The sequence below is a fragment of the Micromonospora sp. NPDC005206 genome, from assembly GCF_040608175.1.
Taxonomy (GTDB): Bacteria; Actinomycetota; Actinomycetes; order Mycobacteriales; family Micromonosporaceae; genus Micromonospora.
On the sequence record NZ_JBEXHU010000004.1, the window covers coordinates 113771 to 171441 of the forward strand.

Genomic DNA, 57671 nt, shown 5'->3' on the forward strand with positions numbered 1-57671 from the left:
AGCGCCAGCAGGACCGCGATGCCGACGTAGAGCGCCATCGCCGCCGAGGTGTGCCCGGACGGGAAGCTGGAGGTGGGCGGCGAGACGTCCATGTGCTCCACCGCCGGCCGCCGCCGGTCGATCGCGAGCGTGGTCAGCAGGAACACCAGCGCCTGGGCGGTCACCGCCGCGCACAGGAACACCGGCTCCCGCCATTGGTTCAGCCAGAGCCGCAGGGTCAGCGCCACCAGCACGGTGACCACCACGATCATCTGGGTGCTGGCCAGCGTGCTGAACACCAGCGACACGTCGTTCCAGCCGGCGGTGCGATCAGCGGCGAGCTCGCGGTTCACCGCGTCCTCAACGGTGAACGGCCAGGTCCGGGCGAACACCCGGGTGATCAGCACCCCGAGCAGCACCATGACGCCGAGCAGCAGGGACACCGGCAGCAGCACCCGCCGGACGATCTGGACCGCGGTGTCGGACATGGGCCGGCCAGTACCCTGTCGTGGTCGTCGGCACGCCTCAGGCGGCTCCGGGGTCCCGCTTCACCTCCGGCGCGAGGCCGTCCCGGGTCGCCCGGACGGGCCGCAGGCCGGTGTGCGCCCGCCAACTGGTGAACGCGGCCGTGGTCGCCGCGACCACCGCCGCACCCAGCAGCCACCCGCCCAGCACGTCGCTGGCCCAGTGCACGCCGAGTGCCACCCGGCTCAGGCCGGTCAGCACGGCGACCAGCACCGCGGCGACCCAGAGCGTGACCCGCCACCGCCCCCGCCCGGCGTACGGCAGGAGCGCCAGCAGCAGCACACCGGCCGCCAGGGTGGCGTTCAGCGCGTGCCCGGAGGGGAACGCGTAGCCGACGGCTCGGGCGACCGGGTCGAGCAGGTCCGGCCGGTCCCGGCCGACGAGCAGCTTGAGCAGCGGGCCGATCAACCCGCCCACCACCATGGTGGTGGTCACCCACAGGGCCAGCCGGCGGGCTCCCCGGCGTAGCAGCCAGATCACCAGGAGCAGTGCGCCGGCCCGCAGCGGCATCGGCGCGAACACCTCGGTCCAGACCCGCATCAGCGCGACCCAGGCCGGATGGTCGAGCGCGTAGCCGTGCAGCGCGTCGGTGACCGTCGCGTCCAGCCGGTGCAGCGGCGCCCAGCCCCCGAGCACCAGCAGGGCGAGCAGCGTGAACGGCACCAGCACCAGGAACGTCGCCGTCGCGGCCAGCGTCAGCCGCAGGCCCAGCGAATGATCCGGGTCGAGGCGGCGGCGCCACCAGGACGGGTGGGAGGCGTGGGCCAGGGTGCGCGGGCCGGGCGTGCTCATGGGCACGGTTCTACCCCACCGGCGGTGCGCTCAGCCCTGCGGCGGCGGAAGCGATCAGCGGGCCCGCTGGCGGAACCGCCGCACCATCAACGCCGCGCCGGTGATCAGGGCGACGAGGAGCACGGCCGCTGTCCACAGCTGCTCCGGCGCCGAATCGGACGGCCCGCCCGCCGCCCGGGCCGTCCACCGGGTCTGCTGCCGGGGGGCGGTGAGACCGAGCGGGTCGCTGCCGGCGCCGGTCACCGGGTCGTTGTCGGCGGAACCGGGGGCCGGGCCGAAGCCGACCACGCCCGGCGACGTCTGGTCGTCCAACGGGTTGGCGGTCACCGGGGGGACCTGTGCGGTCAGCGCGGCCACCGGGTCCACCGCCCCGTACCCGAATCGGTCGTCCCGTCCGGTCGGGCCGAGGTCGCGCGCGGTGGCCAGCAGCCGGTTGACCACCTCGCCAGCGGGCATCCGCGGGTAGCGGGACCGCACCAGCGCGGCGGTGGCGGTCACCAGCGGCGCGGCGAAGCTGGTGCCCTGCACCCGCCAGTACCCGTCCGGGGATTTGGCGCCGACCAGCCCGGTGGCGGGTGCGCTCAGCACCGTCGCCCGGCCGGTGATCGAACCGGACCAGAGATTGTCGCTGCTGCGTTCCAGGCCGGCGACCGCGATCACGCCCGGCTCACGGGCCGGATACCAGACCTTGGAGTTGCTGGAGGTGGCCAGGTTGCCGGTGCAGGCGACCACGACCACGTCCCGGGCGAAGGCGTAGTCCAACGCCGCGGCCAGTGCGGGGCTGTCGCCGCTGCCGCCCAGCGACAGGTTGATCACGCTGGCGCCGTGGTCGACCGCCCAACGCACACCCTGGGCGACGATCAGCGCGTCGTCGTAGCGGTTCTCGTCGTCGAGCACGCGCACCGGCAGGATCCGGGCGTCCGGCGCCAGGCCGACCACGCCCCGCTTGTCGTCCTTCCGACCGGCGATCAGGCCCGCGACGGTGGTGCCGTGCCCCACCGGATCCGGTCCGGCGCCGCCGTCCGGGCCGACCAGATCGACACCGGACAGCACCTGGCCCACCAGATCGGGATGGCTGGCGTCCACGCCGGAGTCGATCACCGCGACGGTCACCCCCCGCCCGGTCGAGCTGCGCCAGGCCGTCTCGGCGCGCAGCTCGTCGAGCTGCCACTGCTCGTCGCGGACCTGGTCGGTGCGGCTCACGCTGTCACCAGGGGCGAACACCGCCGGCGCGCCGGCGAGCTGTCCGCCGGTGGCGGGCGCGGTGACGGGCGCGGCGGCCGCGGCCGGGGCCACGACGGCGAGCACCGCCACCGCACCGAGCAGCACCCGGCCGGTTGCCCGTCGGGCCGCTGCCGGACAGCTGTGCCGAACCCCAGTCACATCCTCTGCCATTCATCCCGACGGAACCATGACGATCGGAGATTACCGGTTTCCTCACCTGTCACGGGAGGAACCGGGGAGACACGTCACAGCGGTGGCAGCTGAGCGAGCTGGACGAGGCGTACGCCCTCCCGCCGGGTGACCAACCGACCACGGCCCGGTGGCAGCGGCCCGGGCCGGACCGGCCCGACCAGTGCGCCCTCCTCCGGGCTGCCCGCCATCACCAGGCCGGCCGTGGACAGCTCCCGCAGTCGCTGCACGATCGACTCGTACTGGGCCCGGCCCGCGCCGCCGGAGCGGCGGGCCAGCACCAGGTGCAGGCCGACGTCGCGGGCGTGCGGCAGGTGCTCCTCCAGGGCCCGCAACGGGTTCGCCGGCCCGGCCGCCACCAGGTCGTAGTCGTCGACCAGCACGAAGAGCTCCGGCCCGGACCACCACGACCGGTCGCGCAGCTGCTGCGGGGTGACCTCCGGCCCCGGGGCCCGCCGCTCCAGGTAGCCGGCCGCCGACTCGACCAGGTCGGCGGCGTGCGCCGCCGCGGTTCCGTAGCCGATCAGGTGCGGTGTCTCGATGGCGCCGAGCAGGCTGCGCCGGTAGTCGACCAGGATCACCCGGGCCTGCTCCGGGGTGAACCGGGTGATGATCGAGGTGGCCAGCGCGCGCAGGAACGACGACTTGCCGCACTCCGCGTCGCCGAAGACCACGAAGTGCGGCTCGGTGGCGAAGTCGAGCACCACCGGGCGCAGGTCCGCCTCGGCGATGCCGATCGGCAGCCGCAACCCGGTCGTCGCGGCGAGGTCCAGCTCGGCGTACGGCAGCACTGGCGGCAGCAGCCGCACCCGGGGCGCCGGAGGGCCCGCCCAACTGCCGGCGACCCGCTTGACGAGGTCGGCGGTGTCCCCGCCCGCGGTGGCGAGCTGCGGTAGCGCGGTGAGGAAGTGCAGGCTCTCCGCGGTGACTCCCCGTCCGGGCCGCTCCGGCACGTTCGCGGCCGCCCGCCGGGCCACCAGCGAGTCGGCCGGGTCGCCGAGGCGCAGCTCCAGCCGGGAGCCGAACAGGTCCCGGATCGCCGGCCGGAAGTCCAGCCAGCGCAGCGCCGTGGCCACCACGTGCAGCCCGTACGACAGCCCCCGGGTGGCCAGCTCGGTGACCAGTGGCTCCAGGTCGTCGTACTCGCCGCGCACCGTGCTCCAGCCGTCGACCACCAGGAACACGTCGCCGAACGGGCCGGCGCCCGGCTGGCTGGCCGTTCCCGCCGCGGCCCGGCGCTGCCGGTACGCGGCCATCGACTCCACACCCAGCTCGGCGAAGCGGCGTTCCCGCTCGGCCAGCAGGGTGGTCATCTCGCCGACGGTGCGCCGTACCGCCGTCGGGTCGCCGCGGCCGGTCACCCCGCCCACGTGCGGCAGGTCGCGCAGCGCGGCCAGCCCTCCGCCGCCGAAGTCGAGGCAGTAGACCTGCACCTCGGCCGGGGTGTGGCTGAGTGCCAGCGCGCAGATCAGCGTGCGCAGCGCGGTGGACTTGCCGCTCTGCGGCGCGCCGACCACCGCGACGTGCCCGGCCGCGCCGTCCAGCGCCAGCCAGAGCAGGTCCCGGCGCTGCTCCAGCGGCCTGTCCACCACGGCCACCGGCACCCCGAGCGCGCCGTGCAGCTCCGGGTTGCCCACGGTGAGCCCGCGCGCCGGGTCCACCTCGACCGGGCCGAGCAGGTCGTCCAGGGCCGGTGGCTGGCCGAGCGGCGGGAGCCAGACCTGGTGCGCGGGCGGGCCCCGCCCGACGAGTCGGTCGACCAGCAGGTCGAGCAGGGTCTCCCGGCCGCTCTCCTCCTCGGCCAGGACGGGCGCGGCCGGGCTGACCGGCTCGGGCAGGGGCACGGCGTGGGTGGTGAACGTGAGTAGGCGGGCACCACCCCCGCCGGTGGCGCCGGCCGGCGCGGCCCGGCGGCGGACCGGGCCGGAGACGTACGCGGCCCTGAACCGGGCCAGCGGGTCCGTGCCGGCGCGCAGGTAGCCGTGGCCCGGTGAGCGGGGCAACTCGTGCGCGTCCGGCACCCCGAGCACGGTCCGGGATTCCAAGGCGGAGAAGGTCCGCAGCCCGATCCGGTACGACAGGTGGGTGTCGAGCCCGCGTAGGCGGCCCTCCTCCAGGCGCTGGCTGGCGAGCAGCAGGTGCACGCCGAGTGACCGGTCCAGCCGGCCGATCTGCACGAACAGGTCGATGAAGTCGGGTTTCGCGGAGAGCAGCTCGGAGAACTCGTCGCAGATCAGCAGCAGGGATGGCAGCGGCGCCAGCGGGCTGCCGGCAGCGCGGGCCCGCTCGTAGTCGCGCACGCCGGCGAAGTTCCCGGCCCGCCGCAGCAGCTCCTGGCGGCGGATCAGCTCACCGTTGATCGCGTCCACCATCCGGTCGACCAGGGGCAGCGCGTCGGCCAGGTTGGTGATCACGGCGGCGGTGTGCGGCAGCCGGTCGAACGAGGCGAAGGTGGCGCCGCCCTTGAAGTCGACCAGCACGAAGTTGAGCTGTTCGGAGCTGTGCGTGACGGCCAACCCCAGCACCAGCGTGCGCAGCAGCTCGGACTTGCCGGAGCCGGTGGCTCCGATGAGCAGGCCGTGCGGGCCCATCCCGTCCTGGGCGGACTCCTTGAGGTCCAGCTCGATGGCGCCGCCGTCGACGCCGACCCCGATCGGCACCCGCAACCGGTCCCGGGGCGAGCGCGGCGCCCAGCCCTGCTCGGCGGTGAAGCTCTCCGGGTCGCCGAGGCCGAGCAGCTCGGGCAGGCCCAGCTCGGCCTGGAGCGGGGCGTCCGGGCCACGTGCCGCCCCGGCCAGGCGCAGTGGCGCGAGCCGTCGGGCGACCGCCTCGGCGTCGGCGGGGTCGAGCTGGTCGGCGGTGCCCACCTCGGCGTGCCCCTCTATCGACCAGGAGTGCAGCCGTCGGCCGCGCAACTCCAGCAGCAGCGCGTAACGGTCGAGCAGGCGCGGCGGCGGAGTGTCCAGGTCCAGGACGGTGACCGCGTCGATGCCGCCGTCGCCGGTCAGGTCGGTGGCACCGGTCAGGTCGCCGCCGTCGAGGACCACCACCACGTGCGGGCCGTCGGTGGCCGGGCCGGCCGGGCTGAACCGGGACCGGCTGGTCAGCACGTCTCCGAGCAGCCGTTCCAGCTCGGCGGCGGAGCTGGTGACCAGCCGGACCGGACCGAGCGCGTCGGTGCGGCCGGGATGGTGGACGTGCGGCAGCCACTTCACCCACTCCCAGACGGCCCGGCGTTCCGGCCCGGCGCAGATCGCGACCAGCAGCTCGTCGGGCGCGTGGAAGACGGCCAGCTGGGTCAGCACGGCCCGGACCAGCGCCTGTGCGGCCGGGTCGCCGGTGGGCGGCCCGCCGGTGGCCGGTCCGCCGCCGGAGCGACCGCCGGTCCGCACGTACACCCGGGCGAAGCTGCGCAGCGACAGCGCCACCGGCAGGTCCGGCACCACGGAGTACGCGTCCAGGAAGCGGCGCAGCGCGCCGGCGGTCATCGGCTCCAGCTCCTCCAGTGGTCGGGTGACCGGTGGGACGAGCGGGGTGGCCAGCGTCTGCGGCCCGACGGCGACCCGGACCACCGCGAAGTCCGGGTCGGCGGGACGCCGCTCCCAGACCCGGTGGCTGTCCACCGTCGACCACAGCCGGCCCGGGTCCGGGTGTCGGTAGTAGAGCCCGGCCCGCTGCTGCCCGACGGTCTGCCGGACCCGGCGGCGCAGCGTGGCCAGGTGGCGCAGGTACTCGCGGCGGGCAGCCATCATCTCGGACTTCTTGGGGGTGCCCGAGGCGCTGCCCCAGGAGGTCACCAGCATCGCCAACGAGGAGAGCCCGAACATCCCGCCCACCACGTACGAGTAGGCGCCGCCGCCCCGGCCGAACATCATCGCCATCGCCACCGTGCCGCCGAGCATGGGCAGCAGCATGGGCATCTGCTGCCACCGTCCACCGGTCACCGCGGGGATCTCCGGCGGCGCCTCGACCGGTAGCTCACCGGCCGGGATCTCCGGCGCCGGCCGGCGGGGCGGACGCTTGATGACAACGGTGGACACTCGGCCTCCTGACTGCGCTGGGTAACCCGAGCCTGGCTCATGGTAGGTAAAGTCCTGTCGTCCGCGCAGCCTCCGATCCCTCTCGATATGGAGACCAGTCGATGACAACCGGGCTGGCCCGCGTCACCATCAGCGCGCCGCAACGGCGGGTGGACGTCGCCCTGCCGGAGCAGGTGCCTCTGGCCGAGCTGCTGCCCGACGTGCTCCGGCACGCCGGTGAGGGGCTGGCCGACGACGGCGAACGGCACGGCGGCTGGGTGCTGCGCCGCACCGACGGCGCCCTGTTGGCGACCGCTCAGGCGCTGCTGCCACAGGGGGTCCGCGACGGTGAGGTGCTGCACCTGGTGCCGGCCCGCGCCCACTGGCCCGAGCTGGAGTACGACGACGTGGTGGAGGCGATCGCCGACGGCGCCCGTCGCCGCGGCGGCGCCTGGTCGCCCACCGCCACCCGCGCGGCCGGCCTGGCGGGCGCTGCGGTGCCGCTCGCCGTCGGGCTGCTCGCCCTGCTCGCCGGTGGCCCGGCGTACCGCGGCGGCTGGCTCGCGGCGGCGGTGGTGGCGGTTCTGCTCACGGTGGCCGGCACGGTCGCCAGCCGTGCCAATGGCGACGGCGCCGCCGGGGCGACCCTCGGTGGCTACGCCCTGCCGTACGCGTTCGTGGCCGGCGCCCTACCGGTCGGCTCGGGCGACCCGGTCGGCCTTTTCGGGCCGCTGCGCTGGGTCGGCGCGCCCGAACTGCTGGCCGGTTCGGTGGCGCTCCTGCTGGTCGCGCTGCTCGGGCTGCTCGGGGTGGCCAGCCGGCTGCGGGTCTTCGTGGCCGGTGTAACGGTGGGGCTGGTCGGCGCCGGGGCGGCGCTCGGCGGGCTGCTGCTGACCCCGGCCGGCACGGCGGCGGTGCTGCTGAGCGCGTTGGTCTTCGCCGTCGGGGCGATCCCGCTGCGGGCCATCCGGCTGGGCAAGCTGCCGTTGCCGCCGATCACCCTGCCGGCCGCCACTCCCGCCGCGGAGCCGGAGCGGGCCCGGGACCTGCCGGACCGGGGCCGGGTGCACGCGGCGGTGTCCCGCACCGAGGAGATTCTCACCGGGATGCTGCTCGGGCACGCCCTGCTGGCGGTGGCCGCGGCGGCGGTGCTGGGGGTGGCCGGCGGCACCGCCGGCCGGGTGCTGGTGGCGGTGACCTCGGCCGTGCTGCTGCTGCGGTCGCGGCTCTTCGTCGCGCTGCGGCACCGGGTGCCGGCGCTCGCCGGTCTGGCCGGCTACGCGGTGCTGGGCACGGTGCTCGTCGGCCGGGCCGACGACGCCGGGCGGCTGGCGCTGGTCATCGGCGGGGCGGCGCTGGCCCTGGTGGCCGTCGCGGCCGGCACCGGGTACGCCCGCCGACCGGTCTCGCCGTACCTCGGCAGGATCGCGGACCTGACCGACACGGCGCTGGTGGTCGCCGTGGTGCCGGTCGCCTGTGCGGTGCTCGACCTGTACGACCGGACCCGGGGGCTGCTCGGTTGAGCGGCCCCCGGGCCCGGCACGTCAGCGTTCGTCAGTGGGTGGATTCGCCGCGCGCCTCGGCGTCCCGGGCCCGCTGGTAGGAGGCGTGGATCTCGGCCTCGGCCTCGGTGCGGCCGACCCAGGTCGCGCCCTCCACCGACTTGCCGGGCTCCAGGTCCTTGTACACCTCGAAGAAGTGCTGGATCTCCAGCCGGTCGAACTCACCCAGGTGGTGGATGTCGCGCAGGTGCTCCTGGCGGGGGTCCTCGTAGGGCACGCAGAGGACCTTGTCGTCGCCGCCCTTCTCGTCCGTCATCCGGAACATGCCGATGGTGCGGCAGCGGATCAGGCAGCCCGGGAAGGTCGGCTCGGGGACCAGCACCAGGGCGTCCAGCGGGTCGCCGTCCTCGCCCAGGGTGCCCTCAATGAACCCGTAGTCCGCCGGGTACTGGGTGGACGTGAAGAGGGTGCGGTCCAGCCGGATCCGGCCGGTCGCGTGGTCCACCTCATACTTGTTCCGGTGACCCTTGGGGATCTCAACCGTCACGTCGAAATCCATCTGCACGCTCCCTCGTCTGCCCACGCTGGCTAACGGAAACCACTGACGGCACCCCCGGACAGGTGAATGCCCACCCGCCGACTCCGGCCGCCGCATAGTCTTCGAACCGAAGTAGTGTCACCCAAGCCGATTTTCGCTGGGGGAGGAGGGGGTCGTGGGGAGGGAAGATTCACACTACCGCCCGGACGGGGGCGCCGCGCGCGGTACCGGACGATCCGGCTCCGGTGGTGCCACCGGCAGGGTCCCGGTGCCCGACGCCCACCTCCCTCGGGCGGCAGAGCAACCGCCTCCGACGCCGGAGGCGGTTCCCGAGCGTCCCCCGCCGTTGCCCTGGCGCCCGCCCGCCGGGCCGGCCCCCGTAGGCCCGAACGCCGGTCGCTTCCCGACCCTCGACGGCAACCGGCCGACGAGCGCCCCGCCGAGCGGGAGGGCTGCGATCCCGACCAGCCCGGCCCCGGGCCGCCCGCCGTCCGGCGACGAGTCGACCATCCCGATCCCGACCGGCGTCCCACCGCTCGGCCCGCCGATCTCCGCGCTGCCCGCGTCCGCCGGCGCCGTGTCGCCTCCCGCGTCCACCGGCGCCGCACCGCTCCCCACGCCCGCCGCGCCGCGCCGGCGACTGCCGGTGGTGCTGGGCCTGGTGCTGCTGCTGGTGCTCGCCGGCGTCGGGGTCGGCCTGACCCGGCCGGGCCCGGTCGCCGGCTGGCTGGGCGACGACGCCGAGCCCTCCCGGAACTCCGCCGGGGCGACCCCGGAGCCCGACCCGTCGGACGTGCTCGCCGGACCGGACCCGAACGCCCCCCTGCCCAGCCCCGACGGGGTACGGGCCGCGCTGGACCCGCTGGTCGGGGTGGCCGACCTGGGTGACCGGGTGAACGTCTCGGTGGCCGACGTGACCTCCGGCCGCACGCTGTTCGCCAAGGGGGAGGACGACGGGACGGTGCCCGCCTCGGTGACCAAGCTGGCGACGGCGGTGACCGTGCTGGCCGCCCGTGGCCCCGCGTACCGGATCCCCACCCGGGCGGTGGCCGGCGCCCAGCCCGGCGAGGTGGTGATCGTCGGTGGGGGCGACCCCACCCTCGCGGTCGACAAGAAGGGCTACTACCCGGGCGCGGCACGCCTCGACGACCTGGCCGCCCAGGTGCGCACCGCGCTCAATGGCGTCGCCCCGACCAGGGTCATCGTCGACGGCTCGATCTACTCCGGCCCGGTCTACGGCCCGGGTTGGGACGACGACATCCCCACCGGCGGGTCCGGCGGGGCGGTGACCGCGTTGATGGCCGACGGGGCACGCAGGGACCCGGGCGTCGGGCAGGGTGCCGCCGAGCGGGTCGCCGAGCCGGACCTGGCCGCCGGCCGGTCGTTCGCGCGGCTGCTCGGCGTACCGGCCGACGCCGTCAAGCGCGGCACAGCCCCGGCCGCGGCCGCCGGTGGCGCTGCCCCGGCACCCGGCGTCGAGCTGGGCGTGGTGCAGTCGCCGCCGCTGATCCGCCTGGTCGACGTCATGATCGCCGAGAGTGACAATCTGCTGGCCGAGGCACTGGCACGGCAGGTCGCGCTGGCCCGCAAGCAGCCGGCCTCGTTCGACGGGGCCGCCGCCGCGATGGACGCCCAGGTGGCCGAGCTGGGCCTGCCCGCCGACGAGATCACCCTCTCCGACGGCAGCGGGCTGTCCCGCCGCAACCGGATCAGCCCGTCCCTGCTGACCGACCTGGTCCGGCTGGCCGCCAGTCCCGACCATCCGGAGCTGGCGGGGATCTTCGGTGGCCTGCCGGTGGGCGGCTGGTCCGGCACCCTGGGCGACCGCTACCGCAACGCCCCCGGCACCGACGCCGGGGCGGGCACCGTGCGGGCGAAGACCGGCACGCTGACCGGTGTGCACGCCATCGCGGGCCTGGTCACCACGGCCGACGGCCGGCTGCTCACCTTCGCGGTGCTCACCGACAAGGTGCCCGGCGGGAGGGAGACCGCCCAGCCGGCGCTGGACCGGATCGCCGCCGCGCTCGCCAACTGCGGCTGCCGCTGACCGCCGCCGGCCGGGCTCCGCGGTTGGCCGTGTGCCGGGACCGCCGTCGCGAGCCCGGGCCGGGGTGTTGCGGCGCGGGTACGGTGGGGCCATGGCGCAGTTCGTGGACTGGGATCTGGCCGCCGCCACCGCGGGGGCGTTGAGCAAGTCGGGCCCCCGGGTGTCGTACACCGAGGCCACCGACGTGGTCGGCGACCTGCGGCGGCTGACCGACGAGGCAGCCGGGCACGTGGCCGACTACACGGGGCTGCGGGCGCAGGTGGCGCACCCGCCGGTGCGGGTGGTCGACCGCCGGGACTGGGCCGCCGCCAACATCGCCGGGCTTCGCGAGGTGATCACTCCGTTGGTCAGCCGGCTCTCCGGCGACAAGCAGCCCGGCGCGCTGACCGAGGCGATCGGGTCCCGGCTGACCGGGGTGCAGGCCGGCACCGTGCTGGCCTACCTGTCCGGCCGGGTGCTCGGCCAGTACGAGGTCTTCTCCGCCGACCCGGGCCAGCTGCTGCTGGTCGCGCCGAACATCGTCGAGGTGGAGCGCAAGCTCAGCGCCGACCCGCGGGACTTCCGGCTCTGGGTGTGCCTGCACGAGGTCACCCACCGCACCCAGTTCACTGCGGTGCCGTGGATGCGGGCCTACTTCCTGAGCGAGGTGCAGGCGTTCGTGGATGCCTCGTCCAGCGGCGGCGAACATCTGATCGAGCGGCTGCGGCGCGGGGTGGCCACCCTGTCCGAGGCGGTCCGCGACCCGGAGAGCCGGACCAGCGTGCTGGACATCGTGCAGACCCCGGCGCAGCGGGCTGTGCTGGACCGGCTCACCGCGCTGATGACCCTCCTGGAGGGGCACGCCGAGTTCGTCATGGACGGCGTCGGCCCGCAGGTGATCCCGAGCGTCGAGCGGATCCGGGCGTCGTTCAACCGGCGCCGCGAGGCGGGCAACCCGCTGGAGAAGGCGATCCGCCGGCTGCTCGGGGTGGACGTCAAGATGCGCCAGTACGCCGAGGGGCGCAAGTTCGTGCACGGCGTGGTCGAGCGGGTCGGCATGGACGGGTTCAACTCGATCTTCAACTCGCCGCTAACTCTGCCCCGCCTCGCCGAGTTGGGCGATCCGGACGCCTGGGTGGCCCGGGTGCACGGCTCGGCCGGCACCTTCCCGGCCGCCGGCTGATCGTCCGCCGGTGGCCGCGCTCGCCCCGCCGGTGGCCGCGATCCGGGTGGCGGTCCGCCGCGCGCTGACCGGGCTGCCGTCCGCTGGTCCGGTGCTGGTCGCCTGCTCCGGTGGCGCCGACTCGCTCGCCCTGGCCGCGGCCACCGCGTTCGTGGCGCCCCGGCTGGGTCGGGCCGCCGGCCTGGTGACCGTCGACCACGGCCTGCAGGCCGGCTCGGCGCAGCGCGCTGAGGCGGTGGCCACCTGGGCCCGGGAGGCCGGGTTCACGCCGGCGACGGTGGTCCGGGTGGAGGTGGCCGGGCGGCCGGGTGGACCCGAGGCGGCTGCCCGGGAGGCCCGCTACCAGGCGTTGACCGAGGTCGCCGGCCAGCACGGCGCGGTCGCGGTGCTCGCCGGGCACACCCGCGACGACCAGGCGGAGACCGTGCTGCTCGCGCTCGCCCGGGGTGCCGGCCCGCGCGGGCTGGCCGGAATGCCCGTCCGGCGGGACCTGGCCGGGGTGCCGCTGCTGCGCCCGTTGCTGGAGATCAGTCGGGAGCAGACCCGCGCCGCGTGTGAGGTGCTCGGGTTGAGCCCGTGGCAGGACCCGCACAACATCGACCCGTCGTACGCCCGGTCCCGGGTGCGGGCCGACGTGCTGCCGGCGCTGGTGCGGGCGCTCGGGCCGGGCGTGCTGGACAATCTGGCGCGTACCGCCCGGCTGGTGGCGGCCGACAACGCCGCCCTCGACGAGTTGGCGGAGACGGCGCTGGCGGCGGCCCGGTGTTCCGACGGAGGGCTCTCCGTGCGGGCGCTGGCCGGCCTGGTCCCCGCCGTGCGCGGCCGGGTGCTGCACACCTGGGCGCGGGAGCTGGGTGCCCTGCCGGGTGCGCTGTCGTATCGGCACGTCAACGCGCTGGACGCCCTGATCACCAACTGGCACGGTCAGGGCCCCGCCGACCTGCCCGGCGGCATTCGGGTGCTCCGCCGCGCCGACCGACTGGCACCCGTCGCTGTCAGCTGAACGCCCTTTGCGGAGCTGGTGTCGGGCCGATCTCAGCCGCTGTGGGCGCGGTCGCGGAAGGTGGTCCGGTAGCCGTGCGGGGTGGCGCCCACCCGGCGACTGAAGTGGTGGCGCAGCGCCGCCGCGTCGCTGAAGCCGGCCTGGTCGGCGACGGCCTCCACGCTCAACGGGGTCTCCTCCAACAACCGCCGGGCGAGCAGCACCCGCTGGTTGGTGAGCCAGTCGTGCGGGGTGGTGCCGGTCTCGGCGCGGAACCGGCGGGCGAACGTACGCGGTGCCATGCCGGCCCGGGCGGCCAACTCCTCCACCGTGATCGTCCGGTCCAGGTGCCCCATCAGCCACTCCAGCACCGGCTCCAGGGTGGGGGCCTCGGGCGCCTTCGGGATGGGCGCCTCGATGTACTGCGACTGGCCGCCGTCGCGGTGCGGCGGGACCACCATCCGTCGGGCCAGTCGGGTCGCGGTGGCCGAGCCGTGCTCCTGGCGGATCAGGTGCAGGCAGGCGTCGATGCCGGCCGCGGTGCCGGCACTGGTGAGCAGCCGGCCGTCCTGGACGTAGAGCGAGTTGCAGCGCACCTGGGCGCGCGGATGTTGGCGTTGCAGCTCGTCGACGTACCGCCAGTGGGTGGTGCACTCCCGGTCGTCGAGCAGCCCGGCCGCGCCGAGCAGGAAGGCGCCGGAGCAGACGCTGAACAGGTACGCGCCGCGGGCGTCGGCCCGGCGCAGCGCGTCGAGCACCGGGCCGGGAATGGTGGTGCCCTGGGTGTGCGCGGGCACGGCCACCAGGTCGGCGTCCTCCACCGGGCCGAGATCGGCGTGCGGGGTGAGGTGGAAGCCGGACGAGGTGCGTACCGGCGCGCCGTCGGGGCTGCACACATGGAAGCGGTAACCGGGGAAACCGTCCGGTGTCCGGTCGGTGCCGAACACCTCGGCGAGCACGCCGAGCTCGAAGGGGGCGACCTGGTCGAGGGCGAGGACGGCCACGGAGCGAAGCATGTGACGAGGGTAACCCCAGAGGTGGCAGTAAATCGATGCCCAGCGGCATTCCTGCCACTGTTCGGTCGGCGCGACTCGTCGCAGACTGGTCTCAGTCCGGTGCGCACCGGCGGCGAAACCGACAGCAACCATGCGAAAGCGAGCGCCGCCATGGAGTTCCTGCTCTTCCTCCTGTTCCTTGTCCTGCTCGCCGCCGCCTCGGCGGCCGGCTTCACCGTCGACAGTCACGATTCGGCCGACTGGAAGCCCAGCGACGACGGCCGTCGTTGGCAGTCCCGTACCAGCTGATGTGTTTGATGGTTTTTGCGACGAAAATCCCGGGCGGGACCGCGCCAAAAGGTGCGGCCCCGCCGACGGGGGCCATCCGACGTACGGCAGGCTAGGAGTCATGGCTGATGGCTCCTGGTACGACGCCGACATCGACCACGTGATCATCTCCGAGGCGCAGATCCGCGAGAAGACGGCGGAACTGGCCAAGCAGGTCTCCGCCGACTACGCCCACGTGGGCGACGGGCTGCTGCTGGTCTGCGTGCTCAAGGGCGCGGTGATGTTCATGGCGGACTTCGCCCGGGCGCTGGGCCGCAACGGCCCCCCGGCCGAGCTCGACTTCATGGCCATCTCCTCCTACGGCCAGGGCACCACCTCCTCCGGAGTGGTCCGCATCCTCAAGGACCTGGACCGGGACATCGCCGGCCGGCACGTGGTGGTCGTCGAGGACATCGTCGACTCCGGGCTCACGCTCTCCTGGCTGCTGCGCTACCTGGAGTCCCGCTCGGCGGCGAGCGTCGAGGTGGTCGCGCTGTTCCGCAAGCCGGACGCCGTCAAGGTGCCGGTCCCGGTGAAGTACGTCGGCTTCGACATCCCGACCGAGTTCGTCGTCGGGTACGGCCTCGACTTCGACGAGCGCTACCGGGAGCTGCCGTACGTCGGAGTGCTCAAGCCGGAGGTCTACGCCCGGAAGTGACGCCGGCCTGGCGCACACCCCGCTCCGACGCCGGTGTGAGGCCGACTTGTATCGGCACCCATCAAGCCGACGTTCAGCGCACTCTCAGCTCTTCCGGTTACCGTGGAGCCCGGTGGCGCGGAGGTTACTCCGCGCCCGACCCCCTCGATCGCGTGACCGGGCGTTCGGGTGGTCGGGCCGGACTCTCCGCCACGCCGGCTTCTGCCCGGACCCGCCGTACGTTTCGGTGAGGGCTGGCGAGCCTGCCCACGGTGCGCGCCGTCGATGGCGAAGGTGTGCCGAGTGCGGGGCTCGCAAGCTCACTCCTCGCGTACACGGTGTACCGTCGAATGACCGCGGCGCGGCAGTTTTCGCGCTTCGGGGCCGAGGCCGGCCCGCACGGCGGCTCCGGCCGCCGCTCAACCGCGGCGACACCATCAGACGGTCAGGACGTCGATCAGGAGGATGCGGGCGCTCCGGCGCTCGACAACAGTATGGAACGTACGCGTTTCTTCCGCCGACCGGTGGTCTGGATCATCCTGGTCATCCTCGGCGCCGTTGTGCTCAGTCAGCTGTTCACCGCTGGTCCCAGCTACCACCGCGTGGACACTTCCGTTGCGCTCGACCAGCTCCACACCGCCAAGATCAATAAAGTCGTCTTCCAGGACAAGGAGCAGACGCTCCAGCTGGACCTGGCCCAGAAGACGAAGTTCGGCGACACCACCACCAACAAGATCGAGGCCCAGTTCCCGTACCAGGTTGGTGACGAGGTCTGGAATGAGGTGCTGGACGCCAAGTCGGCCAACCGGGTCACCGGCCCGGCCGACGCCAAGGTCTCGTCGGACAGCATCTGGGTGAGCCTGCTGGTCAACCTGCTGCCGATCGCGCTGCTCGTGCTCCTGCTGCTGTTCTTCATGTCGCAGATGCAGGGCGGCGGCTCCCGGGTGCTCAACTTCGGTAAGTCCAAGGCGAAGATGATCACCAAGGACACTCCGAAGACGACCTTCGCGGACGTCGCGGGTGCCGAGGAGGCCGTCGAGGAGCTGTACGAGATCAAGGACTTCCTGCAGAACCCTGCGAAGTACCAGGCCCTGGGCGCCAAGATCCCGAAGGGCGTGCTGCTGTTCGGCCCGCCCGGCACCGGCAAGACGCTGCTGGCCCGCGCGGTCGCCGGCGAGGCCGGGGTGCCGTTCTACTCGATCTCCGGCTCCGACTTCGTGGAGATGTTCGTCGGTGTCGGCGCCAGCCGGGTCCGTGACCTCTTCGAGCAGGCCAAGACGAACGCACCGGCGATCGTCTTCGTCGACGAGATCGACGCCGTCGGCCGGCACCGTGGCGCCGGCATGGGCGGCGGCCACGACGAGCGGGAGCAGACGCTCAACCAGCTGCTCGTCGAGATGGACGGCTTCGACACCAAGGGCGGGGTCATCCTGATCGCGGCCACCAACCGACCGGACATCCTCGACCCGGCGCTGTTGCGCCCGGGCCGGTTCGACCGGCAGATCCCGGTGGACGCCCCCGACATGGAGGGCCGCAAGGCCATCCTGCGGGTGCACGCCAAGGGCAAGCCGTTCACTCCGGACGTCGACCTCGACGCGGTGGCACGGCGTACCCCGGGCTTCAGCGGTGCCGACCTGGCCAACGTGATCAACGAGTCGGCCCTGCTCACCGCTCGCAAGGACCAGCGGGCAATCACCAACGACTCGCTGGAAGAGTCGATCGACCGGGTGATCGCCGGTCCGCAGCGACGGACCCGGGTCATGAGCGACCAGGAAAAGAAGATCACCGCGTACCACGAGGGTGGGCACGCGCTGGTCGCCTGGGCGCTGCCGCACGCCGCGCCGGTGCACAAGGTGACGATCCTGTCCCGCGGCCGCTCGCTGGGCCACACCCTGGTGCTGCCCACCGAGGACAAGTACACCCAGACCCGCGCCGAGATGATCGACACCCTGGCGTACGCGCTGGGCGGTCGGGCCGCCGAGGAGCTGGTCTTCCACGAGCCGACCACCGGCGCCGGGAACGACATCGAGAAGGCCACCCAACTGGCCCGCGCGATGATCACCCAGTACGGCATGAGCTCCAAGCTCGGTGCGATCAAGTACGGCACCAGCGGGGACGAGCCGTTCCTTGGCCGCAACATGGGCCACGAGCGGGACTACTCGGACTCGGTGGCCGCCGAGATCGACGGCGAGATGCGGGCGCTGGTCGAGCTGGCGCACGATGAGGCCTGGGAGATCCTGGTCGAATACCGGGACGTATTGGACAGCATCGTGCTCGAGCTGATGGAGAAGGAGACCCTCTCCACCGCCGACATGGCCCGGATCTGCGCGCGGGTGGTCAAGCGCCCGCCGCTGGCGCCGTACAACGGCTTCGGCAAGCGCCAGCCCTCCACCGAGCCGCCCGTGCTCACCCCTGCGGAGAAGGACGCGCTCAAGGCACAGGCGCAGGCCGACGGCGCGCAGGCGTCGGTCGGCGGCGGCACCTCGTCCAACAACTCGGACGGCACGCACTGAGCAGCGACCCGACGGCCAGCTCCCCCCACCGGGAGCTGGCCGTCTCCGCGACCGAGCCCGACGGCGACGACGCGCTGGACTACGTGGCCGCGCGGCTGATCAGCGGAAAGCTGACCGGCCGCCCGGTCGAGGACGCGGTCGACCTGCGTCGCATCGAGAAGGCGGTCCGGGAGATCCTGATCGCGGTCGGGGAGGACCCGGACCGCGACGGGCTCCAGCAGACCCCGGCCCGGGTCGCTCGGGCGTACGCCGAGCTCTTCGCCGGCCTGCGGGTCGACCCGGCCCAGGTGCTCAGCACCACCTTCGAGGCCAACCACGAAGAGCTGGTGATCGTCCGGGACATCGACGTCATGAGTCTCTGCGAGCACCACCTGCTGCCGTTCCGCGGCAGTGCGCACATCGGCTACATCCCCGGCCCGGACGGACGGATCACCGGCCTGTCCAAGCTGGCCCGTCTGGTCGAGGTCTTCGCCCGCCGCCCGCAGGTGCAGGAACGGCTCACCTCGCAGGTCGCCGACCTGCTGATGACCAAACTCGCCCCACGCGGCGTCGTCGTCGTGCTGGAGTGCGAGCACATGTGCATGGCGATGCGCGGCATCCAGAAGTCCGGTGCGAAGACCATCACGTCGGCCGTGCGCGGCATCCTGCAGACGGACTCCAAGTCGCGGGCCGAGGCGATGGCGCTGATCATCCCCCGCTGACACCCGGACGCGTCACCGGCCGGCTGCCCCACCCCGGGACGGCCGGTCGTTGCGTCAGCCGGCCAGCAGGGCCAGCAACAGGCCGGTCGTGACCAGCACCGCCGGCACCAGGCAGACCAGCGCACCGAAGCGAACCGTGCGGTCCAGCCGCTCGCCGGGGGCGGCGCGGAACACCCGCCCGATGCCTACCCAGCCGGCGACGAAGGCGACCGCCGGCATCGGCAGCCCGCAGATCAACGCCGCCACACTCGCCGGGCCCGCCCCGGTCGCCACAAACACCACGACCTGGATCAGCGGCACCAGCAGCGCCAACGGCCCGTACACCAGGAGGTTGCGCCCCCGGGCCGGCCAGGACCCCGGGCGGAACCGGGTGCGCGCGGCCAGCGCCGCGTCCGCCGCCTCGGCCCGACCCCGCGCGGCCCGCAGCGCCGCCAGCACGGCCGCCGGGCCCCCCACCATCGACCGCGCCGCCTCGTTCACCTCCGGCGGGGACGGCACCAACGAGATCGCCGGTACGCCCAGCTCACGAAGCCGTTCCTGCTGGCTCGCGAGCCCGGTGCGGACCACCGTCAGCTCCTCCCGGGCGGCCTCCGCCGAGCGGGCCTGCTCACCGGCGGCGGCTGCCGCGCTGCGGCGTACCCCGTTCAGCTGGCGGGCCGCGGCGAGATACTCCGACCAGGCCGTGGTGGGCTCCGCGCTCGTTTCCGCGACGTCCCCGTCCGGCTCGGCGGTCCGCTGCCGTCCCGGCCCGGTCACCGTCGCGTTCGGACCCATCCCGACACCCCCCGCGCGCACCGCCGGATCACCTGGCCTCGTCGGCGAACGGCACCAGGACCGTGCCCCGCTCGTCCGGCCCGTCCCAGAGCACCGCCCGGTCGGGACGGGCCCGCCACTCCACCGGCCGGCCGAAGACCGCGGCGAGCTGGGCCGCCGGCACGTCCAGCACGGCCACGGCCGCGAGCTTGTCCACCTCGCCCTCCGGCTCCAGCAACGCGGCGAACGGTGGCACCGCCCGCCACCAGCCCAGCAGGTGCCGGCCCGACGGCGGCCCGTCCCGCAGCAGCGCGCGCAGCCGGTCCACCGGCAGCTCGCGGGGCCCCGGCCGGTCCAGACCGAAGACGACCAGGTAGGTCGGCAGCTCCCCGTCCGCGTCCGCGAGCAGCGTCGGCAGGTCCACCATGGCCGCCGAGTGGCGGACGGCCAGCTCCGCCGTCAACGCCTCCGCCAGCGGCCGGGAACCCGGGTCGGGAGCCCCCACCAGGAACCGGGCGGTGCCCGGCGAATGGTGGTCCGCCGTGCTCCGCGCCGCCGTCGCCAGCAGCCCACCCGCCGCCGGGCCGGATCCCAGCACCGCCAGGTTGCGCCCCGCCGCCGGCCCCAGCGGTACGGCGACCGTCGAGCGGGCCACGTCCACCGCCCGGCCGAGCAGAGCCGCTGGCCCGTGCGCCTGGCCGGCCAACGCCGCCCGGTGTCGCGGATCGTTGCCCAGCAACGGACGGGCGTACCCGGCGAACACCACCGGCGGCACCGACCCGGCCGGCCGTGCCGTCCACAGCTCGTGCCGCAGCCGATCCACCACCTCCGGGTGGTCCTGCGGATCGGGGTGGCGGATCAACCGTTCGTGACCGCGGATCGCGCCCCGGGGGCCGCCGAGCCCGCCCGCGGTGTTCACCACCGCGCTGCCCACCGGCAGGCCGGCGGCTGAGTCGTTGGTCGGTTCCAGCACCGGGCGGCCGCCCGGCAGCGCCACCCGCACCGGGAACTGGCCGAGCACCGAATCCCGGTGCCCGGTGTCCGCCCGGCCACTGAGCCCCAGCTCGCCCGCGCCGGCCAGCACCAGGTGTACGCCGTACGCCCGGCCGGCGCGGGCCAGCCCATCCAGCTGGGCGGCAACCTCGGCGGCCAGCCGGTCCCGCTCGGCGAAGATCAGCGGCAGATTGTCCAGCACGCACACGATCCGGGGCAGCGGCCGGTGCTGGCGCAGCTCCGCGAAGCGCTGCCCACCGGCGCGCCCGCCGGCCTCGGCCCGGCGCTGCACCTCGACCGTCAACTGATCCAGCAGGTCCCGGACGTACTCCCGATCCGCGGCCATCGCCGCCGCCCGCACCTGCGGGATCCAGGACCGGTCCCGCTCGGTCTGGAGGAACTCCACGAAGGACTCGCCGTCGCCCAGATCCACCAGGTAGAGCGCCAGGTCGTCCGGGCCGTACCGGGCGGCGAGCCCGAGCAGCGCCGTGGTCAGGAACGCCGCGCGACCCGCACCGGACCGGCCACTGACCAGCCAGTGCGGGGTCAGCTCGGTGAAGCCCAGCGGCACCGGGCGGCCCCCGGCGTCACCAACCGTGGTGGTCAACCCGTCGGCGGAATCCGACTCCCACAGCCCCTCACCCGTCGCCGGCAGCAGATCCGCCAGCGCCAACCGGGAACCCGCCTCCACCTGCGCGGCGAGCCGCCGACAGACCGCGTCGACCAGGTCGGCCGGCGGGTCCGCCTCGACGAAGACCGGCGAGTTCAGCCCGCCCGGCGGATCGGCGCCGGGGCTGGCGAAGGACGCCCCCGGCGGGTCACCGAGCAGCGCGTACGCGTTGCGCAGCACCAGCGGTGTGGCGCGCGGCAGTGGCCCCCGAGCCGCGTACGGGCCGGCGGGCGGCCAACCGGCCACCACCAGGTGCAGCCCGGCCGCCGGCCCCTGCTCAGCCAACGCCTCGACCCGTGCCAGGTCGGTCGGGCCGGTCAGCTCCGGCAGCGCGGCCACCACCAGCAGCAGCGTCCGGTCATGCCGGCGCCGCCCACTCGCCCCCGGCGCGACCCACTGCTCCGCCTCGGTCAACACCGCGCGCAGACCCGCCACATCCACCGCCGGCGGCGGCAACAGGCCAGCATCCGCCAGCGCCCCGAACGGGATGAGCACCGCCCCCGTGGCGTCCACCGCGCGCACCAGCAGGGCACCCGCCGGTGCCGCCGCCAGCGACCGCAGCAGCACAGCCCGAAGCAACCCCGCCACCCGCGGTTCCCGGGCGTCGGTGTCCACGCTCAGATGCCCGGTGCCGACGAGCGGCACCAGCGCGGGAAAACGGGCGTCGTCCAGCGGTGCCGCGGTACCCACCCGCACGAAGGACGGCGGGCCGTCGCCGGCCGGCGAATCCACGGTCAGCGAGTCCAGGGCGGCCCCCGACCATCCCGGGGCCAGCCGCGCGGCCACCGCCCGCAGCCGGTCGGCCACCTCGTACTGGCGGCGCTGATCGGCGGGGGCCGGTCGGGTCTCGTCCAGGATGCCGGCCGCGGCGGTCGCGACAGCCGCTGCACGCCGGTGCAGAGCTGCGGCGCGGTTCGTGCGTGCCTTCGGACCGGCCACCGCGTCCACCCCCTCTGCCCGAGGTTGGCAACCCCTCCCTGCACAGAGACGGTATCCCAGCCGAGGCCCCTCCTCCGGGAGGTGTCGCGGCGGTGCGCCGGTGTTGTCGTGGATGTCACCGGTGGGGAGGGGTCCGTCACGATCCGCTGGATCTGAGGCATTGGCTCCGGGGCGTCCAGCCGTTAGCTTCAGGGGGTGGAATCAGTGCAGCCCCCCGCCGGTTCCCAGGTCTCCCGCGTACCGGCCCAGCGGACGCCGTCCGAGCAGCTGCCGCCCGCCCCGGCCCCGCCAGCGCCGCAGCAGCCACGCCGCCGGGTACGCACCGTGCTCACCGTGTTGGCTGGGGTGCTCGCCCTGCTCTTCCTGGGCGCTGCGGTCACCGCGTATGTGCTGTACGACCGCGCCTCCACCCCGGACCGCAGCGCGCCCGACGTAGTGGTGGTCAACTATCTTCAAGCGGCACTCGTGTCCCGCGATCCCAACCGAGCGAAGCTTTTCACCTGCGACGGAGCGGTTCCCGCCCTGGAAGAGTTCGGCGCGCAGATGGTCCGGCGAGAGCAGGAGTTGAACGTCTCGTTCTCGATCAACATCGAGAACGTTGCTGTCTCGAAGGTCGGTCCTACTGATGCGTCGGTTACTGCTGTTATCCGTCGTAGCGCATCGATCGATGGTGTTCAGCAAAGCCTGGCGGATACGTGGCGCTTTGACGTGCAAGACAGAGAGGGATGGCGCGTGTGCGCCGGTGCCAGAGTCAGCTAGGTCGTCATTCGATCCACAGCAGATGAACGGGAACCTCCAGAGTTGTGGGGGACTGGCCTCGCCAGGCCCAGCGGTACCACTCCACCTCGGGCGTGATCCGGACGCAGATGTCTCCCTCGGCACCCGAGTAGGTTTCGGTCACCGCCCGCAGGTCCCGGTGCTCCAGGCCGCCTTCGATGTGCACCACGCGGCGCCCGGTGACGGCATCCGCCTCGAAGACCGGCGTGGGGGGCCGATGGGCCGGGCCGTCCAGTGAGACCAGGCGGATCCCGCTGGCCCGGGTGTCGGCCGGCTCGGGCCGGTCGCCGACCGTCTCCACCCAGACCCGATCGACCGGCACCAGCGGCGCGAACACCTCGACCTGGTCGGCTTCGGCCCGGTACCACTCGTGCTCGGGGATGACTGGCACATAGGTCCGGGCGCCCTGTACCACCCGGTCGTCCGCCCGCAGGTCGCCCCGCCACCCCAGCCCCGGCAGCCCGACCAGCACCCGTCGTCCGCGCAGCTCCACGCGCTCGGTGGCCGGCACGATCGCCAGTGGTCGGGGTGGCCGGGGCGCCCAGTCGGGCTGGTCGGCGAACGGGTCCGGCAGGGGTCCGGTCATGCCCGTGGTGGCCTCACTCCGCGCTACGCAGCGGGGCGCCCCGCTCGCGCATGAACGGTATCGGATCGATGGCGCCGCGGCTGGTGCGGTCGTTGCGCAGGTGCACCTCGAAGTGCAGGTGCGGGCCGGACGAGTTGCCGCTGCTGCCGACCTGCCCGATCACCTCACCGGCCGGCACGATCTGATCGGGCGACACCCGGGGGCGGACCATCATGTGGCAGTACCGGGTGATGTACCCCCCGGCGTGCAGCAGGTCGACGAACCAGCCGCAGCCGCCCTTGCCAGGGTGCCCGTCCACGTCGCAGTCCTTTCGGCCACGGTCGTCCGGGTCGCAGCGGGCGACCAGGACCCGGCCGGCGGCGGCGGCGCGGATTTCGGTGCCCTTGGCCGCCCCGATGTCGACCCCGTTGTGGCTGGGCCGGCTGCTGGTGCGGAAGCCGGAGCCGACCTCGCCCGGGATCGGAGCGGTCCAGCCGGAGGCGGCGATCTGGCCGCGCTCGGCCGCGTTGCACACCGCCTTGCCGTTGATCTCGATCGTGCGCGCCGCGCCGCCGGCCAGCGTGTCGACGATCCGGCTGGCCAGCTCCTCGTGCTTGGCGTAGGCGTCCGGGTAGGCGCTGATCTGGACCTGCTGCGCCACCACCGTCAGCGGCCGGCGCTGCCAGCTCCGCACCTTGACCAGCTTCTCGTAGAACTTACGGGCCGTGTACGCGGGGGTCATCCGCTCGGTGACGCTGCCCCACCCCGGCCGCTGCTGGAACAGCCCCAGCGAGTCATGGTCGGCGCCGACGCCCTCATGCGGTAGTGCCAGTGACGCGGGAACGCCACTGTTCGCCAGGTTGCGCAGCGCGGATTCCTGCATCGCGGTAGCCAGGGCGATCACCCAGCCCCGTGACGGCACCCCCAGGTCCTGGCCGACCTTGATGATGATGGCGGCGTTGCGGATCTGCGCATCGCCGTACTCGGTGAACCGCGGCAGCTCGCCGGCGATGTCCACCGGACGGATTGGGCCACAGCCCCAGCCGGCGAGGGCGTCCCCGTTCTCCGCGTCGCCGCCGAGCCCACTGAGGAAGAACGCCGCGGTTCCCCCGGTGCAGCAGAGCAGGAGCAGCACGCCGGTGAGCATTGTGGCGATCACACCGACCCGCACCGGTCGACGGAGGGCGCGGCTGCCGGCGTTCATTGCCGCTCCCAATCCACCACGTCGACCAGCCAGCCGCCATCCGCGGCGAGCAACTCCAGCCGGAGCCGGCCGGTGTCGAGGGGCAGCACCACCTCGACGAACGTCTCGGTGCGCGACCGCACCGCCGGTGGGCCGGTCACCTCCTCGGCCGGGACCCCGCCGGGATCGACGCCGACCAGCTTCTCGGTCAGCGCCGCTGTGGACAGCGGGCGCAGGGCTGCGTGCCACTGTTCGGCAGTCATGCCGGGGCGGCCGAGCCAGGCCGTGGTGAACCGGTCGGCGGTCTGTTCGGGCGTGCGGTCGCCCGGTCGGGTCACCGGTGACGGTGGAGGTTCGGTGGAGATCGCGCCATCGTCGCCGGCTGTCGGGTCCACGGTGGTGATCGGCCGGTCCGGCCGGCTGCTCAACCCGTCCGCCGGGTCGGCCGGATCGGAGACCAGCCGGGCCGCCCCGAGCACCCCGAAGACGAGCACCGCGATCACCAGCGCCACCCCCAGCCGGGACCGCAGAACCCGTGTGAACAGGAACTCCATTGCGCGTCGCATCGCCATCACCGCGCCTCTGAGCGCACCCGCGGTCCGGTGCGGTCCGGCGCACGCTCTGTGGAGCCCGGTCGGTAGACCACGAACGACGGATTCTCCGCTGGCACGTCCGGCTCGGTCCAGGTCGCCGGCTGCCGGCGACGGGGTTGGGGCGCCGCCGGTCGGCCCCGGCCGCCGGTCGCCTCCTTCGGCACGTCGTCCGCGCGTTCCCGACCATCCGGGCGCTCGGCGCCGGGACGCCGGCCGTCGACCCGGGCCGTCGGCGCCAGGACCGGGTCTTCCCGCCGCGCCTCCGGGCGCAGCGTGGTCTGCTCCGCCACGGGTGAGCGACGGCGGCCGCCCACCGGCTCCGCCGTGCCGCCCGGCTCTGCCACGTCCAGCCGCGCCGCGGTCCGCATGTCCCGGAAGAACCGGCGGTGCCAGGACCCGGCCGAACTGACCGCCTCGCTGCTGTCCTTGCCACCGAGCTGGGTGATCCGCCGGTACGGCCGCAGCAGCAGCCAACCGACCACCCCGCAGAGCCAGACCAGCACCACCTGGAGCCAGCCGGGCAGGGTTGGTGTGCTCATGATCAGGTCAACCGCGAACAGGTAGATCGCTGCCCCGGTACCGAAGATGGCGATGTTGAAGACCGCGGCCACCACGGCGTTCGCGAGCCGCCGCAGCCCAGCGCTGGCTGGTCGGAGCAGACCGACGGTGCCCAGGATCGGCGCCGCGATCACTGCCCACCGGAAGATGAGGAAGCCCAGCAGGACCAGTAGCGACGCGGTCAGATCGAACATGGCGAACAGCACCGACGCCAGCACCGCGATGAAGCCGGCACCCACCCGGTCCATGTCGCGGACACCCTGGAGGTACTCGTACGCCTCCGGGTCCTCGTCCTGTATTTGTTGTGCCACTCGCGCCCACTGCTGCTGCTTGGCCTTGATCGTCGCCTTCCGAGTGTCCGGATTAGCGCGCATGGACCGAGCCTCGCCCCAGGTTAGGGACCGTGCGTCATAAAGGGCGGGGCCGTACTTACGTGCGGTCTCACTATCCGCAGAACCCAACACACCCCGGAGCCAGTTTCGGTACAGCATCGTCTCGGTAGCGGTGTCGCTGGCCCGTACGGCAGGCGTGCGAAGGTCCTTGCAGCGAGTGGGGTCGATGCATCGTCCGGGCGCCGGCTCCTTCGCTTGCGGGCCCACAGCGTCGTGCACCACCCCGAGGCCGGTGACAAGTGCGCCGTCGGCGACGTTCGCCGACTTAACCGGCCAGGCGGCAAGCGCGGTGACCGCGACCATCACCAGCAGCGCCCAGCCCGCCGTGGTCATGGCGTTGCTCATGTCCGCCTGGCGGGACCGCCAGAGCAAATAAAGCCCCACCACGCAGAGCGTGACGATGCCGAAGACGCTGAACACCTTCTCGTAGACGGCCTTAGTGGCCTTATCTACGAGCGGATCAGCCCAGCCCCACATCGATCCTGGATTCCAGGCGCGCTCCCTGAGCGCGTTTGATGCGCCGATGATTGCCGTTGCGGCCATGAATTCACCATTGGCAATCGTGGTGGTGAACTTGTAGTCGGGATGCAGCACGCTCGACGCACAGCCACCGCCGATGTCGTAGGTGGTGTAGCTGTATCCCGCGTAGCCGTAGAGGCTGTAGCGGCCGGCGACTCCGTTCGCCGCCTCTGCCGGTGGCGCTGCGGCGAACCAGCCGGCGAGGCCGGAGTCGGGGGTGCCGGGGGTCGGTGCGTTTCGGCAGGTGACCTCGTCCTCGCTGACCTCCTTGAGCTTCGCCACGCAGGTCCGGAAGTCGGCCTGCCACTCCGGTGTCGTGCAGAGGTCGGCGCGCGCCTGGGCGGCGGGCGGGGCGGCGGCGGCTGCCTCCGCGCCGATCAGCGGCCAGGTGAGGGAGGCCCCGGCCAGGACGCCGAGGGCGAGCAGGAACGCCGCGATCCGTGCCCGGGTCCTGGGGCCCCGGTCGAGGTCCCTGGTCGGCCTGCGGCGTGCCGAGACGACGACCGGCTGCGTTGGAGGTCCGTCCGGATGCAACGCCGGTGTCCGGCCGAACCTCCGCCTTGCCGGACGTCGTCTGGGCTCCGCCTCGGCTCGACCGAGGACCTCGACGCGGCCCCTAGCCATGTCACGCCTCCAGATCCGGCAGGGGGATGCTCGGGAGTACTCCGGCCGCTGCGGCGATCGCGGCGGGCGTCGTGTCGAGGTGGTCCAGCAGCCCTTTGACGTAAGAGACGTCGACGCGAACCTTCTGCACCCGCCCGTCGACGTCGCGCATCACGAACTCGCGGAAGCCGAGGCGGTTGGCCGAGCTGGTGTCGGCGGCGGAGAGCGACGCCAGGGTGGCCTCATACCCGTCGTTGACGGGCACCCGGAGCAGTCGCAGCGCTTCGGAGGCGATCTCGGCGTCTTCGGCGATCCGGCCGACGAAGACGGTGGAGACGAGGTTCTGCACGTCGAGGCCGAGGATGTCGCGCGGGTTCTGAGAGGCGACGAGTGCGGCAAGGTTCCACTTGCGGGAGTCCCGAGCGAGCCGGACGAGGAACGACCGCCCGGACCGCCAGCCCTCCATGAAGTGCGCCTCGTCCAGGCCGACGAGCTTGCGCGACGACATGGATCCGCCGTAGCAGCGGCGGACGGCGAGCCGGTGCGCGGTGTGCAGCATCGGCAGGGCGAGTGCCTCCTCGGCGGACCAGTACTCCCGTTCGATCTTGAGGTCGGGCAGCCGCAGCCCGGCCATGGTGATCACCGTGAGCGCCGCGTCGGCGCCGAGCAGCCCCTCCGGCGGTCGGCCGAAGAAGAGCATGGCCAGTGGCATCTCGGCGGTGTCGAGCAGGAGGTTGGCCAGTTCCTTCCCGGCGTCGTCGTCGAGTTGCCCGAGGCAGCTCACCACGTCGTCCAGGGTGGAGGTCTCCTCGGCGGGAACCTGACGGACCGCGTGCCGGAACAGGGTGGCGGTGGACGCCTCGCGGGCCACCTGCGGCGGCACCAGCATCATGCAGATGTCCTGGACCAGCATCCGGCGCTCGGCCCGGGCGTTGGAGACCGCGATCTCGAACTCACGGTCGCCGGAGGCGCCGGCGCCGAACTCACTGCGCAGCGGCGTCGGGATCAGCGAGTAGGGCGCCAGGGTGCCGTGCTCGGAGCCGGTCAGGTTCAGCACCCGGGAGTACGGCCGCAGCTCCGGCATGGCGCAGAGCCGGGCCAGCGGCCCGGACGGGTCGAGCAGGGTCACCTGGACCCCTCGCCGTGCGGCCAGGTAGCCCAGCGCGCCGAGCAGGGTCGACTTGCCGCCGCCCGGCTCCGCCACGAAGACCGCGAGCCCGGAGCGTTCCCGTACCTCCATGGGGAAGTGCAGGTCGAGGAAGACCGGGCGGCGGCAGGTGCCGGCGGTCCGGCCGATCAGGTCGCCCCGCCGGTCGCCGACGTTTGAGGCGGCCTGGGGGAGCGCGGCGGCGAGCAGCGGGACCGGCATCCGACGGACGTAGCCGGTGTTGGCGATCGGCTCGCCGGGGATGAACTCGCGGGCCAGCCAGTCCTGGTTCTTCGGGTGCTGGAGCGAGATGCGCAGCTCCCGGGAGTAGAGCTGGATGAGCCGACGGGCCCGTTCCAGGCACTCCTCCCGGGTCCGGCCGCCGACCGCGATCCGGTGCCAGCCGTGAGCGCGGGCCGAGTCGACCGGCAGCCCGGTGGTCATCTCGTCGCCGATCACCAAGGCGCGCTTGGCCAGCCGCTCCAACTCGGGCGGCGCGTCGATGCCATGTTCGGCGTAGTCGAGCTGCTGTGAGCGGATCATCCGCAGCCGGTGTTCGAGATTGCGGAACGAGTCGCCGGAGCCGAGGATGTCGACCCGGGTGGAGATCTCCATCGGCCAGGGCAGGCGCTCGTGGAAGTGCAGCCACGGCTCGTGCCGTTCCGGGATCTCCAGCGGCTCCATCCGGCCGACGGCGAGCACGGCGACGTGCCGTTCCTCGCCGGTCATGCGGTTGACCAGCTTCACGGTCGAGCCGTACGGGGTGCGGTAGCGCTCGACCTGCTCGGTCAGGGCGAGCAGGTCACCGCGCTCCCAGTGACCGTTGGTCACCGGGGAGAGCGTGCCCGGAGGCGCCATGCACAGCGCCACCGAGCGGTAGAGCAACCACTCCAGCTCCTGGGCGGTGACCCGCCGACCGCGCATGCCGAAGGCGCCGAGCACTTCGTCGAACTGCTCCACGGTGCGGCCCAGCTTGCGGCGTTCCCCATCGGCGGTGCCCCGCCCGAAGGTGCGCAGCAACCGTTCGGTGAGCGAGTCACCGAGCGACCGGCGGGCGAAGGTGACGCCCAGGTAGGTCTGCCCCTCGGCGTGGTTGACCGCCATCAGGTGCCGCTGGGCGGCGACCAGGTGGTCGGCCCAGCCGGTGGTGCCGGGCACGTCGGGCAGCGGCGCCGGGGTGTGCGCGTCGATGGTGCGGGCCCACTCGTCGGCGGGGAACGGCCGGGTGGTGCGGCGCAGGTGCAGCCGGAAGCCGGCCAGGCCGGCGTACTGCTCGGAGATCGCCGAGAGCAACGCCTCGCGTTCGGCGTCGGGCCGGAAGGCCCAGCGCACCTCGGGCAGCCAGTACCAGGCGGTGACCGTGTTCGGGGTGAAGGTCAGGTGGCCGGCGATCTCGGTGATGGCCAGTTCGACTGATGGGTCCCGGTCCCCAAATTTGATCTTCGGGGCGCGGACGCGGACCGGCCGGGTCGGCCGGTCCTGTCGGCTCACGGCCTTTTGCCGGGGCGCGGCTATTTCCCGCCCGGTCGGCTCCGCGCCGCCCGGTCCCGGTCGCGCCGGGCTGCGGCGTGGCGCGCGTTCCAGGGCCGGCCGGTCCGTCGGGGCGGCGCTGGACGGCCCGGCCGGCGGTGCCGTCGGGCGGCCGACCGGCGCGGCGCTGGGCGGTCGGGTCGTCGCGTCGGTGGTCGACGACGTGGGCGCACCCGCGGCGGTCGGGTCGGCCTCGTTCGATGTCCGGAGCATCGGAAGCCGGTCGCCGGCCTGGTGTGGCACCCGGGACTCGCCCGCGGGACTGCCGCCGCGGCGACGCGGCTCGACCGGCCGTCCGCTGCTGGTGGGCGCGTCGTCGTGGGCCCAGGGCGGTTCCAGGTCGGGTGCCCGGTCCGGCACCCGGTGGGCCGGTCGGGACGGCTCGGCGGCGGGCGGCTGCTGCTGCGGGATCGCCGGCTGTTCCCGGGGCGCCGGGGCGGCATGCGTCGCGCCCGGCCGGGACGCGTCGAAGAGATCCAGGAACGGGGAGTCGATGTCGGCGTTCTCGCCGGCCGACACCGCGCTCGGCTCGGCGGGCGGCGTCCGGCGGGGCACTGGACGGGGGGCCTGGAAGACCCCGACCGCACCGTGGCCGGGCGACGTCACCAGCGCGGGATCGAGCGCCACCTCGTCCTCGGATTCGGTGTAGTCGAATGACTGCGCACCGTGACCTGCCGGCGCGGCCGGACGGCCGGCCGGGGAACCCGGCGTGGAAGAGCGACTCATGCGACCGCCTTAGAGACTGTCGGGACACCCCGCAGCGGCTGCGGCGGGCCCAGCCGACGACCGGCGGCGTTGGAAATTGGTCCGGATACCGGTGTTGTATCCGGACCAATCCCCGCCTTGCCGGATCGCCGCCTGGACTCCGCCTCGCTCGCCCCGAGGTCTACCGACAGCCTCTTACCCGCGTCGTGCGACGGACCGATCGGCGTACGCCCGGTCATGCCAGCTCCTCCCGGATCCTGATCCGGCTGCCGACCAGGCGCGGGTCGCGCTGCTCGATCGCCGGCTCCCGGGTGCGTCGCCAGTCGGTCAGCGCGGTGCGGATGACCACCCGCGCCGGCCGGTCCGGGTCGACGTGCCGGAAGATGAACGACGTGGTCACGATGGCGAGCGCGATCTCCCAGGCCGGGAAGAGCTCGACCGTCAGCGTGAACAGCCAGTGGATGAACATGTAGAGGGGGACGAGCAGCATGAAGAGCCCGTACTGGGCGTACGGCAGGTGGACCGGAAGGGTGTAGCCGGGCGGCCCGAGGTAGACCAGGCGGGCCCGGTAGATGTCGTCGTCGGTGCGCAGCCGCATCTGGGAACGCGCCTATTCGAAGATCAGGTCGATCAGGTAATCGCCGACGAAGAAGAGTGTGGCCGCGCCGGCGATGAACGCCAGCCCGACGATCGCGATCGCGGAGCTGGTCAGCACCTTGGAGATCTCGCCCCGGCTGGCCCGCCCGATGAAGATGACGCCCAGCACGGCGAGCAGGATCGGCGCGATCTTGCTGGCGAAGAAGGTGACCACACTGTTGGTGTCGATCCCCTTCGGTGCCGGCTCGGCGAGCGGAGCGGACGCCAGGGTGGAGAGCGCGTGGGCGACGCCGGACGACGCCGTCTCCATGAGCTCGAAGGCGATCACTGGAACCTCCCCATATCGCGGCCGGCGGTGCCGCGGCGGTGCAGTAGGCAAGCCTGGCGGGAAATGTGCTCACAGGGCGCAGCGTTCTCGACCCTGCGTTCGTTACTCACCACAGAGAGTGGCGAGCTTTGGGCGGTTTTTCCCCGCTTCGGCCCTCCCTCCAGGCTTCGCCATCTCGATGCTGGCCAATTCCAAAGCGTACGGGCCGCCCCGGATTGCGACAAGCCGCGAAGGGACTGCCTGATACTGCCCGGACGACCGATCGTACACCTGTTCCAATGCGCACGTCAGGGATGGTGATCGGGGGCCGACCCGGGCTGGTCGGGTCCACCGCTACCACCGGTACCGTCTAGTCGTGACCGATCTGGTGCGGGCCCCGGGCCCGGTGGTGATGGGCGTCCTCAACGTCACGCCGGACTCCTTCTCCGACGGCGGACGGTACGCCGACCTCGGCGCGGCCGTCGGACACGGCGTCCGTCTGCGCGAGGCCGGTGCACACCTGGTCGACGTCGGCGGTGAGTCGACCCGCCCGGGCGCTGAGAGGATCGACGCGGCGACCGAGGCCGACCGGGTGCTGCCGGTCATCCGCGAGCTGACCGCCGCCGGCGTGCCGGTCAGCATCGACACCAGCCGCGCCCGGGTGGCCGAGGCCGCACTGGGTGCTGGCGCGGTCGTCGTCAACGACGTCTCCGGCGGACTGGCCGACCCGGACATGGCCCGGGTGGTCCGCGACGCGGGCTGTCCCTGGGTGCTGATGCACTGGCGTGGCCACTCCCGAGGAATGCGCGACCTGGCCAGCTACACCGACGTGGTGGCCGACGTCCGGGCCGAGCTGGTCCAGCGGATCGACGCGGCGCTGGCCGCCGGGGTGGCCGCCGACCGCATCGTCATCGACCCCGGCCTCGGCTTCGCCAAGACGGCGGCGCACAACTGGGAGCTCAGCGCCCGCCTGCCGGAGCTGCTCGACCTCGGATACCCGCTGCTCTTCGGCGCCAGCCGCAAGTCCTACCTCGGCCGGTTGCTCGCCGCCCCGGACGGGACGCCGCGACCCACCGCGCAGCGGGAGGCGGCCACCGTCGCCACCAGCGTGCTCGCGGTCGCGGCGGGCGCCTGGGGGGTACGCGTGCACGACGTCCAGGCCACCGCCGACGCGCTCGCCGTCTGGGTCGCCACCGGCAGACCGCGTGTGGCCCCCGCCCATGCCGGTCACGAGCGAGAGGGAAAGCGATGACCGACCGAATCGAGCTGACCGGCCTGCGGGCCCGGGGCCGGCACGGGGTGTACGACTTCGAACGGGTCCAGGGACAGGATTTCGTCGTCGACGCCGTACTGGAGCTGGACCTCGCCCCGGCCGCCGCCACCGACGATGTCAACTTCACCGTCCACTACGGCGAGCTGGCCGAACGCCTGGTCGCGGTGGTGACCGGCGAGCCGGTCAACCTGATCGAGACCCTCGCCGACCGGCTGCTCGCGGTCTGCCTGGCCGACGAGCGGGTCGCCAGCGCCACCGTCACCGTGCACAAGCCGGAGGCGCCGGTGCCGCACACCTTCACCGACGTGGCCGTCACCATGAGCCGGGCGCGTGCCCGGTGACCCGGGCCGTGCTCTCGCTCGGCAGCAACCTGGGCGATCGGCTGGGCCACCTGCGTACGGCCGTCGCCACGCTCGGGGACAGCGTGCTGGTGCTCTCCGGCGTGTACGAGACTCCACCGTGGGGTGACGCCGATCAGCCCGCGTACCTCAACGCGGTGCTGCTGGCCCAGGACGACGCCGCCACCCCACGGGACTGGCTGGAGCGGGCGTGGGCCGCGGAGCGCGCGGCCGGCCGGGTCCGTGACCCGCAGCGGCGGTTCGGGCCGCGCACCCTCGACGTGGACGTGATCGCGGTCTGGGGGGACGACGACGAGCCGGTGCTCAGCGACGATCCCGAGCTGACCCTGCCGCACCCCCGGGCGCACCTGCGCGCCTTCGTACTGCGACCGTGGATCGACATCCAGCCGTACGGGCGGCTGCCCGGTCACGGCTGGCTGACCGACCTGCTCACCGTTGGTCCGGTCGCCGACGACGCGCTGGATCTGCGCCCCCGACCGGAACTGGCGTTAGAGTCGACGGCATGACCGAGCGGAGCCGGCCGGCATGACGCAGGCGAAGTCCCCACCACCGGGCGGGCCGGGCCCGGACCGGTCGCGGATGGGCCCCACCCGGATCTCCAGCCTGGTCGTGGCCGCCCTGGCCGCGGCGGCGGTGGCCTGGCTGCTGATCAGCACCCTCTACTACAGCGGCATTCCCCGGCTGCCCTGGCTGCCGGTGGTGACGCTGGCGGCGCTCGCCGTGCTCGAGGCGTACGCCGCCGTCAATACCCGGGGCCGCATCGCACGCAAGCCCGGCCGTGATCCGGTCAACCCGCTGATGGTCGCCCGGTTCGTGGTGCTGGCCAAGGCGTCGGCGCTGGCCGCGGCCATTTTCGCCGGCTTCTACGCCGGGCTGACCGGCTGGCTCTTCGTCGAGACCACGCGGGCCGCCACGGAGGATCGGCCGGCCGCCGGGGGCGGTCTGCTCGCCTCGCTGGCGCTGGTGGGCGCCGCGCTCTGGCTTGAGCGTTCCTGCCGGGTGCCGGAGCGCCCGGACGACGAGCGTGAGCCCGACCAGCGGGAGAGCCGCCCCGGCCAGCGCTGACCAGGGGGTTACGCCCGGCTCCGGGCGCGGGTACGGTGCCTGCGATCGGAGAGCAACGGCCGCCCCGGTCCGTCCGCGTGTACCGGACCGGGGACGGCCGGCCACTGGGGAGGCGGCGTCATGGGGTACGAAGAAGCGGTCCGGGAAGGGTCGGTCGAGCCCTCGTCCGGGGTGCCCGCCGCCGTTCTGGAGAACGTCTTCGACGACCCCAGCCAAGGTGAGCCCGGTCGGGACCGGGTCGGCGTGCACCTGGGGTGGGAGGTCCTGCTGCTGGCCGGTGTCACCACTCTGGGCTGGCTGCTCTGGCGGGCCGACTCGAACGTGCTGCGTGGCGACAGCCTGCGCACCCTGCTGGTCGGCCTGGTCGGGCTCGGGCTGCTCACCCTCGCGGCCGGGCTGAGCCTGCGTACCGCCGCTCCGAACCTGGCCGTCGGGCCGGTCGCGGTCGCCGCCGCGCTGCACTACGCGGAGCAGGGTGACCAGGGTCTGGTGGCGTCGGTCGGTCCGGCGGTCGGAGTCGCCGCGCTGGCCGGGCTGGCGCTGGCGCTGGCGGTGGTGGTTCTGCACGTGCCGGGCTGGGCGGCCAGTCTCGCCGGCGCCGCCGGGGTGGTGGTGTACATCGAACGCCGGTCGGCGCCCGTGCTGGTGCAGGGCGACTACGACCCCGGGCGGAGCGCCGGCTACCTCTTCGCCGGTTTCGCCGCGGTGGCGGTCCTCGGCGGGCTGTTCGGTGCCATCCGGGCGATCCGCCGGCTGGTCGGCCGGTACCGGCCGGTCACCGATCCGGCCCGTCGCCGGGGAGTGATGGCTGCCGTGGTCACCGCGTTCGCGCTGGTCGGCTCCACCGTGCTTGCCGCCCTCGCCGGCGTGCTGCTCGCCGCCAACGGCCCCGGGCCGGTCACACCCGATCCCGGGCTGGACTGGACCGTGCTGGCGATCGGGGTGGCTCTGCTCGGCGGCACCAGCGCGTACGGCCGTCGGGGTGGCCTGTTCGGCACTCTGCTGGCGGTGGGCCTGGTCACGGTCTTTCAGGCGTACGCGCTGGCGCGCGGCTGGACGTTCGACCACTGGACGGTCGGCGGCGTCGCGCTCGGCGTCGGACTGCTGGTCACCCGGCTGGTCGAGACGTTCGGGCGGCCTCGGACGGGCAGCACCGACACGCCCGAGCCGGTCGGCGACGGCACGATCAGCACGGGCTGGACGATGCCGCGGTCGCAGCCGGTCGACACCTGGCCGCCCACCCTGCCGGCGCCGGCCGCGCCGCAACCGGTCGACCCGTGGCGGGATCCGCGCTGGGAGGACAGCCCGCGCCGGTGGGACGACGGCGAGCGGTGAGCCGTGTCGCGTCCGCTGAGCCGGAGCTAATCTCGACCGTTAGGCTCGGCGGCATGACCGACACACCTGCCGCCACCCCCGGCGGATCCTCGTTCGAGGAGCTCGACGCGCTTTCTACCGAGGAGCTGCGGGAGCGGGCGTTCGCCCGGGCCCGGGAGCACCGTGACGTGGGTTTCTACTGGTCGGTGCTGCGGCACCTGCCGAACGCGGACGAGGCGACGGTGCTGGACGGCGCGCCGAATTCGATCGGCCCGACCATCGACGAGGCGAATGCTCTGTGGCGGGAGCTGACCGGCCACGGTTACGAGGAGTCGGCCCCGCTGCTGCGGGCCGCCTTCATCGACTACCTGTTGAAGCACTGAGCCGGCCGGGGCGGCCCAGGTCCACCCGGTCGGTCGGCTCGGGGCCTGGGCGGATCATCGCGCGGTTCACCCGCACCGGCTCGGCCAGCCGGTACGGGACGGCCGCCGGCACCGGCGCGCTCGCCGTGCTGCTGCTGGTCGGGATCTGCGGCAGCCCGGCGTACACCGGATGGGTCGGCACGCAGACCGACCCGGCGTCGGCCGGCGCTTACTACCTGCGTCTGCTCGCCTGGCCCGCCTGGCGGCTGGACGCGGACGGGCAGCCCGGCGGGTTGCTCGCCGCCGACCTGGGGGCCGTCCTGCTGGTGGTCCTCGCGGTGGCTCTGCTCTACCTGCTGCCCGCCGCCCAGGTGGCCCGGGTGCCGGGCCCGGTCAGCCAGTTCTTCTCCGGCTGGGCCGCGTACGTGCTGGCCGGTGGGCTCGCCGCCGTGCTGGCGGCGCCGTTCGGCCCGGACCCGTCGCTGCTCGGCGCGTTGCAGGACGCCAGCAGCGGCGCCGGCTACGGCTTCCTCTGCGGTTGGATCATCGGCGCCGCCAGCCTCGGCGGCCGGGCCTGACCCGACCGGTCGAGCCGGGCGGGTCAGCCCGTCACGCGACCGAGGTCGAGCAGGCGCTGCCGGCTGAGCGCGCCCACGGGTCGGCCGCCGTCGGTCACCACGAGCCGGTCCCGTCCGGACGTGAGCAGCACCGCCAGCGCGTCGTACGCGGAGCCGTCCAGCGGCACGGTGGGCAGGTCCGCCTCGGCGTCGCCGGGCACCGGCTCCAGCGCGTCCCGGTCGAGCTGGGTGACCGCGAGCCGGCGGATGCCCCGGTCGGCCCCGACGAACTCGCGCACGAACGGGGTGGCGGGCGCGCCGAGCAGGGCGGCCGGCGTGTCGTACTGCTCCAGGTGTCCGCCCTGGGAGAGCACCGCGATCCGGTCGCCGAGCCGGACCGCCTCGTCGAGGTCGTGGGTGACCAGCAGGATCGTCTTGCGGACCTCGGCCTGGAGTCGGAGGAACTCCTCCTGGAGACGGGCCCGGACGATCGGGTCGACGGCCGAGAACGGCTCGTCCATCAGGAGCACCACGGGGTCGGCGGCGAGCGCACGGGCCACCCCGACCCGCTGCCGCTGCCCACCCGACAGTTCGTGCGGGTAGCGGCGGCCGAACTGGGCCGGGTCCAAGCCGACCAGGTCGAGCAGCTCGTCGACCCGGACCCGGGTCTGGTCACGGGACCAGCCGAGCAGCCCGGGCACGGTGGCCACGTTCGCCCGGACCGTCTGGTGTGGAAACAGCCCGACGTTCTGGATCACGTAGCCGATCCGGCGGCGCAGCCGCACCGGGTCGACGTCGGTGACGTCCTCGTCACCGAGCAAGATCCGCCCGGCGGTGGGCTCGATCAGCCGATTGACCATTCGGAGCACCGTCGACTTGCCGCAGCCGGACGGGCCGATCAGCACCACCAGCTCGCCGGCCCTGACCTCCAGGGTGAGGTCCCGGACGGCCTCGGTGCCGTTCGGGTAGCGCTTCTGGATGCCCTGAAGGGAGATCGACGCCGCGCGAGGGGAGCCGGTCCCGCCGGCAGCCTCCGGGGTAACGTCCACGTATGTCCTTCCGCCTGAGCTACCTGGCTGACCCGGGTAACCCCTGGTTCTCCTGGCAGTACGTGCGGGACAACTCTGACACGATCGTCGCGGCGGTGGGTGAACACGCCTCCCTCACCGGGCGCGCGGTGCTGATCGCGGTGCTGATCGCCCTGCCGTTGTCCGTGCTCGCGTACTGGTTCCGCCCGCTGGCCGGGCCCATCCTCGGCGTCACGGGCGTGATCTACACCATTCCGTCGCTGGCCCTGTTCGCGTTCATCGCGCCCTACCTGGGCACCGGCGCCACCACCGTGCTGGTCGGCCTGGTCCTGTACGCGCTGCTGCTGATCGTCCGCAACGTGGTGGCGGGGCTCAACCAGGTGCCGCCCGAGGTCCGCGAGGCCGCCGAGGGCATGGGCTACGGCCGGTGGGGCCGGCTGTTCCGGATCGACCTGCCGCTGGCGATCCCGGGCATCATGACCGGGCTGCGGCTGGCCACCGTGTCGACGGTCGCGCTGGTCACCGTGGGGGTGCTGGTCGGGCACGGCGGGCTCGGGCAGCTGATCTTCGCGGGTTTCCAGAACAACCTCTACAAGGCCGAGATCATGACCGGCACGGTGCTCAGCGTGGCGCTCGCGGTGCTCCTGGACCTGCTGCTGGTCCTCATCGGCCGGCTGGTCACCCCCTGGTCCGCCCGGGGCGTGCGGTGAGTGTCGCGGCGAGCCCGGTGCGCCAGGCGGTGATGTGGCTCAACGACCCGCTGAACTGGACCAATCCCGGCGGCATCCTGGACCGGCTCGGTGAGCATCTGGAGATCTCCGCCGCGGCGGTGGCTCTCGGCTGCCTGGTGGCCTGGCCGCTCGGACTCTGGCTGGGGCACACCGGGCGGGGTGGTGGCCTGGTGGTGCTGGTGTCCAACGCCACGCTGGCCATCCCGACCCTCGCGCTGCTGACCATCCTGCCGTTGACGTTCCTCGGCTTCGGCCGTACGCCGGTGGTGGTGGCGCTGGCCGTCTTCGCCGTTCCGCCGCTGCTGGCCAACGCGTACACCGGCGTACGCCAGGCGGACGTGGAGGCGCTCGACGCGGCCCGCGGGATGGGCCTGTCCGGCGGGCAGGTGCTGCGCCGGGTGGAGCTGCCGCTCGCGATCCCCTACCTGGCCGCCGGGTTCCGGACGGCCGCAGTGCAGGTGATCGCCACCGCCGCGCTGGCCTCGTTCGTCAACGGCGGCGGCCTCGGGGAGATCATCCGTACCGGCTTCGGCCTGAGTATCGCGGCCGGCGGGGGTCAGATCCTGGCCGGCGGTGTGCTCGTGGCCGGGCTCGCGTTGCTGGCCGAGCTGGTCCTGGGCGGTGTCGAACGGCTGGTCACCCCCCGTCCGCTGCGGCGCGACCGGCACCGCGCGGGACGACCCCGCCCCGCCGACGCCACCGGCCGCGCCTGATCTGAGCCCGTTTCGTCCGCGGGACGACCCGTTCGGGTGATCGGTCGACGAGCCGGCGACCGGCAGCGAGTTGTCGGTGACGATGCGGTGACGAACTCCACCTCAGGTTGTCGGTCGGTCCCGGAGGATGTTGGGTGGACATTCGCGGGCGGCCGACAGTCAGGATCGCCCGTCGGACACGCGGCCGGCCCGGGACGGGTCGCGCCGGGACACGGAAGGCGGGCACATGCGCGCACGTACACGTCTGGCGATCGGCGCGGTCGGCGCCGTCGCCGCGGCAGGGCTTCTGACCGGGTGCGGTGACGCTGGTTCGTCCGGCACCGACGCGCCCAAGCAGGGCGCCTCCGGGGCCGGGTGCGCCCCGGTCGCCGGGCAGCAGCTCATCGCACTGCAGGACGACAAGAAACTCCAGAACTCCGACAACATCATCCCGGCGGTCAACAGCAAGGCGGCCAACCCGCAGTTGATCGCCGCGCTGGACAAGGTCTCCGCCGTGCTCGACACCCCGAAGCTGATCCAGCTCAACAAGGCCGTCAACGACGACCGTAAGACCCCCAAGGTGGCGGCCGAGGAGTTCGCTTCCGCCAACAACGTCACCGCGGGTGTAGCCAAGGGTCCGGGTGGCGAGATCGTGGTGGGAGCCGGCAACTTCGCCGAGAGCCAGACCCTGGGCGAGCTGTACCGGATCGCGCTCACCGCCGCCGGCTACCAGGTCAAGGTTCAGCAGATCGGCAACCGGGAGCTCTACGAGCCGGCGCTGGAGAAGGGCGAGGTGCAGGTCGTCCCGGAGTACGCGGCGACCATGGCGGAGTTCCTCAACACCAAGGCCAACGGCCAGAACGCCCAGCCGGTCTCCTCGCCCGACATCAACAACACGGTGACCGCGCTGAAGGCCGAAGGCGACAAGGTGGGCATCACCTTCGGCGCCCCGGCCGCCGCACAGGACCAGAACGCCTTCGCGGTCACGCAGGCCTTCGCCGACAAGTACGGCGTGCGGACCCTGTCCGAGCTGGCCGCGAAGTGCTCGGGCAACGCGACCGTGCTGGGTGGTCCGCCGGAGTGCCAGCAGCGTCCGTTCTGCAAGCCGGGCCTGGAGAAGACGTACGGGCTGTCGGTGGGCTCGTTCTCCTCGCTGGACCAGGGCGGGCCGCTGACCAAGAACGGGCTGCGCACCGGCACCATCAGCGTGGGCCTGATCTTCTCGTCGGACGGCGCGTTCGCCACCAGCTGAGCCGCATTCTGAGGCGCTGACGACGCCCCCGACCTCATCGGGTCGGGGGCGTCGTCAGGTCAGTACGCCCGCGCCCAGCCGGTGCACGCCTCACCAGAGCACACCCGGTACTGCAGCGCGTACGACGAACCGGAGGTGTTCTTCTGGCCGCACCCCGTGGCGGAGCCGTTGGGGTCCCGGACGTTGTCGGTGTAACGGTGTTGAGCCGGACTTCGGTCACCGCGCCGATACCGTTGGCTCGGTAGATGCGGCGATGGATGGCCAGGTCAAGTTCCCCGAGGGGTGTTCAGGTCCGTTCCCCTGAGCGGGGATCCTCGGTAGGCTGCACAGCCATGCCAGCCCCGGTCGCCCCCGATGCCCGGCGTCAACCGCCGCTGCTCACCCTGCTCTTCTGGGCCGGGGTGGGCCTCGCTCCGGTGGCGGCGCTGATCCTGCTGGTCGCCGACGGCAACGGCCCGCTGCGCTTCGCGGCGGTGCTCGCCATCCTGGCGGTGGTGCTGATCGGCCTGTCCATCGCGCTGCGGCCCGACGGTGAGGACGCCTCGGCGCGAGCCGATGAGCTGCTGGACGAAATCGAGGAACTCCGCCGGGAGCTGCGCGCCGAGATCGTCGCCGCCGCGCAGCGCGGTAACCAAGCGCTCGACCAGGCACAGCGGGCCCAGGAGGGTGTCGTCGCCGTCCGCCGCCGCCTCGACGCCAGCGGCGCTGCGCTCGCCGGCGGCGCACCCGCCGCCGCGGAACTGGCGGGCGCCGGCCGGGCGCGGGTGCCGGTTGGCGAGCCAGTCGACGATGTCCCGGTCGCCCACAGCCGCGTGTCGGTGCCCGGCGACGCCCCGGCGGGCCGCGTCCGGGTGTCGCCCTCGGAGGACGCCGGTGCCCGGTGGGGCCGCCCCGAGCGCGCGGACGATGATGAGCCGGCGTACCACCGGGAGGCCCCCGACGCCGGTGCCGAGCCGCCGGCCGCCGGGCTGTACGGCGCGGAACGACCGGCCGCCGGGTACGGCCCGGAACGGCCGGCCGCCGCCGGGTACGGCTCCGTGCCCCGCCCTCGTGAGCACGACCGCCCCGAGTCGGCGCGCCGCCCGGTCGGGGTGGTGCGGCACACCGAGACCGTGCACGTCACCACCCGGCACACCGTGGTGGACGGCGGTCCGGCGGAGCCTGGTGCGCGGTACGGCGGCGGGTACGCCGGGCAGTGGACCCCGCCGGCGCAGGAGTGGACCCGGGGTGGCGGCGCGGAGGAGCGTTCCCGGGGGGCGCAGCCCGCGACCCGGGGTGAGCCCGGCTGGACGGCCCGCCGCGACGAGCCGGAGTGGACCGATCCGCGCGACGCGTACTCCCAGCCCGACGAGCCCGGCTGGGAGGCCCGGCCGCAGCCCGTCGCGGGCCGGTCGCAGCCGGATTCGTGGGCGGGCCCCGACGACCGCGGCTGGTCGGAACAGCGGGAACCCGACCGGGCGACGGCCGCGGCGCAGCCCGGACCGGCTCTGCGGGCCGACGACACCGGTGAGTACTGGTCGCAGCTGCGGGCCGGTGACCGGTGGGCCGCCGTTCGGGACGACGAGAACGGCCGTGAGTTGCGGGTCGGGGAGCGCCGGGCCGAGGTGCACGCCGACGCCACGGGCGCCGAGTACCGGGTGGCCGACCGCTGGGCCTCCGTCCGCCACGAGGAGTCCCGCCGGCACGAGGACGCGCGCCACTACGACGAGCCGCGCCGGTACGACGAGCGCGAGCCGTACCAGCGGGACGAGCCGGCGCGCCGGCACGACCGCGACGGCGGTTGGCGGGACGAGCCGACGGACCGGCCGGCGCTGCCGGTGGGCGGCGTGCCGGTGCCGGACGAGTGGCGCCCGCCGCGCCAGCGGGGCCACCAGGCGGAGCCCGCGCCGGAGCGGGCCGGCCGACGCCGGGTCGACGAGCGGTACGGCTACCCGCCGCAGGACGATGTGCCGCGCGCCGGGGGTGCCCCGGCCACCGACCGCTGGCGCTGACCGGTCACTTGTCGATGTCGCCGACCACGAAGAACATCGAGCCGAGGATGGCGATCAGGTCCGGCACCAGGCAACCGGGCAGTAGGGTGGACAGTGCCTGCACGTTGGCGTACGACGCGGTGCGCAGCTTCAACCGCCAGGGCGTCTTCTCACCCCGGGACACCAGGTAGTAGCCGTTGATGCCGAGCGGGTTCTCGGTCCAGGCGTAGGTGTGCCCCTCCGGCGCCTTGAGCACCTTCGGGAGGCGGGTGTTGATCGGCCCGGTCAGCTGGTCCACCCGGTCCAGGCACTGCTCGGCGAGGTCCAGCGAGGCGTACACCTGGTCGAGCAGCACCTCGAAACGGGCGTGGCAGTCACCGGCGGTGCGGGTGACCACCGGCACGTCCAGCTGGTCGTAGGCCAGGTAGGGATCGTCGCGGCGTAGGTCCAGGTCGAGCCCGGACGCCCGGGCCACCGGCCCGGACGCGCCGAACGCGGCGGCGTCCGCGGCGGAGAGCACGCCCACGCCCACCGTCCGGGCCAGGAAGATCTCGTTGCGCCGGATCAGGTGGTCCAGGTCGGGGAGCCGCCGGCGTACCTCGCCGATCGCCGCGCGGGCCCGGCCGGTCCAGCCGTACGGCACCTCCTCCTTGAGGCCACCCACCCGGTTGAACATGTAGTGGATCCGCCCGCCGGAGACCTCCTCCATCACCGCCTGGATGGTCTCCCGCTCCCGGAAGGCGTAGAAGACCGGCGTGATCGCGCCGATCTCCAGCGGGTAGGAGCCGAGGAACATCAGGTGGTTGAGCACCCGGTTCAGCTCGGCCAGCGCCATCCGCAGCCAGGTGGCCCGCTCGGGCACCTCCATGCCCATCAGCCGCTCCACCGCGAGCACGACACCCAGCTCGTTGGAGAACGCCGAGAGCCAGTCGTGCCGGTTGGCCAGCACGATGATCTGCCGGTAGTCGCGTACCTCGAAGAGCTTTTCCGCCCCCCGGTGCATGTAGCCGATGATCGGTTCGCAGGCGATCACCCGCTCGCCGTCGAGTACCAGCTTCAGCCGCAGCACGCCGTGGGTGGAGGGGTGCTGCGGGCCGATGTTCAGCACCATGTCGGTGCCGAGCTGCTGATCGCCGGTGCCGGCGACCAGGCCGGCCCCGGTGCCGACGGTCAGTTCACGGAGGTCCCCGGCGTCGGTGGTCATGTCCGTCATCGTGCCACGGCCGGACCGAGCGGGATGCCGACCGGTTGGCGCAGCCACCAGTGCCCGCCGAGCCCGGCCGGGTCGGTCAGCTCGGCCACCGCCGACGCGGCGGCCAGCGCCCGCACGTACCCCGCCGGGTCGGTGCCGGCCAGGCTCAGCGGCGGTCGGCCGCCGTCGGCCCCGAGCGCCCGCAGCGCCTCCCGCTGCGAGACCAGGGAGTACGCACACCGAGCGACCGCCGCACCGGCGGAGGCGACCGAGTCCATGGCCACGTGCGCGGTCACATCACTCGAACCGTCCGGCACCGGAGGCACCTGCCGCCCGGCCCGGTACCCGGTCAACGTCCCGTCGACCGGCCGGCTCTCCCGCAGATGTCCGTAGTCGACCGCGACCGCCAGCCCGCGTTCGATCCTGCCTACTGCGCCGGCCCACGCTTCGTCCCGCGTCCTTCCGATTTCTGCGCGGTGGTCGCTGTGGGGGGTTTCCGGGCAGCCCGGCCGGCTCCGGGCGGTCAGGCTTGATCCCTGCGCCGGCCGGGCTGCCCGGAAACCCGACTCGCTCGCGCTGGTCGCGTCCGTCCTGGTCAATGCCAGATCTGGGTCGCTGTCCGCACCTGGGGAGGCCGAGTCCGTGGGCCACCACTCCGTCAGCCAATCAAGATCAGCAGGACTGACCAGCTCACCAACCGTCTCCGCACCGCTCTCGGGATCGACCAACACATATCGCCAGCCATCTGTCGTGTGCACCGCCACGTCCAGCGGAACGTTGTCCAACCACTCGGTTGCCAGCAGCACCCCATTGATCCCAGCAGGAATCTCAGACACCCACCCGATCTCCTCCGGTAGGTGCTCGGGACGGGGCGCCAACTCGACTGCCGTGAACCGCACGCGTTCCGCGAGCGACGGACGAACGGCGACCGCCGACGGCTCGTCACTCAACCGCCGGGCGGAGGCCGTGGGAGTCAGGGTTTCCGGGGAGCCCGCCCGCGGAGGGATCAAGCCTGACCGCCCGGAGCGGGTGGGCTCCCCGGAAACCCCCACCGCGAGCCCGACGGCGCCCTCGAACGCGACAAGCCCATGTAGGGCATGCAACAGCTCGCCCCGCCCAGCGCCCACGTCGACCACGTCCAGCCGCGACGGGTGGCCAAGGGCTGTGTCCACCTCTGCGATCAGGCGTAGCAGTGCGCTGGCGAACGCCGGGGAGGCGTGCACGCTGGTTCGGAAGTGATCGGCCGGCCCGGTGCCGGCGACGAAGAAGCCGTCCGGCCCGTAGAGGGCCTGGCTCATCGCGTCCCGCCACAGCATCGCCATCAGCTCAGTCCGGGTTCGGGGTGCGTCACCGTGCCGACCCTACGGTCACCTGGCGGATCGACCCGCGCACCCGGCCGAGTGCCGGACAGGAACTGCCGGTGTCCCGGCAGGAGTCAGGGCCGCCGTTCACGGCTCATGCCTGGAAGTAGTGCCCTGCGTCCAGGTCGGCGATCAGGCCGGGGTGGGAGGGGGTCCAGTCCAGCAGTTCGCGTGTGATCGCGGACGACGTCGGATTGTCCAGCTGCACGAACGACCCGAGGAAGCCGAAGTGGTCGTTCGCCTCATCGGCGCTGATGCTTCGGACCGGGATGTCGAGGTTGCGGCCGATGGCAGCGGCGATCTGCTGGAAGGGGACTCCCTCGTCGGCGGCTCCGTGCAGGCGCGCACCGGCCGGGGCCCTTTCGAGGGCGAGCCGGTAGAGCTCGGCCGCGTCGAGCGTGTGCACGGCCGGCCACCGGTTGGCGCCCTCGCCGACATATGCGGCGTACCCGTTCTGCCGGGCGGCCGCGATGATGGCGGTGATGAAGCCGTAGTGGTCGAGCGAGCTGTGCACCGTGGGCGCGAGCCGGACGATGGAGGAGCGCACATCGCGGGAGGCGAGGTTGGCTACGAAGTTCTCCGCGTCGATCCGGTAGCCGCCGCTCGGGAAGGTGTCGCGTTCGGTGCCGGGGCGGCCGACGATGTCGCCCATCGCGAGCATGGCCGTTCCGGTCGTGCCGACGAGGGGTTTGCCGGAGCCGTCCAAGCCGTCGGCGAGTGCCTTGAGGGCGTCCAGATCGGCCGCGGCGGCACCGGCCAGGTCGCCGTTGATCATGAGGTCGTGGCGGAACGCCAGGTGGATCACCCCGTCGGAGGCGGCCGCCTCTTCCCGAAGCACGTCGAGGTCGGACAGGTCGCCGCGGCGTGCCTGGGCGCCGAGCTTCTCGATCGTGGCGGCGGACGCGTCTGAGCGTGCCAGGCCGACGACTTCGTGCCCGGCGGAGAGCAGTTCCGGCACGACCGCAGAGCCGAGATGGCCGGAGGCACCTGTGACGAATACGCGCATGGTGGTTCCTTCGTGTGAGTACCGATGTCACGTGGCGACATCACCGTAGCTCGCGATGTCACCGCGCGACATCCCTCGGACGAAATAATGTCACGGTGTGACATCGGATACCATCGCCACATGGCCCGCTGGCAACCGGACGCGCGCGGCCGCCTGGAGGCGGCCGCCTTCGAGCTGTTCCGCGAGCGCGGGTTCGAGCAGACGACGGTCGCCGACATCGCCGCCCGCGCCGGTCTCGACAAACGCACCTTCTACCGGCTCTTCGGCGACAAGCGGGAGGCGCTCTTCAGCGGCGGCGGGCACCTGGAGGAGGTCCTGGTCAAGGCGGTGGCCGAGACGGACGCCGCCCCTTTCGAGGCGGTCGTCGCCGCCTTCCGTCGGGTGGCGGAGGAAATCTTCGCCGACCGCCTCGAGCTGGTCCGGGTGCGCCAGTCCATCATTGCGAGCAGCCCCGAGCTGCAGGAGCGTGAGCTGCGCAAAGGGACCTCAATGGTGGCCGCGGTCATTGCCGCGCTGCGGGCCAAGGGCCTCGGCGAGACCACGGCCACCCTGGCCACCGAGTCGGGTGTCACGGTCTTCCGGGTTGCGTACGCCCGTTGGGTCGCGCCCGACAGCGACGCCCCGCTCACCGACCTGATCGCCGAGGTGGCCACCGAGCTGCGCGCGATCACGTCGGCCCCGGGGGCATGCCCCGACCGTGGTCGGCCGTGACCTCCACCCCGCTGCCCGGGTAGCCGGGTGATGCCCCCCCCGCCGCTGGTCCCGCAGCGGTTGGGAAGGGGCCCTTGTACAACCGGAGGCCTTAACAAGGGGCCCTTTCTTCGGTGGTGAACGTTTTCACACATCCTGTTTCGGCTCTGTGACGCGGGCGCATACTTGCGATCGACCGGTACCCCTTCTCGAGGACTGGATCGTCGTCATGAGCGCACCGCTGCGCCCGCGTCCGGCCGCCCCTCACGGGCCCGCCGTTCTCGGTGCTCCCCCCGCCACCTCCCGTCTGCTCACCGTCGGTGTCGTTGGCGCCGGCCGGGTCGGTGCCGTGCTGGGCGCCGCACTCGCCGCCGCCGGCCACCGGGTGGTCGCCGTCACCGGCGGCTCCGGAGCCAGCCGTGCCCGGCTCGCCCTGCTGCTGCCGGAGGTGCCCCGGCGCCCGGTTTCCGCTGTCGCCCACGCCGCCACCGACCTGCTGCTGCTCGCGGTGCCGGACGACGCGCTGGCCGGTGTGGTGGCCGACCTCGCCGACCGGGGCGCGCTGCGCCCGGGCCAGATCGTCGCGCACACCTCCGGCGCCCACGGGCTGGCCGTGCTGGCGCCGGCCGTCGCGGTGGGCACCCGGCCGCTCGCCCTGCACCCGGCGATGACCTTCACCGGTACGCCGGACGACCTGACCCTGCTGGCCGGCATCTCGTACGGGGTGACCGCTCCGGCGGAGTTGCGCCCCCTGGCCGCCCGACTGGTCGCCGACCTCGGCGGAGTGCCCGAGTGGGTGGGCGAGGCCGACCGCCCGCTGTACCACGCCGCGCTGGCCCACGGCGCGAACCACCTGGTGACCCTGGTGAACGAGGCCACCGACCGGCTGCGCGACGCCGGGGTGGCCCGGCCGGAGAAGGTGCTCGCCCCGTTGCTGCGGGCGGCCCTGGAGAACGCGCTGCGGCTCGGCGACGACGCGCTCACCGGCCCGGTCTCGCGTGGCGACGCGGGCACGGTCCAGCGGCACCTGGCCCGGTTGGCCGCGACCGCCCCGGAGTCCGTTCCCGCGTACCTGGCGCTGGCCCGGCGTACCGCCGACCGGGCGATCGCCGCCGGCCGGCTGCGGCCGGTGGACGCGCAGTCGCTGCTCGGCGTGCTCGCCGACACCACCCGGCAGGTGAACGCGTGAGCGCCAGGAGTGAGCCGATCTTGCGAGCCCCGCAGTGCTGGACCGAGGTGACGCGATGACGCAGCTTGTGCACACCCGCGCCGACCTGGCCGAGGCTCGTGCCGGGCTGAAGGGCACGGTCGGTGTGGTGATGACCATGGGTGCCCTGCACTCCGGGCACGAGACGCTGCTGCGCGCGGCGCGGGACCGGGCCGACCACGTGCTGGTGACGATCTTCGTGAACCCGTTGCAGTTCGGGCCGAACGAGGACTTCGACCGCTATCCGCGGACCCTGGACGCGGACCTCGAGGTGTGCCGTCGGGCCGGCGCCGACGTGGTCTTCGTCCCGTCGGTGGCCGAGATGTACCCGGACGGCCAGCCCCGGGTGCGGCTCGACCCGGGCCCGCTCGGCGGGGAGTTGGAGGGCGCGAGCCGCCCCGGCTTCTTCCACGGGGTCCTCACCGTGGTGCTGAAGCTGTTCCAGCTCACCCAGCCGGACCTGGCGTTCTTCGGAGAGAAGGACTACCAGCAGCTCACCCTGGTCCGGCGGATGGCCCGGGATCTGGACGTGCCGGTCGAGGTGGTCGGTGTGCCGACCGTCCGGGAGCCGGACGGGTTGGCCCTGTCCAGCCGTAACCGCTACCTGAGCGGGCCCGAGCGGGCCGCCGCGCTGAGCCTGTACGCCGCGCTGCGGGCCGGTGCCCAGGCCGCCGATGCCGGTCTGGACGCGGGGGCGGTGCTGACCGCCGCGCACGCCGCGTTCGGCGCCGGTACGCCGGGTGCCCGGCTCGACTACCTGGTGCTCACCGATCCGGAGCTGGAGCCGGGGCCGGTGTCCGGGCCGGCGCGGCTGGTGATCGCCGCGTGGGTGGGCGCCACGCGGTTGATCGACAACGCGGCCATCCACCTCGCTCCCCGCCCCTGACCCGGCCGCACCCTCCACCACTTTCGCGAAAGGCCATCCCGATGCTGCGGACCATGCTCAAGTCGAAGATCCACCGCGCCACGGTGACCCAGGCCGACCTGCACTACGTCGGTTCGGTGACGGTGGACGAGGATCTGCTCGACGCCGCCGACCTGCTCCCCGGCGAGCAGGTGGCGATCGTGGACATCACCAACGGTGCCCGGCTGGAGACGTACGTCATCCCGGGCGAGCGGGGCAGTGGCGTGATCGGCATCAACGGCGCGGCCGCGCACCTGGTGCACCCTGGTGACCTGGTCATCCTGATCTCGTACGGGCAGATGGACGACGCCGAGGCCCGGTCGTACCGGCCGCGGGTGGTGCACGTGGACGCCGACAACCGGGTGGTCGAGCTGGGCGCCGATCCGGCTGCGGCGGCTCCGGGCACGGCCGGCGACCCGGTGCCGAGCCCGCTGGCCGTGGCCAGCGCCTGATCCGCGCGGCGATTCCGGTCTGTCACCGGAAGGTCATTTCCGGTTACCCTTGTCACGCCGTCGGAAGCTGGTCAGTGGCTGGGGGAGGCCGCGATGCGCCGTGCGATGACGACCCTGCTCGCCGCTGCCGTCACGGCAGTTCTGCTGGTCGGCTGCGCCGAAGACGGCGGCATGGACGGTGATCTGACCGATGACTGGGCGGCCCTGCCGCCGGCGGCGGCGTTCACCCCGGTCGCCGGGGTGTGTCAGACCGCCGACTTCACCGACGTGGTCACCCTGGCCAGCTACCAGCCGATGGACTGCGCCGGCCCGCACCGGTTGGAGACCGTGCACGTCGGCGCTTTGCCGGTCGAGCGGGCCACCGCCCCGGCCGGTGGCTCGGCGGAGCTCCGTGGCGCGTTCGCCGACTGCGACACCCGGGCCACCGGGTACGTGGGCGACGACTGGCGGGCGGGCCGGCTGCGGCTGTCGGTGGCGCTGCCCTCGGCGCCGGGCTGGGCGGCCGGATCCCGCTGGTACCGGTGCGACCTCAGCGAGCTGACCACGGTGGAGGCGGCGGCCACGGTGGTGGTCCGGTCGGGCAGCCTGCGGGACGCGTTGAAGGGGACCTCCGGGCCGCGGCTGGGCTGTCAGCAGACCCGCGGCGGGGCCGGCCGGGGCGTGGAGACGCTGATCCCGGTGGAGTGCGGCGCTCGGCACGACGCCGAGTTCGTCGGGGTCTGGCGAGCGACGGACCGGCCGTACCCGACCCGGGATGCCGACTGGGCTCCGCTCTACACGGGTTGTCGCAGCGTCCTCGGCCGGTACGTGGGGGTGCCGGACGACGCCGAGCTGCGGTTCCGCAGCGGAGTGGTCGTTCGCCCGCCGGGTGCGGGGCGCTGGCGGGTCGGTGACCGCGGGGTCCGCTGCTACCTGTGGCTCAGCGACCGTACGGTGACCGGCTCGCTGCGGAGCGCGGGCCCGGCGGGGCTGCCGGTCCGGACGAAGTGACCATCGCCCGCCGGTCGGCGCGGCACGGTGGGCGCGGGACGGGGTAGCCCATACCACTCGTCCCGCCCCCGGCGCCCCGGACGAGGACGGTTCGGGTTGACTGGGGGGATGGACCTTCCGACCGTCGACCTGCCGGCCCTGCCCCCGTTGCTGGCCGCGCCCGTGCCCGGCTGGGTGGAGACCACCGACGTGATCGTGGTGGGTTCCGGGGTTGCCGGGTTGACCGCGGCGCTGCACCTGCGCGAGGCGGGCCTGCACGTCACGGTGGTCACCAAGGTCAATATCGATGACGGCTCGACCCGGTGGGCGCAGGGCGGCATCGCGGCGGTCCTCGATCCGCGGGACACTCCGGCGGCGCACGCCTCGGACACCGAGGTCGCCGGCGTCGGGCTCTGCGACCCGGCGGCTGTCCAGGTGCTGGTTGAGGAGGGCCCGGTCCGACTGCGGGAGCTGATCCGGATCGGCGCCGAGTTCGACCGCCACCCGGACGGCTCGTTGATGCTGACCCGTGAGGGCGGGCACCGGGCGGACCGGATCGTGCACGCCGGCGGGGACGCCACCGGGGCCGAGGTGCAGCGGGCCCTGCACGCGGCGGTTCAGCGGGACCCGTGGATCCGGTTGGTCGAGCACGCCCTGGTGCTGGACCTGCTGCGCGCTCCCGGCGACGGCCCGGACGGGCTCGGCCGGGCCTGCGGGATCACCCTGCACGTGCTCGGCGAGGGCAGCGAGGACGGCGTCGGAGCGCTGCTGGCCCGGGCGGTGGTGCTGGCCACCGGCGGGATGGGTCAGATCTTCGCGGCCACCACCAACCCGGCGGTCTCCACCGGGGACGGGGTGGCGCTGGCGATGCGGGCGGGCGCGGCGGTGACCGACGTGGAGTTCGTCCAGTTCCATCCGACCGCCCTCATGACACCGCCCGGTGCCGGTGTGCCCGGCGCCGGGCACGCGCAGCAGCCGCTGGTCTCCGAGGCGCTGCGCGGCGAGGGCGCGTACCTGGTGGACGGGGACGGCAAGCGGTTCATGGTGGGCCAGCACGAGCTGGCCGAGCTGGCTCCCCGGGACGTCGTGGCCAAGGGCATCCACCGGGTGCTGCTCGCCACCGGCGCGGACCACGTCTTCCTCGACGCCCGGCACCTGGGCGGGGAGTTCCTGGCCGGGCGGTTCCCGACCATCGTGGCGTCCTGCCTGGCGATCGGTGTCGACCCGGCCACGGACCTGATCCCGGTCGCCCCGGCCGCGCACTACGCCTCCGGCGGTGTCCGCACCGATCTTTTCGGCCGCACCTCGATTCCCGGCCTGTACGCGTGCGGCGAGGTCGCCTGCACGGGTGTGCACGGCGCGAACCGCCTGGCCAGCAATTCGCTGCTGGAGGGTCTGGTCTTCTCCCGGCGGATCGCCGACGACATCGCGGCGGGCCTGCCCGAGCAGGTCCGACCGGCGGACACCGGCGCGTGGCGCGGTGGTGCGGGCTGGGTGCTGCCGGCCGAGGCGACGCCGGCCCTGCAACGGGCGATGACCCGGGGCGCCGGGGTGCTCCGTTCGGCTGCCACGCTGGCCGAGACGGCCGGGACGCTGACCGAGATGGGCACCGCCCGAGGTCGGCCGCGGACGGCCGACTGGGAGGCGACGAACCTGCTCACCGTGGCGTCGACGTTGGTGGCCGCCGCGTACGCGCGCGGTGAGACCCGGGGTTGCCACTGGCGGGAGGACTTCCCGACGGCCGACGAGCGGTGGTTGGGCCACCTGGTCGGGTCGGTCGGGGCGCAGGGTCGGTTGACGCAGCAATGGGAGGGACGGCAACAGTGAGCGCGAGGAGTGAGCCGGTGTTGCGAGCCCCGCAGTCGCGAACGGAGATGGCATTGACGGAGTCGACGCAGCGGGCGTTGCGGGCGGGCGGCCTGGACCCGGCGCAGGTGCGGACGGTGATCGAGACCGCGCTGGTCGAGGATCTGGGGCCGGACTTCCTCGACGTCACCAGCGTGGCCACCATCCCGGCGGAGCAGACCGACACCGCCGATCTGGTGGCCCGCGCGGACGGCGTGGTGGCCGGGCTGAGCGTGGCCGCCGCCGTGTTCGAGCTGGTCGGCGAGGTGACCGGCTTCGGCCGTACCGTCGAGGTGTCGCAGGTGGCCGGCGACGGCGAGCGGGTGGCCCGCGGCGATGTGCTGGCGACGGTGACCGGGCCGACCCGGCTGCTGCTCACCGCCGAGCGGACGGCGCTCAACCTGCTCTGCCGGATGTCCGGGGTGGCCACCCACACCCGTGCCTGGGCGGACGCGCTGGCCGGCACGAAGGCGATGGTGCTGGACACCCGCAAGACCACGCCGGGCCTGCGGGCGCTGGAGAAGTACGCGGTGCGGGCGGGCGGCGGCACCAACAAGCGGATGGGCCTCTACGACGTGGCCATGATCAAGGACAACCACAAGCTCGCGGCCGGGGGCATCACCGCGGCGTACCGGCGGGTCCGGGAGGCGTTCCCGGAGGTGCCGGTGCAGGTCGAGGTGACCACGGTCGACGAGGCGCTGGAGGCGGTGGACGCCGGCGCGGACTTCCTGCTCTGCGACAACATGACCCCGGAGACGCTGGCCGAGGCGGTGGCCGCGGTGGGTGACCGGGCGGAGCTGGAGGCGACCGGCGGGCTCACCCTGGAGGTGGCGGGCCGGTACGCGGCCACCGGCGTGGACTTCCTCTCGGTGGGCGCGCTGACCCACTCGTCGCCCATCCTGGACATCGCGATGGACCTGCGGATCGAATGACGGGTACGCGGCCGGCGGCGGGCCGCGCCTCAGACGGTGGTCAGTGAGGTGGCGGCCAGATTGAAGATCACCCGGTTCTCGGTGTCCTGCCGGCCGTCGAGCCCGTACTTGGCCCGGAAGAGCTCCAGCACCCGGTTGTAGATCGCGGGCGCCAGCTCGTCCGCCTCGCCGATGGCGAAGACCTCGCCCGCCACCTCGGGCCGGTCCAGCACCACACTCAGCCCGGCCAGCCCGTGTCGGGCGACGTTGCGCACCAGGTCGGTGCCGGCGATGTACCAGTCGCCGTCGGAGCGTACGTAGAGCGCCTCGCAGGTCTCCAGGTCCCGTCCGGCCTGGCGTAGGCAGAGCCGCAGGCTGAGGCAGGCCTCCAGGTCCTCCAGGGGCGCGGTCTCCCACAGCTCGGCGAACCGGTCGTCGACGAACTCGCCCAGCGGGGTGGAGACGAACGCCTCGATCTGCTGGGTGTCGAAGGTGCTGCCCTGCACCGGGAAGAACGAGATGAACGCCTTGCCGTCCCAGCGGTACATCTGCACCGAAGGGGCGGCGCTGTAGACCCGGACCTGGAGCCGGGCCCGGGCGGCCTCCGGCAGCTCCTCGCGGAGCCGGGCCAGGTGCCACAGGTTGTTGAGGATGGCCACCGAGGCGTCCCGCCGGCGCAGCTCCTCGCCGCGCAGCCGGACCGCCGGTGAGTCCGGGTCCAGCAGCAGCACCTTGACGGTGGCGCCGTTGGCGAGCGCGGAGCGCAGCGCGGCCACGAACCGGGTCGCGTACGGGCCCTCGAGCATGCTGGTCCAGGTCTCCAGGATGGCCACGGTCTCCCGGCACTGGGCGACCCGTTCGATCAGCGCATCCCGGTCCAGCCGGGGATGCTCGATGATGCTGACCGTCTGGAGTTCGCGGAAGAGCGGGTTGAGCACCACGTAGGTCAGCAGCGTCATGATCAGCGCGGCGCCGATGTTGAGGTAGAGGTCCCCGGCGAAGCTGCCGGTCTCCCGTCGGGACGCCTGCCACGCCTGCACGATCATCCAGATCGCGCCGCCGGCCAGCGCGACCAGCACCAGCACGTGCCGCCGGCGCCGGCGCAGGGTGTTGCGCCCGCGCACCCACCACGTCCCCGACATGTCCGCTCCCCGTCCGGCCGCGCCGTGGATCGACCTATGTTCATGTCGTGATGGGACCAGGATACGGTCCGCCGGCCGGTCCGCGCCCGTCCGTACGGTCGTTGTCTAGGCTTCGTGCGTGCTGCTCTGCATCGACATCGGAAACACCAACACCGTGCTGGCGACCTTCGACGGCGACAAGCTGGTGCATTCCTGGCGGATCAAGACCGATGCCCGCTCGACGGCGGACGAGCTGGGCCTGATGTTCCGGGGCCTGCTCGCCGGGGACAACGTCGAGATCACCGGCGTGGCCGCCTGCTCCACGGTGCCGGCCGCGCTGCGCTCGCTGCGCACCATGCTCGGCCGCTACTACGCCGACCTGCCCAGCGTGATCGTCGAGCCCGGTGTGCGGACCGGGGTTCAGCTGGCGATCGACAACCCGAAGGAGGTGGGCGCCGACCGGGTGGTGAACACGCTGGCCGCGTACACGCTCTACGGCGGGCCGTCGATCGTGGTGGACTTTGGCACCACCACCAACTTCGACGTGATCAGCGGTCGTGGCGAGTTCCTCGGCGGGGCGTTCGCCCCGGGCATCGAGATCTCCTTCGACGCGCTGGCCGCCAGGGCCGCCCAGCTGCGCAAGGTCGAGGCCACCAAGCCCCGCTCGGTGATCGGCAAGAACACCGTGGAGTGCCTCCAGTCCGGCCTGTACTTCGGCTTCGCCGGGCAGGTGGACCGGATCGTCGAGCGGATGACCGAGGAGTTGGGCGAGGTGAAGGCGGTGATCGCCACCGGCGGCCTCGCCGCGCTGGTGATCAACGAATGCCACAGCATCACCCACCATGAGCCGATGATCACGTTGATCGGGCTGCGGATGGTCTACGACCGGAACCTGTGACTCCGGTGGGGGTTCAGCGCCGTCGGGCGCGGAAGACCACGGTCCGGTACGGCAGCTCGACGCTCTCCCGTCCGGCCAGGTCCGGATGGCCGGCGAGGAGCTGCCGCAGCTCCCGGTCGACGGTCGCCCGCTGCTGGCGATCCGCCGTCAGGTAGTGGGAGCGGGTGTGACTCATCCCGACCACTTCGTCGGGGGTGAGGGTGGTGTGGTGCTCGAACACGCCCAGCTCCACCGCGTCGAAGGCCGGGCCGAGGTCGGTCACCGACTCGGTCAGGTCGATGGTGTGGTCGCCCATGTGGGCGATCCGGCCCAGCTCGGCCACCCAGTCGACGCGATCGTCCCGGGTGTTCCAGATCGGGGCGAACGTCCCGCCCGGCCGCAGCACACGGGCGACCTCGGCGTGCGCGCGCTCCTTGTCGAACCAGTGGTAGGCCTGGCCGACCACCACCGCGTCGGCGCTGCCGTCCGGTAGCGGCATCGACTCGGCGCTGCCGGCCAGGGCCGTGACGTCGGGGGTGGCGGAGTCCAGTTGGGCCCGCATGCCGGGGTCGGGCTCCACCGGCAGCACCCGGTGGCCGAGTGCCCGTACGACCCTGGTCAGGATGCCGGTGCCGGCCCCGAGGTCGACGACCTGCGCGGCGTCGCTCAGCCCGCCGAGCGCCCAGCGCACCGCCTCTACGGGATAGCTGGGACGAAACCGGTCATAGTCGCTGGCCGCGGCACCGAAGGACAGGGCGTGAGTGTGATCGACCATGAGGCGCAGGTTATCCGGTAACGACCCCCAGGGGGCTTGAGTACGCTCGGGCCTGACCCCCCGTATCTCCGTGACGAGGAAGCGTGCCGTGAGCGAGCAGAACGCCGTGCCAGTGGACCCCGCCGACGACCTTCCCGAGCAGATGAAGGTCCGCCGGGAGAAGCGGGACCGGATGATCGCCGACGGCATCGAGGCCTACCCCGTCGGATTCCCGCGTACCGCCACCCTGTCGGAGGTCCGTGGGCGCTACGCCGACCTGCCCACCGACACCGCCACCGGCGACCAGGTCTCGGTCACCGGACGGGTGATCTTCGTACGCAACACGGGCAAGCTCTGCTTTGCGACGCTGCGCGACGGCGACGGCACCGAGTTGCAGGCGATGCTCTCGCTGGACCGGGTCGGGCCGGAGCGGCTGGAGGCCTGGAAGCGGCTGGTCGACCTCGGCGACCACGTCGGCGTCGCCGGCGAGGTGATCACCAGTCGCCGCGGCGAGCTGTCGGTGCTGGCCGATCGTTGGGACATGACCGCCAAGGCGCTGCGGCCGTTGCCGGTGGCGCACAAGCCCCTCTCCGAGGAGGCGCGGGTCCGGCAGCGCTACGTCGACCTGATCGTCCGGCCGCAGGCCCGGCAGATGGTCCGTACCCGGGCCGCGGCGGTGCGCAGCATCCGCGATTCGTTGCATGGGCAGGGTTTCATCGAGGTGGAAACTCCGATGTTGCAACTGCTGCACGGCGGCGCGGCGGCCCGACCGTTCGTGACCCACAGCAATGCGTTGAACACCGACCTGTATCTGCGAATCGCTCCGGAACTGTTTCTCAAGCGCGCGGTGGTCGGCGGTGTCGACCGTGTCTTCGAGATCAACCGCAACTTCCGTAATGAGGGTGTCGACTCTTCGCACTCACCGGAGTTCGCGATGCTGGAGACGTACGAGGCGTACGGCGACTACGACACGATGGCCGAGTTGACCCGCAATCTCGTGCAACAGGCGGCGGTCGCGGTCAGCGGCTCGACCGTGGTGACCCACGCCGACGGTCGGGAGTTCGACCTGGGTGGTGAGTGGCGGTCGGTGACCCTGTTCGGCGTGCTTTCCGAGGCGCTTGGCGAGGAGGTCACGGTCCGCACCGAACGGTCCCGCCTGGTGGAGTACGCGGACAAGGTGGGATTGGCCGTGGACCCGAAGTGGGGCCCGGGCAAGCTGGCCGAGGAACTGTTCGAGGAGCTGGTCGTCCCCGGCCTGGAGGCGCCCACCTTCATCCGGGACTACCCGGAGGAGACCAGCCCGCTCACCCGTGCGCACCGCAGCGAGCCGGGGCTGGCCGAGAAGTGGGACCTCTACGTGCTCGGGTTCGAGCTGGGCACCGCGTACTCGGAGCTGGTCGACCCGGTGGTGCAGCGGGAGCGGCTGGTGGCCCAGGCGCAGCTCGCCGCCCGTGGCGACGACGAGGCGATGCGTCTCGACGAGGACTTTCTCCGGGCGATGGAGTACGGAATGCCGCCGGCCGGCGGTATGGGAATGGGAATCGACCGGCTGTTGATGGCCCTGACCGGGCTCGGAATTCGGGAAACCATCCTCTTCCCGTTGGTCCGCCCGGAGTAGTCCGGCTCGCCTCGCGCCGCGTCGATACCGCATCCTATTGACGGGGCGCGCGGCGCGGGGGTTATTGTGCTCTCGTTAGCAGGAGCACCCTGCTCGAAAGGAATGTGGGACGTGGCCAAGCAGATCATTCACAAGCTGGTCGATGACCTGGACGGCGGGGACGCGGACGAGACTGTCAAGTTCGCCCTCGACGGCGTTCAGTACGAGATCGACCTGTCGAGTTCCAACGCCGCGAAATTGCGCGACGTATTCGCTCCCTACGTGGGCGCCGGCACCAAGGTGGGCCGGGGCGGCGTGGTGATCGGTGGACGGGCCGCCCGCGGCCGGGGCGGCGCGACCGCTGACCGGGAGCAGAACAAGGCGATCCGGGAGTGGGCCAAGAAGGCCGGCAAGGACATCTCGGACCGGGGGCGCATCCCGCAGGAGATCGTCGACGAGTACCACGCGAAGCGCTGATCCTCAGCAGTCTGGTGGCCAGCGGCCGCCGCAGGGCGACACCGACGCCGGGCCGGAGCATTCTCCGGGCCGGCGTCGCCGTATTCCCGTCAGACGCGGGGCCGGAGGTCGGAGGCCGAGCCAGGGTCGGGAAGCATTCCCACGCGACCGACGTTGTCCACAACCGGTGGAGCAGTTGTCCACAGCCTGTGGAAAACCCTCCCCAGGGTCGGGCGTGGCGTTCGTCGCCAGCGCCGGCCCCCTCCCCGGAGCTCTCCGGAGCCGGGAGAGGGCTTCCGTCGCGCCGGTCGGATTTCGCTCTGCGCGTAGCGACAGGGGTACCGGAACACCTCCTGAGCGCGGACGGTTGTGCAAAACGACGTGGAACCGACCCGTACCCGAGACACACGACCTCAGCTGAGTCGGTCAGCGACGATAGAGTAAGGAGGCACGGACGCCCGTCCCGGACGTTCGTGCACCGGCCCCGCCAAGATCTTGACCATCAAGGCGCACGGCACGTGAGGAGCACGAGGGCATGTTCGAGCGGTTCACCGACCGAGCGCGACGGGTTGTCGTCCTGGCCCAAGAAGAGGCCCGGATGCTCAACCACAACTACATCGGTACGGAACACATCCTGCTGGGCCTGATCCACGAAGGTGAAGGCGTCGCGGCAAAGGCCCTGGAGAGCCTCGGCATCTCCCTGGAGGGCGTCCGCCAGCAGGTCGAGGAGATCATCGGCCAGGGTCAGCAGGCGCCGAGCGGG

The 57671-nt window shown here is 73.1% G+C and carries 52 protein-coding genes (2 of these 52 running past the window's edge); 31 read left to right on the plus strand and 21 right to left on the minus strand.

Features of this window, described 5'->3' with window-relative positions:
- The 4 genes from ABZU69_RS06655 to eccCa form a co-directional block, all read right to left on the minus strand.
- On the minus strand, positions 1–467 hold the 5' portion of the coding sequence (locus tag ABZU69_RS06655) for a phosphatase PAP2 family protein (protein ID WP_354963412.1). 241 nt of this gene lie to the left of the window's left edge; the window shows 467 of its 708 coding nt (coding positions 1–467); its start codon is at positions 465–467; its stop codon lies off the left edge, out of view.
- 37 nt (positions 468–504) lie between these two features.
- A complete protein-coding gene (locus tag ABZU69_RS06660) occupies positions 505–1296 on the minus strand; it encodes a phosphatase PAP2 family protein (protein WP_354963413.1) in 792 nt (263 codons plus the stop codon).
- 54 nt (positions 1297–1350) lie between these two features.
- Positions 1351–2691 carry a type VII secretion-associated serine protease mycosin gene (gene mycP, locus ABZU69_RS06665; protein ID WP_354963414.1) on the minus strand — a complete coding sequence of 447 codons (1341 nt, stop codon included), beginning with the start codon at positions 2689–2691 and terminating at the stop codon, positions 1351–1353.
- Between the two features lie 74 nt (positions 2692–2765).
- Entirely contained in the window at positions 2766–6749 is a 3984-nt protein-coding gene (eccCa, locus tag ABZU69_RS06670) for a type VII secretion protein EccCa (protein ID WP_354963415.1), read from the minus strand.
- Between the two features lie 101 nt (positions 6750–6850).
- Here eccCa and eccD point away from each other — a divergent pair, with 101 nt between their 5' ends.
- Positions 6851–8251 (plus strand): type VII secretion integral membrane protein EccD, encoded by a 1401-nt coding sequence (gene eccD / locus ABZU69_RS06675; RefSeq protein WP_354963416.1) that lies wholly within the window; start codon positions 6851–6853, stop codon positions 8249–8251.
- Between the two features lie 31 nt (positions 8252–8282).
- On the opposite strand, the gene ABZU69_RS06680 is transcribed toward eccD, so the two are convergent.
- On the minus strand, positions 8283–8789 hold the full coding sequence (locus tag ABZU69_RS06680; protein WP_121656698.1) for an inorganic diphosphatase: 507 nt from the start codon (positions 8787–8789) through the stop codon (positions 8283–8285).
- Positions 8790–9408: 619 nt separating this feature from the next.
- Between ABZU69_RS06680 and dacB the strand changes: the two genes are divergently transcribed.
- From dacB to tilS, 3 genes are all read left to right on the plus strand, one after another.
- The gene (gene dacB, locus ABZU69_RS06685) at positions 9409–10815 is read left to right on the plus strand and encodes a D-alanyl-D-alanine carboxypeptidase/D-alanyl-D-alanine-endopeptidase (RefSeq protein WP_354963658.1); all 1407 of its coding nucleotides are present in this window, start codon (positions 9409–9411) and stop codon (positions 10813–10815) included.
- Positions 10816–10906: 91 nt separating this feature from the next.
- Positions 10907–11977, plus strand: coding sequence for a zinc-dependent metalloprotease (locus tag ABZU69_RS06690; RefSeq protein ID WP_354963417.1), 1071 nt, complete (start codon positions 10907–10909; stop codon positions 11975–11977).
- 10 nt (positions 11978–11987) lie between these two features.
- Complete coding sequence (tilS, locus tag ABZU69_RS06695; RefSeq protein ID WP_354963418.1) at positions 11988–12980, plus strand: tRNA lysidine(34) synthetase TilS; 993 nt, start codon at positions 11988–11990, stop codon at positions 12978–12980.
- Between the two features lie 32 nt (positions 12981–13012).
- Here tilS and ABZU69_RS06700 read toward each other — a convergent pair whose 3' ends face one another.
- A complete protein-coding gene (locus ABZU69_RS06700; RefSeq protein WP_354963419.1) occupies positions 13013–13975 on the minus strand; it encodes a helix-turn-helix domain-containing protein in 963 nt (320 codons plus the stop codon).
- 99 nt (positions 13976–14074) lie between these two features.
- Here ABZU69_RS06700 and ABZU69_RS06705 point away from each other — a divergent pair, with 99 nt between their 5' ends.
- The 4 genes from ABZU69_RS06705 (at position 14075) to folE (ending at position 18132) form a co-directional block, all read left to right on the plus strand.
- Positions 14075–14263, plus strand: a complete 189-nt coding sequence (locus ABZU69_RS06705) for a hypothetical protein (RefSeq protein ID WP_354963674.1) — start codon at positions 14075–14077, stop codon at positions 14261–14263.
- Positions 14264–14363: 100 nt separating this feature from the next.
- Entirely contained in the window at positions 14364–14939 is a 576-nt protein-coding gene (hpt, locus tag ABZU69_RS06710; RefSeq protein WP_354963420.1) for a hypoxanthine phosphoribosyltransferase, read from the plus strand.
- Between the two features lie 473 nt (positions 14940–15412).
- Positions 15413–17431, plus strand: coding sequence for an ATP-dependent zinc metalloprotease FtsH (gene ftsH / locus ABZU69_RS06715; protein ID WP_354963421.1), 2019 nt, complete (start codon positions 15413–15415; stop codon positions 17429–17431).
- A gap of 35 nt (positions 17432–17466) precedes the next feature.
- Positions 17467–18132 carry a GTP cyclohydrolase I FolE gene (gene folE, locus ABZU69_RS06720; RefSeq protein ID WP_354963659.1) on the plus strand — a complete coding sequence of 222 codons (666 nt, stop codon included), beginning with the start codon at positions 17467–17469 and terminating at the stop codon, positions 18130–18132.
- Between the two features lie 54 nt (positions 18133–18186).
- On the opposite strand, the gene ABZU69_RS06725 is transcribed toward folE, so the two are convergent.
- Together ABZU69_RS06725 and ABZU69_RS06730 are read right to left on the minus strand one after the other, a co-directional pair.
- Positions 18187–18906, minus strand: coding sequence for a hypothetical protein (locus tag ABZU69_RS06725; RefSeq protein ID WP_354963422.1), 720 nt, complete (start codon positions 18904–18906; stop codon positions 18187–18189).
- Positions 18907–18934: 28 nt separating this feature from the next.
- Positions 18935–21496 carry an FtsK/SpoIIIE domain-containing protein gene (locus ABZU69_RS06730; RefSeq protein WP_354963423.1) on the minus strand — a complete coding sequence of 854 codons (2562 nt, stop codon included), beginning with the start codon at positions 21494–21496 and terminating at the stop codon, positions 18935–18937.
- Between the two features lie 195 nt (positions 21497–21691).
- On the opposite strand from ABZU69_RS06730, the gene ABZU69_RS06735 reads away from it, so the two are divergent.
- Positions 21692–22246, plus strand: a complete 555-nt coding sequence (locus tag ABZU69_RS06735) for a hypothetical protein (protein WP_354963660.1) — start codon at positions 21692–21694, stop codon at positions 22244–22246.
- Positions 22247–22250: 4 nt separating this feature from the next.
- Here the strand turns inward: ABZU69_RS06735 and ABZU69_RS06740 are convergent, their stop codons facing one another.
- The 7 genes from ABZU69_RS06740 to ABZU69_RS06770 form a co-directional block, all read right to left on the minus strand.
- Positions 22251–22850 (minus strand): hypothetical protein, encoded by a 600-nt coding sequence (locus ABZU69_RS06740; protein ID WP_354963424.1) that lies wholly within the window; start codon positions 22848–22850, stop codon positions 22251–22253.
- A 13-nt stretch (positions 22851–22863) separates the two neighbouring features.
- The gene (locus ABZU69_RS06745) at positions 22864–24033 is read right to left on the minus strand and encodes a M23 family metallopeptidase (RefSeq protein ID WP_354963425.1); all 1170 of its coding nucleotides are present in this window, start codon (positions 24031–24033) and stop codon (positions 22864–22866) included.
- Entirely contained in the window at positions 24030–24587 is a 558-nt protein-coding gene (locus ABZU69_RS06750) for a hypothetical protein (protein ID WP_354963426.1), read from the minus strand. Before ABZU69_RS06750 ends, ABZU69_RS06745 begins: the two co-directional genes overlap by 4 nt.
- Positions 24584–26512: an MFS transporter gene (locus tag ABZU69_RS06755; protein ID WP_354963661.1), complete on the minus strand. Its 1929-nt coding sequence runs from the start codon at positions 26510–26512 to the stop codon at positions 24584–24586. Before ABZU69_RS06755 ends, ABZU69_RS06750 begins: the two co-directional genes overlap by 4 nt.
- A 187-nt stretch (positions 26513–26699) precedes the next feature.
- A complete protein-coding gene (locus tag ABZU69_RS06760; protein WP_354963427.1) occupies positions 26700–30080 on the minus strand; it encodes an ATP-binding protein in 3381 nt (1126 codons plus the stop codon).
- A 214-nt stretch (positions 30081–30294) separates the two neighbouring features.
- Complete coding sequence (locus ABZU69_RS06765; protein WP_007466101.1) at positions 30295–30657, minus strand: hypothetical protein; 363 nt, start codon at positions 30655–30657, stop codon at positions 30295–30297.
- A 12-nt stretch (positions 30658–30669) separates the two neighbouring features.
- Positions 30670–30984 carry a hypothetical protein gene (locus ABZU69_RS06770; RefSeq protein WP_030327982.1) on the minus strand — a complete coding sequence of 105 codons (315 nt, stop codon included), beginning with the start codon at positions 30982–30984 and terminating at the stop codon, positions 30670–30672.
- Between the two features lie 355 nt (positions 30985–31339).
- Between ABZU69_RS06770 and folP the strand changes: the two genes are divergently transcribed.
- The 7 genes from folP to ABZU69_RS06805 all read left to right on the plus strand — a co-directional run bounded on the left by folP (position 31340) and on the right by ABZU69_RS06805 (position 35914).
- Positions 31340–32215 (plus strand): dihydropteroate synthase, encoded by an 876-nt coding sequence (gene folP / locus ABZU69_RS06775; protein WP_354963428.1) that lies wholly within the window; start codon positions 31340–31342, stop codon positions 32213–32215.
- Positions 32212–32577, plus strand: coding sequence for a dihydroneopterin aldolase (gene folB / locus ABZU69_RS06780; RefSeq protein WP_354963429.1), 366 nt, complete (start codon positions 32212–32214; stop codon positions 32575–32577). The genes folP and folB overlap by 4 nt, the downstream gene beginning before the upstream one ends.
- The gene (gene folK, locus ABZU69_RS06785; protein ID WP_354963430.1) at positions 32574–33101 is read left to right on the plus strand and encodes a 2-amino-4-hydroxy-6-hydroxymethyldihydropteridine diphosphokinase; all 528 of its coding nucleotides are present in this window, start codon (positions 32574–32576) and stop codon (positions 33099–33101) included. Before folB ends, folK begins: the two co-directional genes overlap by 4 nt.
- A 19-nt stretch (positions 33102–33120) precedes the next feature.
- Complete coding sequence (locus tag ABZU69_RS06790) at positions 33121–33660, plus strand: DUF3180 domain-containing protein (protein WP_354963431.1); 540 nt, start codon at positions 33121–33123, stop codon at positions 33658–33660.
- Positions 33661–33780: 120 nt separating this feature from the next.
- Positions 33781–34995, plus strand: a complete 1215-nt coding sequence (locus tag ABZU69_RS06795; RefSeq protein WP_354963432.1) for an ABC transporter permease — start codon at positions 33781–33783, stop codon at positions 34993–34995.
- 53 nt (positions 34996–35048) lie between these two features.
- Entirely contained in the window at positions 35049–35357 is a 309-nt protein-coding gene (locus ABZU69_RS06800) for a hypothetical protein (RefSeq protein WP_089021851.1), read from the plus strand.
- Between the two features lie 125 nt (positions 35358–35482).
- Positions 35483–35914, plus strand: a complete 432-nt coding sequence (locus tag ABZU69_RS06805; protein ID WP_354963433.1) for a hypothetical protein — start codon at positions 35483–35485, stop codon at positions 35912–35914.
- Between the two features lie 23 nt (positions 35915–35937).
- Here ABZU69_RS06805 and ABZU69_RS06810 read toward each other — a convergent pair whose 3' ends face one another.
- Positions 35938–36942 (minus strand): ABC transporter ATP-binding protein, encoded by a 1005-nt coding sequence (locus ABZU69_RS06810; protein WP_354963434.1) that lies wholly within the window; start codon positions 36940–36942, stop codon positions 35938–35940.
- 2 nt (positions 36943–36944) lie between these two features.
- On the opposite strand from ABZU69_RS06810, the gene ABZU69_RS06815 reads away from it, so the two are divergent.
- The 4 genes from ABZU69_RS06815 to ABZU69_RS06830 all read left to right on the plus strand — a co-directional run bounded on the left by ABZU69_RS06815 (position 36945) and on the right by ABZU69_RS06830 (position 41587).
- Positions 36945–37631, plus strand: a complete 687-nt coding sequence (locus ABZU69_RS06815; protein ID WP_354963435.1) for an ABC transporter permease — start codon at positions 36945–36947, stop codon at positions 37629–37631.
- Between the two features lie 32 nt (positions 37632–37663).
- Positions 37664–38365 (plus strand): ABC transporter permease, encoded by a 702-nt coding sequence (locus ABZU69_RS06820; RefSeq protein WP_354963662.1) that lies wholly within the window; start codon positions 37664–37666, stop codon positions 38363–38365.
- A gap of 226 nt (positions 38366–38591) precedes the next feature.
- Complete coding sequence (locus ABZU69_RS06825; RefSeq protein ID WP_354963436.1) at positions 38592–39596, plus strand: glycine betaine ABC transporter substrate-binding protein; 1005 nt, start codon at positions 38592–38594, stop codon at positions 39594–39596.
- A gap of 332 nt (positions 39597–39928) precedes the next feature.
- Entirely contained in the window at positions 39929–41587 is a 1659-nt protein-coding gene (locus ABZU69_RS06830; protein WP_354963437.1) for a hypothetical protein, read from the plus strand.
- A 4-nt stretch (positions 41588–41591) separates the two neighbouring features.
- On the opposite strand, the gene ABZU69_RS06835 is transcribed toward ABZU69_RS06830, so the two are convergent.
- From ABZU69_RS06835 to ABZU69_RS06845, 3 genes are all read right to left on the minus strand, one after another.
- Positions 41592–42779, minus strand: a complete 1188-nt coding sequence (locus tag ABZU69_RS06835) for an NADH-quinone oxidoreductase subunit D (RefSeq protein ID WP_354963438.1) — start codon at positions 42777–42779, stop codon at positions 41592–41594.
- On the minus strand, positions 42776–44080 hold the full coding sequence (locus ABZU69_RS06840) for an SAM-dependent methyltransferase (protein WP_354963439.1): 1305 nt from the start codon (positions 44078–44080) through the stop codon (positions 42776–42778). The genes ABZU69_RS06835 and ABZU69_RS06840 overlap by 4 nt, the downstream gene beginning before the upstream one ends.
- Before the next feature lie 133 nt (positions 44081–44213).
- Positions 44214–45125 carry an SDR family oxidoreductase gene (locus ABZU69_RS06845; RefSeq protein ID WP_354963440.1) on the minus strand — a complete coding sequence of 304 codons (912 nt, stop codon included), beginning with the start codon at positions 45123–45125 and terminating at the stop codon, positions 44214–44216.
- 120 nt (positions 45126–45245) lie between these two features.
- Here ABZU69_RS06845 and ABZU69_RS06850 point away from each other — a divergent pair, with 120 nt between their 5' ends.
- The 7 genes from ABZU69_RS06850 to nadC all read left to right on the plus strand — a co-directional run bounded on the left by ABZU69_RS06850 (position 45246) and on the right by nadC (position 52124).
- A complete protein-coding gene (locus ABZU69_RS06850) occupies positions 45246–45836 on the plus strand; it encodes a TetR family transcriptional regulator (RefSeq protein WP_354963441.1) in 591 nt (196 codons plus the stop codon).
- 208 nt (positions 45837–46044) lie between these two features.
- On the plus strand, positions 46045–47004 hold the full coding sequence (locus ABZU69_RS06855) for a Rossmann-like and DUF2520 domain-containing protein (protein WP_354963442.1): 960 nt from the start codon (positions 46045–46047) through the stop codon (positions 47002–47004).
- A 55-nt stretch (positions 47005–47059) separates the two neighbouring features.
- Complete coding sequence (panC, locus tag ABZU69_RS06860) at positions 47060–47908, plus strand: pantoate--beta-alanine ligase (protein ID WP_354963443.1); 849 nt, start codon at positions 47060–47062, stop codon at positions 47906–47908.
- Positions 47909–47949: 41 nt separating this feature from the next.
- Positions 47950–48378, plus strand: a complete 429-nt coding sequence (panD, locus tag ABZU69_RS06865) for an aspartate 1-decarboxylase (protein ID WP_089018653.1) — start codon at positions 47950–47952, stop codon at positions 48376–48378.
- A 93-nt stretch (positions 48379–48471) separates the two neighbouring features.
- Positions 48472–49368, plus strand: coding sequence for a septum formation family protein (locus ABZU69_RS06870; protein ID WP_354963444.1), 897 nt, complete (start codon positions 48472–48474; stop codon positions 49366–49368).
- Positions 49369–49476: 108 nt separating this feature from the next.
- A complete protein-coding gene (locus ABZU69_RS06875) occupies positions 49477–51174 on the plus strand; it encodes an L-aspartate oxidase (protein ID WP_354963445.1) in 1698 nt (565 codons plus the stop codon).
- Between the two features lie 53 nt (positions 51175–51227).
- Positions 51228–52124: a carboxylating nicotinate-nucleotide diphosphorylase gene (nadC, locus tag ABZU69_RS06880; protein ID WP_354963446.1), complete on the plus strand. Its 897-nt coding sequence runs from the start codon at positions 51228–51230 to the stop codon at positions 52122–52124.
- 29 nt (positions 52125–52153) lie between these two features.
- Here the strand turns inward: nadC and ABZU69_RS06885 are convergent, their stop codons facing one another.
- Positions 52154–53245: a DUF5919 domain-containing protein gene (locus tag ABZU69_RS06885; protein ID WP_354963447.1), complete on the minus strand. Its 1092-nt coding sequence runs from the start codon at positions 53243–53245 to the stop codon at positions 52154–52156.
- 118 nt (positions 53246–53363) lie between these two features.
- Here ABZU69_RS06885 and ABZU69_RS06890 point away from each other — a divergent pair, with 118 nt between their 5' ends.
- Positions 53364–54122 (plus strand): type III pantothenate kinase, encoded by a 759-nt coding sequence (locus ABZU69_RS06890; RefSeq protein ID WP_354963448.1) that lies wholly within the window; start codon positions 53364–53366, stop codon positions 54120–54122.
- A 13-nt stretch (positions 54123–54135) separates the two neighbouring features.
- Here the strand turns inward: ABZU69_RS06890 and ABZU69_RS06895 are convergent, their stop codons facing one another.
- Complete coding sequence (locus ABZU69_RS06895) at positions 54136–54876, minus strand: class I SAM-dependent methyltransferase (protein ID WP_354963449.1); 741 nt, start codon at positions 54874–54876, stop codon at positions 54136–54138.
- A gap of 88 nt (positions 54877–54964) precedes the next feature.
- Here ABZU69_RS06895 and lysS point away from each other — a divergent pair, with 88 nt between their 5' ends.
- From lysS to ABZU69_RS06910, 3 genes are all read left to right on the plus strand, one after another.
- Positions 54965–56473 carry a lysine--tRNA ligase gene (lysS, locus tag ABZU69_RS06900; protein ID WP_354963450.1) on the plus strand — a complete coding sequence of 503 codons (1509 nt, stop codon included), beginning with the start codon at positions 54965–54967 and terminating at the stop codon, positions 56471–56473.
- 111 nt (positions 56474–56584) lie between these two features.
- Positions 56585–56929 (plus strand): Lsr2 family protein, encoded by a 345-nt coding sequence (locus ABZU69_RS06905; RefSeq protein ID WP_074318984.1) that lies wholly within the window; start codon positions 56585–56587, stop codon positions 56927–56929.
- A 514-nt stretch (positions 56930–57443) separates the two neighbouring features.
- Positions 57444–57671, plus strand: partial view of an ATP-dependent Clp protease ATP-binding subunit gene (locus ABZU69_RS06910; protein WP_354963451.1) — the 5' portion only. 2304 nt of this gene lie beyond the right edge of the window; the window shows 228 of its 2532 coding nt (coding positions 1–228); its start codon is at positions 57444–57446; its stop codon lies off the right edge, out of view.

Coding starts and splice junctions, on each gene's coding strand:
- ABZU69_RS06870 (WP_354963444.1), top strand. CDS start 48,472: ATGCGCCGTGCGATGACGACCCTGCTCGCCGCTGCCGTCACGGCAGTT.
- folB (WP_354963429.1), top strand. CDS start 32,212: ATGACCGACCGAATCGAGCTGACCGGCCTGCGGGCCCGGGGCCGGCAC.
- mycP (WP_354963414.1), bottom strand. CDS start 2,691: ATGGCAGAGGATGTGACTGGGGTTCGGCACAGCTGTCCGGCAGCGGCC.
- ABZU69_RS06795 (WP_354963432.1), top strand. CDS start 33,781: ATGGGGTACGAAGAAGCGGTCCGGGAAGGGTCGGTCGAGCCCTCGTCC.
- ABZU69_RS06745 (WP_354963425.1), bottom strand. CDS start 24,033: ATGAACGCCGGCAGCCGCGCCCTCCGTCGACCGGTGCGGGTCGGTGTG.
- hpt (WP_354963420.1), top strand. CDS start 14,364: ATGGCTGATGGCTCCTGGTACGACGCCGACATCGACCACGTGATCATC.
- ABZU69_RS06725 (WP_354963422.1), bottom strand. CDS start 18,906: ATGGGTCCGAACGCGACGGTGACCGGGCCGGGACGGCAGCGGACCGCC.
- ABZU69_RS06690 (WP_354963417.1), top strand. CDS start 10,907: ATGGCGCAGTTCGTGGACTGGGATCTGGCCGCCGCCACCGCGGGGGCG.
- ftsH (WP_354963421.1), top strand. CDS start 15,413: ATGGAACGTACGCGTTTCTTCCGCCGACCGGTGGTCTGGATCATCCTG.
- ABZU69_RS06835 (WP_354963438.1), bottom strand. CDS start 42,779: ATGACGGACATGACCACCGACGCCGGGGACCTCCGTGAACTGACCGTC.
- ABZU69_RS06765 (WP_007466101.1), bottom strand. CDS start 30,657: ATGCGGCTGCGCACCGACGACGACATCTACCGGGCCCGCCTGGTCTAC.
- ABZU69_RS06825 (WP_354963436.1), top strand. CDS start 38,592: ATGCGCGCACGTACACGTCTGGCGATCGGCGCGGTCGGCGCCGTCGCC.
- ABZU69_RS06895 (WP_354963449.1), bottom strand. CDS start 54,876: ATGGTCGATCACACTCACGCCCTGTCCTTCGGTGCCGCGGCCAGCGAC.
- ABZU69_RS06830 (WP_354963437.1), top strand. CDS start 39,929: ATGCCAGCCCCGGTCGCCCCCGATGCCCGGCGTCAACCGCCGCTGCTC.
- ABZU69_RS06820 (WP_354963662.1), top strand. CDS start 37,664: ATGTGGCTCAACGACCCGCTGAACTGGACCAATCCCGGCGGCATCCTG.
- ABZU69_RS06790 (WP_354963431.1), top strand. CDS start 33,121: ATGACGCAGGCGAAGTCCCCACCACCGGGCGGGCCGGGCCCGGACCGG.
- ABZU69_RS06875 (WP_354963445.1), top strand. CDS start 49,477: ATGGACCTTCCGACCGTCGACCTGCCGGCCCTGCCCCCGTTGCTGGCC.
- ABZU69_RS06680 (WP_121656698.1), bottom strand. CDS start 8,789: ATGGATTTCGACGTGACGGTTGAGATCCCCAAGGGTCACCGGAACAAG.
- panD (WP_089018653.1), top strand. CDS start 47,950: ATGCTGCGGACCATGCTCAAGTCGAAGATCCACCGCGCCACGGTGACC.
- eccD (WP_354963416.1), top strand. CDS start 6,851: ATGACAACCGGGCTGGCCCGCGTCACCATCAGCGCGCCGCAACGGCGG.
- ABZU69_RS06855 (WP_354963442.1), top strand. CDS start 46,045: ATGAGCGCACCGCTGCGCCCGCGTCCGGCCGCCCCTCACGGGCCCGCC.
- ABZU69_RS06815 (WP_354963435.1), top strand. CDS start 36,945: ATGTCCTTCCGCCTGAGCTACCTGGCTGACCCGGGTAACCCCTGGTTC.
- ABZU69_RS06740 (WP_354963424.1), bottom strand. CDS start 22,850: ATGACCGGACCCCTGCCGGACCCGTTCGCCGACCAGCCCGACTGGGCG.
- ABZU69_RS06885 (WP_354963447.1), bottom strand. CDS start 53,245: ATGTCGGGGACGTGGTGGGTGCGCGGGCGCAACACCCTGCGCCGGCGC.
- ABZU69_RS06800 (WP_089021851.1), top strand. CDS start 35,049: ATGACCGACACACCTGCCGCCACCCCCGGCGGATCCTCGTTCGAGGAG.
- ABZU69_RS06660 (WP_354963413.1), bottom strand. CDS start 1,296: ATGAGCACGCCCGGCCCGCGCACCCTGGCCCACGCCTCCCACCCGTCC.
- ABZU69_RS06760 (WP_354963427.1), bottom strand. CDS start 30,080: ATGAGTCGCTCTTCCACGCCGGGTTCCCCGGCCGGCCGTCCGGCCGCG.
- ABZU69_RS06700 (WP_354963419.1), bottom strand. CDS start 13,975: ATGCTTCGCTCCGTGGCCGTCCTCGCCCTCGACCAGGTCGCCCCCTTC.
- ABZU69_RS06850 (WP_354963441.1), top strand. CDS start 45,246: ATGGCCCGCTGGCAACCGGACGCGCGCGGCCGCCTGGAGGCGGCCGCC.
- panC (WP_354963443.1), top strand. CDS start 47,060: ATGACGCAGCTTGTGCACACCCGCGCCGACCTGGCCGAGGCTCGTGCC.
- ABZU69_RS06840 (WP_354963439.1), bottom strand. CDS start 44,080: ATGGCGATGCTGTGGCGGGACGCGATGAGCCAGGCCCTCTACGGGCCG.
- ABZU69_RS06845 (WP_354963440.1), bottom strand. CDS start 45,125: ATGCGCGTATTCGTCACAGGTGCCTCCGGCCATCTCGGCTCTGCGGTC.